This is a genomic window from Dehalococcoidales bacterium, assembly GCA_041652735.1.
Lineage (GTDB): Bacteria > Chloroflexota > Dehalococcoidia > Dehalococcoidales > RBG-16-60-22 > RBG-13-51-18.
Map to the genome: position 1 here is coordinate 1 of JBAZGT010000013.1, position 57,101 is coordinate 57,101.

Annotated in this window: 44 protein-coding genes; 32 read left to right on the plus strand and 12 right to left on the minus strand. The window is 55.8% G+C overall.

Annotated features, from left to right (window positions below; translation table 11 throughout):
* Positions 1-3,811: Ig-like domain-containing protein (locus WC370_06010; protein MFA5309024.1), on the plus strand; the 3,811-nt coding region annotated here is incomplete at its 5' end.
* A gap of 422 nt (positions 3,812-4,233) precedes the next feature.
* Here the strand turns inward: WC370_06010 and WC370_06015 are convergent.
* Both WC370_06015 and WC370_06020 read right to left on the minus strand, forming a co-directional pair.
* On the minus strand, positions 4,234-5,097 hold the full coding sequence (locus tag WC370_06015) for an ATP-binding protein (protein ID MFA5309025.1): 864 nt from the start codon (positions 5,095-5,097) through the stop codon (positions 4,234-4,236).
* A gap of 58 nt (positions 5,098-5,155) precedes the next feature.
* Positions 5,156-5,911, minus strand: coding sequence for a response regulator transcription factor (locus WC370_06020; GenBank protein ID MFA5309026.1), 756 nt, complete (start codon positions 5,909-5,911; stop codon positions 5,156-5,158).
* A 704-nt stretch (positions 5,912-6,615) separates the two neighbouring features.
* Here WC370_06020 and WC370_06025 point away from each other — a divergent pair.
* The 17 genes from WC370_06025 to WC370_06105 all read left to right on the plus strand — a co-directional run bounded on the left by WC370_06025 (position 6,616) and on the right by WC370_06105 (position 29,039).
* A complete protein-coding gene (locus WC370_06025; protein MFA5309027.1) occupies positions 6,616-8,784 on the plus strand; it encodes an HD domain-containing phosphohydrolase in 2,169 nt (722 codons plus the stop codon).
* Complete coding sequence (locus WC370_06030; protein MFA5309028.1) at positions 8,781-10,157, plus strand: UDP-glucose/GDP-mannose dehydrogenase family protein; 1,377 nt, start codon at positions 8,781-8,783, stop codon at positions 10,155-10,157. The genes WC370_06025 and WC370_06030 overlap by 4 nt, the downstream gene beginning before the upstream one ends.
* A gap of 157 nt (positions 10,158-10,314) precedes the next feature.
* Positions 10,315-11,064 (plus strand): sugar transferase, encoded by a 750-nt coding sequence (locus WC370_06035; GenBank protein ID MFA5309029.1) that lies wholly within the window; start codon positions 10,315-10,317, stop codon positions 11,062-11,064.
* A 20-nt stretch (positions 11,065-11,084) separates the two neighbouring features.
* Complete coding sequence (locus WC370_06040) at positions 11,085-12,167, plus strand: Gfo/Idh/MocA family oxidoreductase (protein MFA5309030.1); 1,083 nt, start codon at positions 11,085-11,087, stop codon at positions 12,165-12,167.
* 48 nt (positions 12,168-12,215) lie between these two features.
* Positions 12,216-12,908, plus strand: coding sequence for a hypothetical protein (locus WC370_06045; protein MFA5309031.1), 693 nt, complete (start codon positions 12,216-12,218; stop codon positions 12,906-12,908).
* Complete coding sequence (locus WC370_06050) at positions 12,889-14,013, plus strand: DegT/DnrJ/EryC1/StrS family aminotransferase (GenBank protein ID MFA5309032.1); 1,125 nt, start codon at positions 12,889-12,891, stop codon at positions 14,011-14,013. The genes WC370_06045 and WC370_06050 overlap by 20 nt, the downstream gene beginning before the upstream one ends.
* Before the next feature lie 62 nt (positions 14,014-14,075).
* Positions 14,076-16,658, plus strand: a complete 2,583-nt coding sequence (locus WC370_06055; protein ID MFA5309033.1) for a hypothetical protein — start codon at positions 14,076-14,078, stop codon at positions 16,656-16,658.
* A complete protein-coding gene (locus WC370_06060) occupies positions 16,655-17,647 on the plus strand; it encodes a GDP-mannose 4,6-dehydratase (protein ID MFA5309034.1) in 993 nt (330 codons plus the stop codon). The genes WC370_06055 and WC370_06060 overlap by 4 nt, the downstream gene beginning before the upstream one ends.
* Positions 17,648-17,684: 37 nt before the next feature.
* Positions 17,685-18,710: a glycosyltransferase family 4 protein gene (locus WC370_06065; protein ID MFA5309035.1), complete on the plus strand. Its 1,026-nt coding sequence runs from the start codon at positions 17,685-17,687 to the stop codon at positions 18,708-18,710.
* Complete coding sequence (locus WC370_06070) at positions 18,710-20,485, plus strand: nucleotidyltransferase family protein (protein ID MFA5309036.1); 1,776 nt, start codon at positions 18,710-18,712, stop codon at positions 20,483-20,485. The genes WC370_06065 and WC370_06070 overlap by 1 nt, the downstream gene beginning before the upstream one ends.
* Positions 20,485-21,474: a glycosyltransferase family 4 protein gene (locus WC370_06075; protein MFA5309037.1), complete on the plus strand. Its 990-nt coding sequence runs from the start codon at positions 20,485-20,487 to the stop codon at positions 21,472-21,474. Before WC370_06070 ends, WC370_06075 begins: the two co-directional genes overlap by 1 nt.
* Complete coding sequence (locus WC370_06080; protein ID MFA5309038.1) at positions 21,471-22,643, plus strand: glycosyltransferase family 4 protein; 1,173 nt, start codon at positions 21,471-21,473, stop codon at positions 22,641-22,643. The genes WC370_06075 and WC370_06080 overlap by 4 nt, the downstream gene beginning before the upstream one ends.
* Positions 22,640-24,100, plus strand: coding sequence for an O-antigen ligase family protein (locus WC370_06085; protein MFA5309039.1), 1,461 nt, complete (start codon positions 22,640-22,642; stop codon positions 24,098-24,100). The genes WC370_06080 and WC370_06085 overlap by 4 nt, the downstream gene beginning before the upstream one ends.
* Positions 24,097-25,257 (plus strand): glycosyltransferase, encoded by a 1,161-nt coding sequence (locus tag WC370_06090; protein ID MFA5309040.1) that lies wholly within the window; start codon positions 24,097-24,099, stop codon positions 25,255-25,257. The genes WC370_06085 and WC370_06090 overlap by 4 nt, the downstream gene beginning before the upstream one ends.
* Positions 25,258-25,471: 214 nt before the next feature.
* A complete protein-coding gene (gene glmS, locus WC370_06095; GenBank protein ID MFA5309041.1) occupies positions 25,472-27,244 on the plus strand; it encodes a glutamine--fructose-6-phosphate transaminase (isomerizing) in 1,773 nt (590 codons plus the stop codon).
* Positions 27,241-28,206 carry an SDR family oxidoreductase gene (locus WC370_06100; GenBank protein MFA5309042.1) on the plus strand — a complete coding sequence of 322 codons (966 nt, stop codon included), beginning with the start codon at positions 27,241-27,243 and terminating at the stop codon, positions 28,204-28,206. Before glmS ends, WC370_06100 begins: the two co-directional genes overlap by 4 nt.
* 41 nt (positions 28,207-28,247) lie before the next feature.
* Positions 28,248-29,039 (plus strand): hypothetical protein, encoded by a 792-nt coding sequence (locus WC370_06105; GenBank protein MFA5309043.1) that lies wholly within the window; start codon positions 28,248-28,250, stop codon positions 29,037-29,039.
* A 3-nt stretch (positions 29,040-29,042) separates the two neighbouring features.
* On the opposite strand, the gene WC370_06110 is transcribed toward WC370_06105, so the two are convergent.
* Positions 29,043-30,311 (minus strand): MFS transporter, encoded by a 1,269-nt coding sequence (locus tag WC370_06110; GenBank protein ID MFA5309044.1) that lies wholly within the window; start codon positions 30,309-30,311, stop codon positions 29,043-29,045.
* A gap of 154 nt (positions 30,312-30,465) precedes the next feature.
* On the opposite strand from WC370_06110, the gene WC370_06115 reads away from it, so the two are divergent.
* Positions 30,466-31,335, plus strand: a complete 870-nt coding sequence (locus WC370_06115; GenBank protein MFA5309045.1) for a glycosyltransferase family 2 protein — start codon at positions 30,466-30,468, stop codon at positions 31,333-31,335.
* A 97-nt stretch (positions 31,336-31,432) separates the two neighbouring features.
* The gene (locus tag WC370_06120; GenBank protein ID MFA5309046.1) at positions 31,433-31,879 is read left to right on the plus strand and encodes a hypothetical protein; all 447 of its coding nucleotides are present in this window, start codon (positions 31,433-31,435) and stop codon (positions 31,877-31,879) included.
* Positions 31,880-32,094: 215 nt separating this feature from the next.
* Here the strand turns inward: WC370_06120 and WC370_06125 are convergent, their stop codons facing one another.
* On the minus strand, positions 32,095-32,835 hold the full coding sequence (locus tag WC370_06125; protein ID MFA5309047.1) for a hypothetical protein: 741 nt from the start codon (positions 32,833-32,835) through the stop codon (positions 32,095-32,097).
* 270 nt (positions 32,836-33,105) lie between these two features.
* Between WC370_06125 and WC370_06130 the strand changes: the two genes are divergently transcribed.
* From WC370_06130 to WC370_06145, 4 genes are all read left to right on the plus strand, one after another.
* On the plus strand, positions 33,106-34,353 hold the full coding sequence (locus WC370_06130) for an MFS transporter (GenBank protein ID MFA5309048.1): 1,248 nt from the start codon (positions 33,106-33,108) through the stop codon (positions 34,351-34,353).
* 92 nt (positions 34,354-34,445) lie between these two features.
* On the plus strand, positions 34,446-35,075 hold the full coding sequence (locus WC370_06135; GenBank protein ID MFA5309049.1) for a nuclear transport factor 2 family protein: 630 nt from the start codon (positions 34,446-34,448) through the stop codon (positions 35,073-35,075).
* Between the two features lie 16 nt (positions 35,076-35,091).
* A complete protein-coding gene (locus tag WC370_06140) occupies positions 35,092-35,685 on the plus strand; it encodes a nuclear transport factor 2 family protein (protein MFA5309050.1) in 594 nt (197 codons plus the stop codon).
* A gap of 16 nt (positions 35,686-35,701) precedes the next feature.
* Complete coding sequence (locus tag WC370_06145) at positions 35,702-36,316, plus strand: nuclear transport factor 2 family protein (protein ID MFA5309051.1); 615 nt, start codon at positions 35,702-35,704, stop codon at positions 36,314-36,316.
* A gap of 129 nt (positions 36,317-36,445) precedes the next feature.
* Here the strand turns inward: WC370_06145 and WC370_06150 are convergent, their stop codons facing one another.
* The gene (locus WC370_06150; GenBank protein MFA5309052.1) at positions 36,446-37,171 is read right to left on the minus strand and encodes an RsmE family RNA methyltransferase; all 726 of its coding nucleotides are present in this window, start codon (positions 37,169-37,171) and stop codon (positions 36,446-36,448) included.
* 12 nt (positions 37,172-37,183) lie between these two features.
* On the minus strand, positions 37,184-37,684 hold the full coding sequence (locus WC370_06155) for a MarR family winged helix-turn-helix transcriptional regulator (GenBank protein ID MFA5309053.1): 501 nt from the start codon (positions 37,682-37,684) through the stop codon (positions 37,184-37,186).
* A gap of 191 nt (positions 37,685-37,875) precedes the next feature.
* Here WC370_06155 and WC370_06160 point away from each other — a divergent pair, with 191 nt between their 5' ends.
* The 6 genes from WC370_06160 to WC370_06185 all read left to right on the plus strand — a co-directional run bounded on the left by WC370_06160 (position 37,876) and on the right by WC370_06185 (position 47,528).
* A complete protein-coding gene (locus WC370_06160; protein MFA5309054.1) occupies positions 37,876-39,336 on the plus strand; it encodes an FAD-binding oxidoreductase in 1,461 nt (486 codons plus the stop codon).
* Between the two features lie 100 nt (positions 39,337-39,436).
* The gene (locus WC370_06165) at positions 39,437-40,711 is read left to right on the plus strand and encodes a (Fe-S)-binding protein (protein ID MFA5309055.1); all 1,275 of its coding nucleotides are present in this window, start codon (positions 39,437-39,439) and stop codon (positions 40,709-40,711) included.
* Positions 40,712-40,853: 142 nt separating this feature from the next.
* The gene (locus WC370_06170; protein ID MFA5309056.1) at positions 40,854-42,527 is read left to right on the plus strand and encodes an FAD-binding oxidoreductase; all 1,674 of its coding nucleotides are present in this window, start codon (positions 40,854-40,856) and stop codon (positions 42,525-42,527) included.
* A gap of 294 nt (positions 42,528-42,821) precedes the next feature.
* A complete protein-coding gene (locus tag WC370_06175) occupies positions 42,822-44,234 on the plus strand; it encodes an MATE family efflux transporter (protein MFA5309057.1) in 1,413 nt (470 codons plus the stop codon).
* A gap of 353 nt (positions 44,235-44,587) precedes the next feature.
* Positions 44,588-46,024: a pyruvate kinase gene (gene pyk / locus WC370_06180; protein MFA5309058.1), complete on the plus strand. Its 1,437-nt coding sequence runs from the start codon at positions 44,588-44,590 to the stop codon at positions 46,022-46,024.
* Between the two features lie 724 nt (positions 46,025-46,748).
* Entirely contained in the window at positions 46,749-47,528 is a 780-nt protein-coding gene (locus tag WC370_06185) for a DUF169 domain-containing protein (protein ID MFA5309059.1), read from the plus strand.
* A gap of 1,440 nt (positions 47,529-48,968) precedes the next feature.
* On the opposite strand, the gene WC370_06190 is transcribed toward WC370_06185, so the two are convergent.
* From WC370_06190 to WC370_06205, 4 genes are all read right to left on the minus strand, one after another.
* Positions 48,969-50,372 (minus strand): FAD-dependent oxidoreductase, encoded by a 1,404-nt coding sequence (locus WC370_06190; protein MFA5309060.1) that lies wholly within the window; start codon positions 50,370-50,372, stop codon positions 48,969-48,971.
* 72 nt (positions 50,373-50,444) lie between these two features.
* On the minus strand, positions 50,445-51,737 hold the full coding sequence (locus tag WC370_06195) for a PQQ-binding-like beta-propeller repeat protein (GenBank protein MFA5309061.1): 1,293 nt from the start codon (positions 51,735-51,737) through the stop codon (positions 50,445-50,447).
* Between the two features lie 102 nt (positions 51,738-51,839).
* A complete protein-coding gene (locus WC370_06200; protein ID MFA5309062.1) occupies positions 51,840-52,304 on the minus strand; it encodes an Lrp/AsnC family transcriptional regulator in 465 nt (154 codons plus the stop codon).
* Between the two features lie 906 nt (positions 52,305-53,210).
* Complete coding sequence (locus WC370_06205) at positions 53,211-53,537, minus strand: cupin domain-containing protein (protein MFA5309063.1); 327 nt, start codon at positions 53,535-53,537, stop codon at positions 53,211-53,213.
* A 305-nt stretch (positions 53,538-53,842) separates the two neighbouring features.
* Between WC370_06205 and WC370_06210 the strand changes: the two genes are divergently transcribed.
* Together WC370_06210 and WC370_06215 are read left to right on the plus strand one after the other, a co-directional pair.
* Positions 53,843-54,322 (plus strand): hypothetical protein, encoded by a 480-nt coding sequence (locus WC370_06210; protein ID MFA5309064.1) that lies wholly within the window; start codon positions 53,843-53,845, stop codon positions 54,320-54,322.
* A gap of 105 nt (positions 54,323-54,427) precedes the next feature.
* Positions 54,428-55,297: an aldo/keto reductase gene (locus WC370_06215; GenBank protein ID MFA5309065.1), complete on the plus strand. Its 870-nt coding sequence runs from the start codon at positions 54,428-54,430 to the stop codon at positions 55,295-55,297.
* Here the strand turns inward: WC370_06215 and WC370_06220 are convergent.
* On the minus strand, positions 55,294-56,202 hold the full coding sequence (locus tag WC370_06220; GenBank protein ID MFA5309066.1) for an alpha/beta hydrolase: 909 nt from the start codon (positions 56,200-56,202) through the stop codon (positions 55,294-55,296). The two genes, WC370_06215 and WC370_06220, sit on opposite strands and share 4 nt — an antisense overlap.
* A 46-nt stretch (positions 56,203-56,248) precedes the next feature.
* A complete protein-coding gene (locus WC370_06225; GenBank protein MFA5309067.1) occupies positions 56,249-56,872 on the minus strand; it encodes a hypothetical protein in 624 nt (207 codons plus the stop codon).
* Between the last annotated feature and the right edge of the window lie 229 nt (positions 56,873-57,101).

A 57,101-nucleotide genomic window follows, 5' to 3' on the forward strand; every position in this document is an offset into this window, starting at 1 on the left:
CGGCGTTTCCAGCTGCCCGGTAGCCATCGGGCCGGAATACATTTTCCGCAACTCCATCTCCGGGCTGCACTACCGGAATGAAGCCGGTGACAATGAAGCCTTCAAGCTGGGAGACAGCTCCACCGGCCCTATCTACTTCTACCATAATTCTATATATGGTACGGAAGCCAGCGACGGCGCTGCCGCCACCAACGGCGGCCTGGCCAACGTGATTTCCCGCAATAACATCTATCATGTCGGCTGGTACGTGCTGGAGTTCGGGCACTATTCCGATGCCGTGAACTGTAACTTCGATTATGACAACCTATACACCACTTCTACGGAACGCTTCGTCAAATGGGGCGAAGCCAAGTACGCGAGCATCAGCGCCTTTGCTTCAGGCGCCGGACAGGAAACCCACGGTATGAGCATCAGCGCCACCAATGAATTTGTGGCAGCGGCCGGGGGCGATTTAAGCCTGATGGCTGACAGCCAGTTCATTGATAAAGGCGAGGTACTGCCGGGCTTCAACGACGCCAACTCGCCGTGGCCTTACAGCGGCGCGGCCCCTGACCTGGGCGCTTTCGAATTCGCCTCTGGGGGCTCATCCTCGAATAACGCGCCGGTGGCCGCCAACAATAACTACAGTATGGTAGGAAACACATCCCTTACCATAGCGGTACCGGGTATCCTGGCTAACGACACCGATGAAGACGGCGACACGCTAATGGCCGTCCTGGCCGGTATTCCCAGCCATGGCTCACTGATTTTGAACAGCGATGGCTCGTTTAACTACACGCCTACTTTCCGCTATTCAGGCACCGATACCTTTACTTATAAAGCCTATGACGGCAAATCCTATTCTCTCAGCGCCACCGTGACCATTACCGTCAACCCCGCGCCTAACGTAGCGGCGGTGGCGGCCAACGATGCCTTCACCACCAATAAAGATACCGCACTGGTCGTGTCCGCCCCGGGCGTGCTCACCAATGATAGTGATGACAACGGGGACGCCCTCACGACTATCCTAGTAAGCAATGTCAGTCACGGCGCGCTGGCGCTGAACAGCAGCGGTGCTTTCGTCTATAATCCTGCCTCCGGCTATACCGGCACGGACAGCTTTACCTACAAAGCCAACGACGGCAACACCAACTCCAACACCGCCACCGTAACCATAACGATTTTCGCGTCTTCATCTTCGGGGACGTTCGGCCTCAGCTCCGGCGATTCCTCCTGGGAACAGGATGCCTCCGTGCTAGATGCGATGAGATTCCAGAACACAGCCGGTACCGGTACCCTGTATAAACTCGAAGTACTGGTCAGCGATTCTTCCCCCACCGGTAAAATCAGGATGGGCGTCTATGCCGATAATAACGGTGTACCCGGCGCCCTGCTCCTGGATGCGGGCGAAGTCAACGCGGCCAACGGCTGGGTAGCTATCAGCGGCTTGAACTTACCGGTAACGAAGAACGCTTACTACTGGCTTTCTTTCATCATGGACAGTCCCAATACGGTGAAGGACCAGAATAATCAGGTAGTCTGTCATTACTGGACCTGGCCCGAATTCAACTACGGGCCTCTTCCCAGCGAGTTTAACTTGAGCCATTGTGACGCCAACGGCAGCCCTTATGTAATGCGGGCCACGGTTAATATCGGGGACGTCAGCTCTCCCGGTACGCCCACTCCACCCGTCAATACCACCCCGGTGGCGTTCAACGATGCTTACAGCACCAACAAAGACACCACGCTTACCGTGTCTGCTCCGGGCGTGCTGGCTAACGACAGCGACGCCAACGGCGACACCCTGACGGCCGCCCTGACCGGCGGTGTCAGCCACGGCACCCTGAGCTTCAACAGCAATGGCTCTTTCACCTACTCTCCGGCCAGCGGCTACACCGGCACGGACAGCTTTACCTATCAAGCCTATGACGGCACGGTAAATTCCAATACCGCCACGGTGACCATCACTATCAATGCTCCGGCCAACACCGCGCCGGTAGCGGTAAACGATACCTACAATACCAATAAAGATACCGCCCTCATCGTGCCCGCTCCTGGCGTCCTGGCTAATGATACCGATGCCAACGGAGATACCCTCACGACCGTCCTGGCGGGTAACGTCAGCCACGGTACGCTGGCGCTGAACAGCAGCGGTGCTTTCGTCTATAATCCTGCCTCCGGCTATACCGGCACGGACAGCTTTACCTACAAAGCCAATGACGGCAAGGTAAATTCCAATACCGTCACCGTAACCATTACCGTTAACACTCCGTCCAACACGGCGCCGGTAGCGGTAAACGATACCTACACGCTGGTTGAAAGCGGCGTCCTTACCATCTCTATTCCCGGCGTCCTGGCTAACGATAACGATGCCAACGGCGATACCATGACGGCCGTCCTGATTACGGATGTCAGCCATTGCAGCCTGACACTGAACAGCGACGGCTCGTTCGTATACACCTCATCAGAGGGGTACGTCGGCACGGACAGCTTTACCTATAAAGTAAGCGACGGCTCCGCCACGTCCAACACCGGTACGGTTACACTGATTATCACCGCGGCCCCGGTGACTCCTCCGGCCGGCGGAGTCACTTTCGGTCTGGACGCGGGCAACAGCTACTGGAGTCAACGGTCTGGCGTACTGGATACCATGAGATTCATGAACACTTCCGGCACCGGCACGCTGAACAAGCTGGAAGTCCTGTTCACGGATACCACCCCGAACGGCAAAGTAAGACTGGGCGTATATGCCGATAACAATGGCAAACCGGGCGCCCTGCTCCTGGATGCCGGTGAAGTCAATGCTGCCAACGGCTGGGTGTCTATCAGTGGACTTAACCTGCCGGTCACGCAGAATACCTACTACTGGCTGGCCTTCACCATGCAGAGCGGCAACGATGTCAGTGACATGATCGGGCAGTCCGGCGATTCACACTACTGGATAACATCGTCTTACGGAAGTCTCCCCTCTCAGTTTAACCTGAGCTGGGCCAGCAAGAACGATATCCCGTACGTAATGCGGGCCACGGTAAACGTCGGCAGCGGTGGCGGTGAAATCATTGTGAACACTCCGCCGTCAGCGGTGAATGACGCTTACAGCACCAATCAGAATACCGCCCTGGCAGTAGCTACACCGGGCGTGCTGGTTAACGATACCGATACCAATGGGGATATCCTGTCGGCTGTTCTGGTGACTAATGTCAGCCACGGCACGCTGGTATTGAACGCCAACGGCGCAGTCACCTATATACCCGCTTCCGGCTATACCGGCACGGACAGCTTTACCTACAGAGCCAATGACGGCGAGAATAACTCCAACACCGCCACGGTAACCATCATCGTTAGCGCGACGCCGGTTACTCCTCCGGCGGGCGGGGTTACTTTCGGCCTCAATTCAGGCAACAACTACTGGAGCCAGCGGTCCGGCATACTGGATGTTATGCGGTTCAAGAATACCGCCGGCACCGGCGTGCTGACCAAGCTGGAACTATTGTTCACGGATACCACGCCGACCGGGAAAGTCAGAATGGGCGTCTATGCCGATAATTACGGTAAACCGGGCGCCCTGCTCCTGGATGCCGGCGAAGTATCCGTAACCAACGGCTGGGTGTCCATCAGCGGACTGAACCTGCCGGTCACGCAAAACACTTACTACTGGCTGGCCTTCACCATGGACAGTGCTAACGATGTTAGCACCATGACCGGACAGGCCAGCAATTCCCACTACTGGATAACGTCCAGCTACGGAACGCTGCCGTCCCAGTTCAACACGCGCGTGGCCAGCCGGAACAGTGTTCCGTACGTAATGCGCGCCACGGTAGAAATAAGGTAATACGCTTTAGCTAAGCAGCCTAATAAATAAAGAGCCCCGGCAGGACTGGAGAAGCCGGGGCTCTTTATTTTGTGGTTATATAATACAAGCTCAAGAGTCTTTTTCCTCCCCCTTCCCACCAGGAAATCCCCCCGGTAAGCAGTCCATTCTTTCTGCGTAAGACACAAAGCGGTACGCTATTGCGTTAAAAGGGATTGTTACCGGGATGGGTGGGGGGGCCTATAATATGAGACGCCGGGGACCCGTCTTGGTGGAGCGGAGTATTTTCCGGACACTCTATACGGGGACTGTCAACAACCCCCGGCGAATGCGGTCAATCCTGGCGTGTCTCACGCCCTGCCATAAGGGACAAATGGGGAAACACTTGAGGATAATACCCGATTGGGGAACAGTGGCTGTCCGGTGAGGCGGCTGGAGATTAGCTAAACCGGCAGGGAGAAGCTGAAGATGCTGCCTCCCTGGAGCCGGTTCCTGGCCCAGATGCGGCCGCCGTGAGCTTCAACGGTGACTTTATTGATGTAAAGGCCCAGGCCCAGTCCCGGTACGGAGCGCGTTAACGGGCAGTCCACCCGGTAGAGCTTGTCAAAGACTCTTTCTCTTTCCGTGTCCGGGAAGCCTTCCCCGTTATCCATGACGCTGACGATTACCGCCGGCAGCTTAATTCTGGGGGCATCCGGGAAAAACCGGTCCAGTTCCTGCCCGTTGTTTAGCGGCATCACCTCAACCTCGATATCGCCGCCATTGGGGGAGTACTTCACGGCGTTGTCCAGCAGGTTATGCAGCACCTGTTCGATACTCTCCCGGTTGACGTTGATTTTGGGGATGGCGCCGCCGCGAGGGCGGAAGGTAATAATATGCTTGGTAGCCCGCTCCTGCGTCTCAGAACAGATCTTGCGGAGCAGGTCGGTAATCACCGTGGACTGCATGGACATGTTGCGCATCTCTTCCAGGCCGGTAATATAGCGCAGTTTTTCCAGCACAAAAACCAGCCGCTTGGTGGCGGTATCGATACCCTGCAGGTATTCTTCCCTCTGCTTTTCCGTAATAAAGTCGTTGAACCGCCGCAGGGTGGAGGTATAACCCTTAATCAGGGTGATGGGTGAAAATACATCATGCCACAGGACTTTGATGGCATCTCTGTTCAGCTCATTCCGGTCCCGGGTATGGGCGGCCTTGTCATAGAGCACAGGGATGCCGTCCCGGTCTTTATAAATGTTCAGACGGCCGGCGACCGTTTCCGCTTTCTTGCCGGCGGGCGGTTTCAACGCGGGGTCGCTGTTGAACAACGGCTTCTTCGCCCCTTCATTTTCAGAAGGTGTGTTTTTAGTACCGCTGCTGTTTTTGTTAACTGAAGCTGGGCGTCTTGTCATCCTGTTGGTCTCCTGTAATATGCTCCAGCTCATCATTATTAAAAGCGAAGCGGTAGCCCACCCCCCGCTCGGTGAGAATCAGCTGCGGGTTGTGCGGATTGGCTTCTATTTTCTGCCGTAAGTACCTGATGTACAATTTTACAAAAGAGTTGTCCCCGATGTAGTTGGGCCCCCAGCCCTTTTCCAGGAGCTGGTCATGGGTAACTATCCAGCCGCGGTTCTTTATCAGGCAGGCCAGAACCCGGAACTCGGTGGGAGAAAGCTTAACGCGCTTGCCCCGGACCCACACCTGGCGGCTCTGCCAGTCTATTTCCAGCTCGCCGTTGTGGAAGGAACTCTTCTCGGTGCTGAACGTATCATTGGCGGTCCGGCGCAGGACTGCCTGGACGCGGGCGATAAGCTCGGAAAACTCAACCGGCTTGGGAATATAGTCGTCGGCGCCCAGCCCGAACCCTTTAATGCGGTCGTTCTTGTCCGCCCTGACGGTTACCATCAATACCGGGATATCACTCATTTCCCTAATGCGGCGGCACACCTCCCAGCCGTCCATCTTGGGCATCATGGCATCCAAGAGGACCAGGTTGGGACGGGTGCTGAAAACGCGGCGCATACCCTCGGCGCCGTCCACGGAAACCAGGACTTCATAACCGGCTTTCTGCAGCCAGGTCTGAGCGAGCTTGGCGTATTCCGCATCATCATCAATTATTAAAATCTTACCTTTTATGTTCATGGTGGTTAGTCTCCTGTCCGGTGTTCTAAAGGTTCTCCGATAAAAATGATAATTTCCCAACAGGTTAGAGTCAACATTACCATTCTTACCTTTTCCTACATATTTATACTTTTTTATCTTTTTTAGGCAACCGAAATTTATTCTAAACCTTATTTTATATAAGAGTCAACCTAACAATCCCTACTTTTTCTCACCCGTTTTATGCTCAATTCATATTATTTTGAGTACAAATTGATTATAAAAGTTTTTTTGTATAGGAATCATAAATATCACCTTAAAAAATATAAAAAATCCGTTACGGTTACATTGCATATATATAAATAATGGTAACAATTGCTAACATTTACCACATTAATTTGATACAAATTTCATACATCCGGTGAAAATAACGCGGCGGACGTTTTTCTAACCCTTTTCTAACGGGCCTCAGACAACGTTCTAACTGGCAACTTTTATGATTTTCATATGACATGCTTAATAACCAGCAAAGCGCCCCTTAAACAAAAGCACGTCCGGACCGCTGGAAATATGCCGGTGAGATTTGATTTTTCCACGATTAAATCATGCCGGACCGGTAGCGGCGTCTCCCGCGGGGAGGGAATTAACGGGCAGGCGGCGGCGCCAATGAAACCAGCCGCTTTAATATTGAGATAACAGTGCCTCTGGCGCGGTTACATATCCTATGAAAGAGACGATAAAAAGAGATGAATGTATTAGTTGAACTGCTGAACCAGCTTCAATTAACCAATGAGATAAATAGCCTCATCGAAAAGTCCAAGACTTTCGCCGCTATTTATCTGGACATCGATATCCAGAAGGGATGTACTCCGGCCAATGACTATTCCCAGGATGAACAGGTTATCCAACTCCTGGCGGACATAACCCGGGAGGCGGTCAAGCAACACGGCAACGAGGACAATTTGATAGGCTATCCCGGCGGGGACAACCTGATGGTGGTCACCACCGTCCCGAAGGTAAGGACTTTGTGCCGCCGGATTCTTTCGGAATTCGACCTGCGCGTCAAGAGCCTCTACCCCGGTAAAAAACAGGTCAAAGGAAACGACGCCGGGGATGATGAAGCGGAAATAGAGAACCAGTCCCCTGCCGTAATCCTGCGGGCGGTGGCGGTAACCAGTGAAAACTGCATTTTCCAGAACCACCTGGACGTTATCAGCGCCGCTGAAGAACAACTGGCCCGTTTACGCAAATACCCGGGGCTCCGGTCTTACTTCGACCTCAAGAAAAGTGACATCCCGGCGGACAGCAGCGGCTTCCCCACCAGTATCGTCCCGGGGCAGCAGGAAGAAATCCGGACGCTGCAAGGGGTGATAAACTGGCTCACCCGCCTGATGAAAGACATCAAAAATCCCCTCACCACCCTGGAAGAGTCCATCAAAAGCCTGGAGGCGGCACAGGAAAAAACCAGCCAGGCCGCCCGGCAGTCCTTCGTAAACACCATAAGGGAAAGCGCCAGCCGGCTGGATAACATTGTGGAGATGACGGAAAGCATCATCTTAACGACTTTACCCCCGGTACGCACCGTACCGGAAGAAATAAACCTTAAAGACTACCTGGACTGGGTCTGCGAGCAGGTAAAATTCCAGGCGGAGAAGCGGAATATTACCATATCTATACAGGTGGCCGACGATATTGAAAAGCTCCACCTGGACGGCAAGAGCCTGGCCCAGAGCTTACTATATCTTATCGAAGGCGAAGTGCAATCGGCCGACTACAAAGACAAATTATATATCAAGGTATCCGCCCCGGCCGGCCAAAGCATCAACATAGAAATATCCAACCCCAACCGCCAGGTCCCCCAGCAGGTAATCGACCAGCTGCTCCAGGGACAGCCGGTTAGCAGCTCTCATGATATCCGGCTAAGCCGCATCTACCTGGCTAAAATCCTGGTACAGGGACTGGACGGCAACCTGGAAGTTTCCAGTGAAAACGGACAGGGGATTACCTACACCATTATTATTCCTCAAAGCTGGCAGGGCTCCATGCAGGAGGTCAATGCCTTGGTGCTGGCCACGGATATCAGCCGGAAACACGCCCGGGCGGAGATAAAAAAACTGCAAAACCTCGCCGCCTCGCTTAACGGCGACCTGCCGGAAAATGTTCTCAATTGCTTTGACACTCTACGCCACCGCGTGCAGGAGCTGGGGATACTGTGTAACCGCTCGCTGTACCTGGTGGAGGAATACAGAAGCCAGATGGAAGTGCGCCAGGACGGCTGGCTCCAGCGGGAAATAGAACAGGTGCACACCGTGGAAGCCCTGGTAGGCATGTGCGAGGAGATTGCCCGGCCGTTGGCGTCCGGACGTCTCTTCGATTTCGATAGCGCCTCCCGCGTGGCCAGGAACGCCCTGGCGGTAGCCACGGAATTCAAGCTTTCCCTGGATGAACGCCAGGCCCTCTGGCACGCCTCTCTGCTTAAAGACCTGGGGCTGGTGCTATCCACCCGTGCGCTGGTGGATCATGGTTACGTTGCCACCGCCGGGGAAGCCAATGCCGTTAAAGCCCGCTTTAAGCCGGTATGGAAAGCCTTTTCCGCAATCGACTTTATGAAAACACCGCTGGCGCTGATTTCTTACAGCTATGAAAAATACGACGATGGCGCCTGCCCGTCCGGCGGCAACGTCACGGAAATCCCGCTGGGAGCGAGGATACTGGCCGTCGTGCGGGCTTTTGACGCGCTGACCTCCAGCCAGACACCTCCCGGGACCAAAGCCCCTAAAATGGCTTTACAGGAGATTGTCCGCGGCTCGGGGACGATTTATGACCCGGATGTCATTAACGCTTTCCTATTATATGGCAGAGACAGAAATTATTTTAAACCCCAGTCAAATCCCGTCAGGAGGAATGTATCTTGAGTAACATAAGTATCATCGGGGCTGGTTACGTCGGTCTCGTTTCAGCCGTCGGCTTTGCCGAGCTCGGCCACAAAGTAAATTTGCTGGAGATAGCCAGCGCCAGGCTGAACGCCCTGGAACGCGATGAAATGCCAATTATGGAGCCGGGTCTGGCGGAGCTCTGGAAGCGCCACCACGCCACAGGCAGGATAACTCTCACCAATAATCCCATGCGGGGACTACTGGACTCCACCTTCGTTTTTATAGCGGTCGGCACGCCTTCAGCCCGCAGCGGCAAACCGGACCTGAGAGCGCTGCGCAGCGCCGTCAGGGGCATCGCGGAAACCGCCAGCGGCCCGCTGATTGTCGTGGTAAAGAGCACGGTGCCGGTAGGCACGGCGCAGACGGTAGAGGAAATACTCATCAGGCACGGCCGAAACGGCTACAGCTTCCCGGTGGTCTCCAATCCGGAGTTCCTGCGGGAAGGGGCGGCGGTTTACGACTTCTTCCATCCCAGCCGGGTGGTTGTCGGGGCATCCGATGAGGCGGCGGCTAAAGCGGTGGCGGAGTTGTACCAATCCCTGGAAGCGCCGCTGGTCATGTGCGATAACCGCACCGCGGAGCTGTCCAAGTATGTTTCCAACGTCTTCCTGGCGGCCAGGGTGAGCTTCATGAACGAGATGGCGCTCCTCTGTGACGAGTGTGATGTAGATGTGGTAAAAGTCTCCCAGATAATGGGGCTGGACCCGCGCTTCGGCGCCGGATATCTTAACGCCGGCCTGGGCTGGGGCGGCAGCTGCCTGCCCAAGGACGTCAAAGGGCTTATCCACATGGCCAAGAAACGCGGCCTGCACCTGCGCCTGACCAAGGCGGTGCAGCAGATAAATGATAATCAACCGCTGGTAGCGGTGCGTAAACTCGGGCGGCTGCTGGGCCACCTTGAAGGAAAAACAGTAGGCGTACTCGGGCTTTCTTTCAAACCCGGCTCCGATGACATGCGGGAGACGCGCGCGCTGCTGGTTATTTCCCACCTCCTGGACCAGGGGTGCCGGGTCAAAGCCTGCGACCCCGTAGTGGCGGAGAAAGCGGCCAGGCTGCTGCCCGGCGTGGATTGCTGCCGTGACCCTTATGAACTGGCCAAAGGGTGTGACGCCCTGGTGCTGGTGACCGAGTGGGACGAGTTCAAAGAGCTTGACCTGGCCAGGCTGGCCGGTCTGATGAAGCAGCCTGTCATCGTGGACGGCCGCAATGCCTTCGATGTCGAGAAGATGAAAAAGGCCGGGTTTATATATGAAGGCATCGGCCGCGGCAAGTTCGGCGCTAAAGAGTCGGCAAAATACGCCGTTGACCTGGAAAAAAGCCGGGAGCCGGCTTTCAGCAGGGACACCTTATGACCGAGAGACCCGCGGCAGTCCCCGTTCGGAGCCTGCCGTTTCTAACCTAAAAATTACACATATCTAACCATTTTTTCTCTCGGCGAGGACTAATATCAAGAGTAGCAATTACTTAAACATCAGGAGAACAGGTAAACGAATTACAGGTGATAAAAGAATGCAAGTAGCAAATATCAAGACGAATATTATAGAGAAAGCCGAAACGGACACCTGCCGGAAAAGCCGCGAAGCCGCGGCTACCGTCAGCGCTAAGGCGAACAAGAAAGTCCGGCCGTTTTCCTACCGGTTCTGGAAAAACATCATGGACCGGTTCCTGGCCCTGGCCGGGATTATCGTGGCTGCTCCGGTGATGGGCATTATCGCCCTGATTATTAAGTTCGATTCAAAAGGGAGCGCGATATACCGCCGCGAGCAGGTAGGCGAAAACGGTGATTACTTTACCGCTTTCAAGTTCCGCACCATGACAGAAAATAACGACGACAGCGTGTACCGGGAGTACATGGCGCGCTACATTAAGGAAGGCGTGCCCTACGCCATCGACGAGGAAGGGAAACCCGTCTATAAAGTCATAAACGACACGCGGGTGACCCGGTTCGGCGCGCTACTGCGCAAGACCAACCTGGACGAGCTCCCCCAGTTGTTTAACATCCTGAGGGGGGAAATGTCCTGGGTGGGGCCGCGGCCGGACGTGCCCCTGGCCGTCTCCATGTACCAGGCCTGGCATATGAAAAGGCTGGCCATCAGGCCCGGACTTACCGGTCTGTGGCAGGTCAGCGGCCGCAAGAATTTGAACTTCCAGGACATGGTGCGGCTGGACATCGAATATATCAGGAAGCAGTCACTGCTTCTGGACGCCAAGATATTTTTACTAACGGTAGTTACCATTCTCAAGAGAGACGGCAGCTAACGATAAGGAAGGAGACAGGTATGGTTAAAGTAGGGGTTGTTGGGTGCGGCTATTGGGGGCCGAAGCATATAAGAGTATGCAATGAGACGACTGAGGCCAGGTTGACCACTGTCTGTGATGTTGACGAGAAAAAACTCCAGCAGGTGCGGGCACAGTATCCCAATGTAAAGGTCACATCAAATTACGATGAGTTCCTGAATGATGTCGAAGCCGTAGTGATAGCTACGCCGGTAAATACTCATTATGACCTGGCGAAGAAAGCGCTGCTCCAGGACAAGCATGTTTTGATAGAGAAGCCGATGACGTTCAACAGCCGCGAGGCGCTGGACCTTATCGAAGTGGCGGATAAACGGGAACTGGTGTTGATGGTGGGACACACCTACCAGTATCACCCGGCCGTTGACCTCCTGGTGGACATCGTGAAAAAGGGCGAACTGGGTGAGATTTACAGCATAGACTCGGACCGGCTCAACCTGGGCTTATACCGGCCGGACGTTAACGTGTTGTGGGATCTGGCCCCGCATGATATCAGCATCATGCTCATGCTGCTGGACCAGGAACCGATTTCCGTAAGCGCCCGCGGCGCCCACCGGGCCGGCGGCGATGTTTACGACGTAGCTTACCTGGAAATCCTTTTCGCCAACGGCGTCATGGGCAACCTGCACGTCAGCTGGCTGCACCCCCGCAAGATACGGCAGATGACCGTAGTCGGCAGCCTGAAAATGGCCGTCTATGATGATGTCTCCGAATCTGAAAAAATACAGATTTATGACAAGGGTCTGGTGATTAACGGTAACTGTCACCTCAACGGTAACGGTAATGGTAATGGTAATGGGAATGGGAACGGCAACGGCCTCAACAAATTTTCCGCCTGGCCGCCCAACTACCGCTACGGCAACATCGTTATCCCGTTCGTCTCCGGCGCCGAGCCGCTCAAAATACAGTGCACCAACTTCATCAACTGCATCAGGGAAAACAAAGTGCCCAAGAGTGACGGCTGGATGGGCCTCAAGGTAACCGGCATCCTGGAAGCCGCGGACCTGTCCCTTTCACATGACGGGCAGAGAGTAAAGCTGGATGCGGCGCTGGTGGGCATCGTTTAAGTCGAATCAAGTCTGGGGAACATACTTGTAGAGGACTACAAAAAAGATATGGAAAAAACAATAAAGTCACCAATAGATCTGACCGCAGCGGATGAAATCATCCTGCAAATGCATGATGACGCGGTAATAGATGACGGCGTCACCCTGGGCTACGAGCCCAGCCGCAAGGTAGACCGCTACCTGTCCATCGGCCCGGGGGCGCGTATCAGGCAGGGCACCATCATCTACCGGGGCAGCCGCATCGGCGCCAACCTGGAGACCGGGCATAACGTGCTCATCCGGGAAGAAAACGAAATCGGAGATAATTTCCGCATCTGGAACAACTCCGTGGTGGACTACGGCTGCCACATCGGCAATAACGTGAAAATTCATAACAAGGTATATATCGGCCAGTTCAGCATCATCGAGGATGATGTTTTTATCGCTCCCGGGGCAACCTTCGCCAATGACATGCATCCCGGCTGCCCCAACTCTCACGAGTGCATGCGCGGCCCGCATATCAAGAAGGGCGCCCAGATAGGCATCAACAGCACCCTGTTACCCCGTGTCATCATCGGGGAGAGGAGCTTAGTCGGAGCCGGCAGCGTGGTCACCAAAGACGTTCCGGACGGGGTTGTCGTCTATGGTAACCCGGCCCACGTGGTATGCAAAATCGAAGACCTGACCTGTACTTCAGGCCTCAGGGATAAACCCTATCCTAATGTGATTTTTGGAGGCATGAATGACTGTTCCATTAGTTGATCTGAAAAAACAATATCAAGAAATCAAGAAGGACGTTCTTGATGAAATAAGCCTGGCACTGGATGGCATGCAGCTGTTCCTGGGCAAAAATGTGCAGGCGGTGGAAACAAGTTACGCCGCGTTCTGCGGGACCAAGTACGCCATCGGCGTGGGTTCGGGGACGGACGCTCTCCACATCGCCCTGCGCGCCTGCGGCATCGGCCCCGGGGACGAGGTCATCACCGTGGCGCATACTTTTATCGCGACCGTCGAGGCGATTATACTTGCCGGCGCCAAACCGGTGCTGGTTGACATCGACCCCGAGACCTGCAACATAGACCCCGCCGAGGTAGCGAAAAAGATTACCAAAAAGACCAGGGCCATCCTCCCGGTGCACCTCTACGGGCACCCGGCGGATATGGACCCCATCAAGGAGCTGGCCAAATTGCACAAGCTCTGGGTGATAGAAGACTCCTGCCAGGCGCACGGGGCAGAATACAAAGGGCAGCGCACCGGCTCGCTGGGGGACATTGGCTGTTTCAGCTTCTATTTCACCAAGAACCTGGGCGGTTACGGGGAGGGCGGCATCATCACCACCTCCAACCCGGATTTAGCCGCCAAGTGCCGCATGATACGCGACCATGGTCAGAATGCCAAGTACTACCACCAGACCATGGGCGTCAACGGCCGGCTCGATGAGATACAGGCCGCCGTACTGAAAATCAAGCTGCGCCATCTCGATGACTGGACGGAGATGCGGCGGAACAACGCCCAAATCTACCGGGAATACCTGCCGTCATCCGTGGCGCTGCCAGGCGAGATGCCCTGGGCGAAGCACGTTTACCATCTCTTTGTGATAAAGACGCCGGAACGTGACGGCCTTAAGTCCTGGCTGGAGCAAAAGGGAATAGCCACCGGCATGCATTACCCGGTGCCCATTCATTTGCAGGAAGCCTGGCGTGAATACGGCGGCGAAGATATTTACCTGCCGGTCACGGAAAAAATAACCAAGGAAATTCTTTCCCTCCCAATGTACCCGGAATTGAGTGAGGGGGAAATACAATATATTTGCGGCTGTGTCCGAGAGTTCAGTGAATCCAGATCAAAAGTGGAGGTTCTACGCTAGCTACAGTGCCAACAAAGCTATCAATCTCTTGATAGATTGACAAACAGGCGGAGGTGAATTCAATGTTAAAAACTCGCAATGGTAAGGAAACCCAGGAAACTAAACAAGAACCCAAGCTAAAACCCGAGGATAAATCTCGTCAGGAAGCCGAAGCCGCCCAGGCAAAAGCCAAACAGGAAAAAGCGGCAGCCAAGATGGTCAAAGAAGCAGCTGCCCGGGCCCAAAAAGAGGCTGAGGCAATCGCCAAAGAGCGGGCCAGGCAGGAAAAAACAGCCGCCCGCGAGCGAGCTCTACAGGCGAAAAAGGCAGAGAAAACGGCTAAAATAGCCGCTGCCTGGGTCAAGAAAGAGCTTGCGGCTGACGCCAAGAGAAAGGCGAAGCAGGAAGCTGAAGCAGCCAATATGAAAGCCAAAGAGGGAAAAGAGGTTGTTCAGAAGGCGCAATTAGCTGCCGCCGCGGCGAAAAAAGAAGCCGAGGCAATCGCCCGGAAGAAAGCGCAGGAAGAAGCTGAAGCCGTGAAAAAGTCCCAACAGGCTGCCGAAGAAAATAGAAAAGCGGTTGAAGCAATCGCCAAAGAAAAGGCCAGAAAGGAAGCCGAAGCCGTGAAAGAATCACAGATGGCGGCCGCCGCGGCCAGGAAAGAAGCCGAGGCGCTGGCCAGAGAAAAAACCAGGCAGGAAGCCGAGGCTTTGAAAGAAGCACAGATGGCAGCTGCCACGGCCAAGAAAGAAGCCGAGGAACTGGCCAGAGAGAAAGCCAGGCAGGAAGCCGAAGCCCTGAAACAGGCGCAGCAGGCCACCGCCCTGGCCAAGAAAGAAGCCGAGGAATCGGCCAAAGAAAAAGCCAAACAGGAAGCCGAGGCTCTAAAGCAATCGCGGCAGGCCGCCGCCATGGCTATTAGAGAAGCCGAGGCAATCGCCAGGGAAAAGCCGCCGCAAAGAATAGAGCCGGTTGTCAAGGCTGAAGCGGCTACCACCTGGGTTAAAAAGGAAACAGTGACCAGGGCCACCCGCATTCCGTTTTTCAGCGGGCGTTCCATCATGGTCATGCTGGTCGGTCTCATCATCGGCACGGGGCTGGGCCTCGGGTACTGGATTTACAACCCGTTCGCCTCCAGCCCGACGACCGAGACCACCCAACCCAGCGGACTGCAGCTGGTCGGCTTGCCTTCCGATGTCCCCTGGTCAAGCCAGGTCAAAGTGCAGATGGTAAATCCGGGCTCATCTTATGTGAACCTTAGAGACCTGGCCAGCACCGGGCAGTATTATGCCGCCAAAGCCAGCTCTCTCCCCTTCCTGCAGTTCTTGAGTGATGCACTGAAAACGGACGCACCGCAATATAATCACACCGTGGACGAACTCGACCAGATGATTACGGCGACCATCGATACTACCAGTGAACAGCCGACGATGATAATCACCACTACCGCCGCCACGACCGAAGAGGCATCGTTCTTCTCTACTTACCTGCCGGGCGTGTTCACCCAATACCTGATTGCAGAAGAGGGCAACAAGCAGCAGCAGGCATACACGGATGTTTCCGATAAAATACAGCAGGTCAAGGCAGCGCTGGTAACAGCCACCGATGAACTTAACACCATCAAACAGCAGTCCGGCCTGGTCGACTTTAATAACGACCCCGTTTACGTGGCGCTGACCGCTAAAATCAGTGCGCTCGAGACCCAGCTGAATTACCAGGCCACCACGCTGGCTGCCAATATAGAGGTTTCCGGCGCTTCCGGACAAACGGTCCAGGCGTCCATCGACCAAACCATACAGCAGAGAGACAACATCGTTGCCGCTCTCTCGGCGGCTGAAGCCCAGCTCAACGCTCTCGCCCTGCAAATCACCCTGTCTGATGACGGCACCTTTAACACGGAACTGGTCCAGCTTAACGCCAAGGTTAGCGCCCTGGAGATAGAGCTTAACAGATTGATGGTCGGCGATGCCACCACGGTGGGCCTGGTTACCATGATTGCCCAGGGCATGACCGAAAGCGATCCCCAGTACGCCACCGCCTTAAACCTGATTAACCAGACCAGTGAATCACTGGTGAAAGCCAGGCAGGATGTTGCCGTACTGCAGAGCAGGATTACCGATTCTACGGACCTGGTATTATCCCAGGACTACCTGTTAGCCCAGGCCAAGGTCGATAATCTCAGGGCGCAGCTATCCGATACCACCAATAAACTGGCTTCACTGACGCTCCAGAGCACTGCCGGACTCGGCCAGTTGACCCTCCAGCAGTCATTCGACCTGACCAGTGTCGCCCTGACGGACGCCAGGTCTCAGCTGGCGGAGCTGGAAAGCAGCCATGCTAACAGTGCCTACGTATCAGCGGACCTGGATTACCAGCTGGCCCAGGCCAAGGTTGATACGCTCACCAGCCAGCTCGGATCATTGACCGCATCTATGACAGCGCTGGTTGCCAGTGACGTCGACACGGTGGGCATCACCGATTCTCTGGTGGCGGGCAATCCCTCCATACCGGTGCCGGTACTGCCGGAGAAGATACGCATGCGCAACGCTCTGATGATCGGCGCCATACTCGGTATCGTGCTGGCATGGGGCATCCTTAACTGGAAGTGGATACGCAAGTCGGTTTTCGCCAAACCCGCTATCGCGGAAAAGGAAGATGAACTATGAAGGAAATAATACTGGTTACCGGGGCAGCCGGTTTCATCGGGTCTCACGTGGTAGAGCATCTCATTAACCTCGGCTATACCGTGGTAGGGTTGGATAACTTCGATAACTTCTACGACCCCGCCATCAAACGTGAAAATATCCGGAACCTGGACGGGAAAAACGGGTGCCGCATCATCGAAGGCGACATTCGGGACTCTGTCCTGTTAACCAGTATTTTCCAGGAAAACAAGGTTAGTATGGTAGTCCACCTGGCCGCCAGGGCGGGAGTGAGACCCTCTCTGCAAAAGCCGCTCTTCTACGAAAATAATAACGTAGGCGGGACGATTAACCTGCTCGAGCTCAGCCGTGAACACAGCGTGAAGAGATTTATCTTCGCTTCCTCCTCATCCGTTTACGGTGTGGATGCCCGGGTACCGTTCCGGGAGGATGCCAAAGTGGACTACCCCGCTTCCCCTTACGCCGCCTCCAAGGCCGCCGCGGAGCTTTTCTGCCGCACCTACAGCCACCTCTATGACCTGCCGGTAACCGCGCTAAGGTTCTTTACCGTGTACGGACCGCGCCAGAGGCCGGAGATGGCCATCCACCTGTTCACCAGGAAGATAGCAGCGGGGCAGGATATATCCGTTTTGGGGGACGGGACTTCTAAACGCGACTATACCTATATCGACGATATTGCGGACGGCATCATGCGGGCGCTGTTCTCCACCAGCCGGGGATTTGAAATTTACAACCTGGGGAACTCGCACCCGATAGCCCTGAAATACCTGATTGAGCTGATTGAAAAATCACTGGGCAAGAAAGCCGTCATCAGGCAGCTACCCGAACAGCCCGGTGATGTCCCGATAACTTTCGCGGATATCACCAAGGCCGGGAAGGACCTGGGCTACCGTCCGGTAACGACCATCGAAGAAGGAATTGAACTTTTTACCCGGTGGTACTTGAAGTCGGCCACCAACACGGAGAGTAATCTTATCAAGAGTGTTCGTTAATATGGTCCAGAAATCAGTTTGTATTGTAACGGAGAATTTGTCCGAGCCTGTCGATGAGGGAATTAAGCACTTTGCTCATTCCCTCATCGAGTCATGCCCGGAAGAGTACAAAGTGCTCGGGCTGGCCGTCCGCGCGCCGCGCAAGAACGGCAACTCCCACACGGTATCGCTAAAGACCAACCGGCTGTTCCTGAACTACAGCCTGTGGGAACGAATCCGCCATTTCCAGCCCAGCGTTATCTGCTATCTGCCCTCCGCTTCAGCCACGCTGTTCAGCTTCTTGAGAAGCCGGATTCTGAAGCTCCAATACGTTCGCGCCAGGGTAGTCATGGTCTCACTGCAATCGCGCGAATACGGCTGGCTGGCACGGCACCTTATCCGCCTCTTTTCACCGGATACCGTGTTCGTGCAGAATGAGCAGGCGATGCAGCGGCTGGCGAGCCTGGGCTGCAATACCAGGCTGCTGCCGAGCGGCGTGGACCTGAAGAAATTCGTGCCGGCATCCGCCGCCAGAAAAGCGGAACTGAGGGCTAAATACGGACTCGACCCGAAAGCTTACACCATATTGCATGTCGGCCACCTGACCCAGGGCAGAAACGTGGAACTGATGATACGGGCGCGCCAGGAGCACAACGCCCAGGTCATACTAGTCAGCAGCGGTCTGCGTCACGAGGACAGAGACAAGCTTAACCGCGAGCTGAAGGAAAACGGCGTTATCGTCATGGACCGGTATATTCCGGAAATTGAAGAGATGTACCAGCTTTCCGATTGCTATCTCTTCCCCGTTTTTTCCAACCGCGCCTGCATCGGCGTGCCGCTTTCGGTACTGGAAGCCATGGCCTGCAATATCCCCGTCGTCTCGGTTAAGTACGGCACTTTGCCGAAGATGTTCGAGGCAGGCAACGGACTGGTTTTCGCCGATTCTCCGGACGAACTGATGGCCGGCCTAGCCAGGGTCAGAAACCTGGAAAACTGCCGCACCCGTGAAAAAGTCATTCCCTATTCATGGCAGGCAATAGCTAGATTCATACTCGAGCAAACCGCCAATGAGGTGAAAAACTAATGGAAAAAGGCATCCCGAACCTGACCGCCTTCGGCGCCCTGATGGTTGCCGGTCTGCCGCTGCCTGACAGCGCGACGCCGGACTACCGGGCGCTGCTGGGGTTTTACGAAAAGAACAAGTTCCCGCTGCTGGCGTTTAAAAACGGCCGGAACGGGCACGCTTTTCTGCATTCACCGGAATTCAAAGCTGCCCGTAATGGCAATTCCGCCAGGCTCAAGGCCCTCCGGTCGGAATACTTAATCGTCCGCGACCGGTGGGCCGAGCGGGGCATTCCCTGCATCACCCTGAAATCCGGCGGTTCATTTCTCCCTTTCCCCTATACCAGCGATAATCTGGATATCCTGATACACAAGGAAGATGAAAGCGCCGCCAGGGATATATTGCTGCAACTCGGCTACCTGGAGCTGAAAAACCTGGAAGAGCCGCAAAAATTTCTTTTCCGCAAGTTCCATGCCGGCACCACCGTTTCGGATATTCACCTGCATACCCGCATCGGCTGGGGCGTCGGTTTCATGAATGAGAATGACCTGTGGCGTAAAGCCATTGTATCACCGGATGATGCCGCGGTAACGATACCTTCTCCGGATGATACCATTTTAATTACGCTGGCTCACGCCTTTTATGAGAACAAGTGTTTACGCCTGGCGGACCTGATTAAAGTTTTCTCCGGATTCCAGGGCGTTTACGACTGGGATTATATTAAAAATACCGCCGCCCGCGCCGGGTGGCAGGACGGACTGTACTTTAGCCTGGGCCTCTGCGCCCACCTGGAGCAGAGCATCCTGGGCAAGACGGCCATCCCTCATTATGTTATTGAAGACTGCGAGTCTCATCTGGCCAAATCATCCTTCATTAACCGCTATTATCGCCAGCTCAAAAGCCGCACGCCGGTGCTGCCGTTTTACGTTTCTTTCATCTTCGGCAAACTAATATTTTACAAGAAAATCATGCAGGACCCGCGCTACAGCCTGAAGAAACGACTCTATGAAACTGCCCGGACCACTTTACGCGGCATCAGACTAAAAGCCCATATCCGGCCGCAGTCCCCGTTCCTGGTTACGTTCAGCGGACTGGACGGCTCCGGTAAGACGCAGCACGCCAAAATCCTGCAGTCCTGCCTGAACGCCTGCGGTCTTAAAACAGAGTATTACTGGAGCAGGTGCGGGACAGCCGGACTGACACGATTTTTCACCGGCCTGGCGAATAAAATTTTAGGCAAGAAAACGGCGCGGGGGGACTCCAAACCGGGGGCGGAAGGCCGCAGCGCCCGGCTCCAGAACCCCATATTCCGCTTCATCTGGACTTACCTGGCGGCCTTCGATATTATGATTGCCTACCTGCGGCACGTGAGACTGCCGCTGCTGCGCGGGAGAATCGTTATTTGTGACCGTTATGTGTACGACGCGGCGGCGGAGATGGAATCTTCCCTGGTTAAAGTCAACTGGCTGCACCGTTTGGCCCTTAAAATGATGCTGGCCGGCACGCCCAAACCTGACATCGCCTATTTCCTGGACGTCCCCGAGGCGGTCAGCACGCAACGCAAGGATGCCAGCACGGATATCGAATACCTGAGGCAGCTGCGCCGCAATTATCTGCGGCTGACGCAGCGCTATCACCTTGCGACCAAGGACACGGCGCGGGAGTTGGAAACCATCGCCGACGAGATAGTACTGGAAGTGGGCGCGCCTTATATGAAAATATACCCAACTTTTATCAATAGCCTATTTCTTTCTAACCCAAATCAGATAAACTTAAAATCCAGGAAAGTAAAATAATGAAGGTACTGGTAGTAACCAATATGTACCCCACCCCGGAAAAACCGGCCGCGGGTACGTTTGTCCAGGAGCAGGTGGAGTCCCTGAGGAGGGAATCCGTCGACGTGGACGTTTTCTGCGTGGACGGCAGTAAGAACAAGCTGGCCTATCTCTGGGGGCTGTTCCGGTTCTGGGGCAGGCTGCTGCGCAAGCGCTATGATATTATCCACGCTCATTACGTGTTTTCCGGGTTTATCGCCAGGGCGCAGTACCTCTACCCGGTAGTGCTGACGCACCACGGGCTGGAGGTATTCATGACCTGGCAGCGTTTCCCTTCCCGCTTCATCACCCCCCTCGTCGACCAGGTAATACTGGTGTCCGAGGAGCAGAAGCGCAAGCTGGGCTGCCAGACCGCCGAGATTATCCCCTGCGGCATCAACCTGGATTTCTTTAAGCCGGTGCCCCGGGAAGAAGCCCGGCAGAAACTTAATTTACCCATGGATAAAAAACTGGTGCTCTGGGTGGGCAACCACCGCCGACCGGAAAAAAGGTATGACATCGTGGAGAAAGCGATTGCGCTGGCCAAAGCCAAAGACCCCTCCGTGGAGCTGGTGCTGGTGGACGGAAAGCCCCATGACGTAGTGCCCCTTTACATGAGCGCCGGGGACGCCGTCCTGCTGGTATCCGACGCCGAGGGTTCCCCCATGGTCATCCACGAAGCCATGGCCTGTAACCTGCCCATCGTGTCCGTGCCGGTGGGAGACGTGCCGGAGGTAATCGGCGGCACGGAAGGCTGCTATCTTTGCACCCAGGACCCGGCGGACGTGGCGGACAAACTCGCCCTGGCACTGCAATTCACGGGGCGCACCAGCGGCCGCGAGAACATTAAATACATGGAGGAAGGGCATACCGCCCGGCGCATCCTTAACCTTTACCGGAAAGTGCTCCAGCAACGGAACAGGACCGCCCTGGAGTCCATGGTCCCGGACAAGGCGGGGAAAAGCTTATGAAGCGTATCCTTATCATTCGCCATAAAAATTATCCCACGGCCGTGCCCACCCGCCGCAACGCGGAAACGCTGGCGGCTAACGGCTATGCCGTGGACATCGTTTGCCTTAGAGACAAAGGCGAGCAAAGACGTGAAAACGTCCGCGGCGTGAACGTTTACCGGCTGCCGGTAATGCACAAACGGCAAGGCTTCCGCCGCTATATATTTGAATACTGCGCTTTCTTCTTCCTGGCTTTCTGGCAAGTAACCTGGCTTTCCCTGATTAAGAAATACCGGGTGATACAGATAGATAATATGCCGGATTTCCTGGTCTTCACCGCCCTGTTCTCCAAACTGAGAGGGACGAAGGTCATCCTCCAAATTCTTGACCATACGCCGGAAGTCTTTATCGACGGCTTCAAAGCCTCCCCGAAGCACCCGGCCGTGCGGGTAATGCGCCTGCTGGAGAAAGCCAGCATATGGTTCGCCAATCACGTATTGGTCACGCAGAGCACCAGCAAAGATATGCTGGTGAGCCGTGGCGTGCCGGAAGCCAAAATTTCCGTGGTGCTTAACGTACCGGATGAAAACGTGTTCAAGTCCGTCCCGCCCTCCTCCAACGGCAACGGGCACTTCCGGCTGATGACCCACGCCAGAATCGTTGACCGGTACGGGCTGGATACCCTGATAAACACGGTGCCCTTGCTCAAGGGTGAGATTCCCAACCTGGAAGTCAAAATCGTAGGCGACGGCGAAGGGCTGCCCCGCCTTAAGGAGTTGACCGACAAGCTGGGCGTGAATGATTATGTGAAGTTTACCGGGTGGGTCAACGCGGACGAGATTCCGGGCCATATCGCCCAGGCGGATGTCTGCCTGGTGGTTATCCCCGCCGGCGCCAACCCGGCCATGCCCAATAAACTATTTGAATATTCGGCTTTAGGGAAACCTTCCGTGGTAACTTCCATCCCGTCGATTAAACCTTATTATGATGACAACGCCGTAGCCTATTACAACGCCGGTGATACCGCCGACCTCGCGCGATGCATTATCGAGCTTTATAAAGACCCGGACCGGAGGGCGGCTATGGCCGCTTCCAGTTCAGCGGTTTACCAGAAATACCGGTGGGGCAACATGAAACACGAATACCTCAACGCCATTGAAAGGCTAATAAACAGGGGGGCGGTAAGATGAACGCTACATTTGCAGTCAACAGCTATGAAGCCAAGCGGATTCCCACGCCAAGGGTGGCCATCTATATAATTGTCGGCATAATCATATCGCTGCTATTGTCCGTGGCCCTCGACCTGCCGATTACGCTCGGCCTGATACTGGGAGCACAACTAACGCTACTGTCCCTGGTTATATACCGCAGAGTGTTCCTGGTAGCAGCCCTGCTGGTGGGACAGCTCACGGTAAGCAACTACATGATATACGTAGCAGGCACGCCAATCAGTGTCCGCTTTTTGTGGACGATAATAGCCGTCGTTTTCCTGTTTTTCATCCACTTCAGGGAGAGAAAAACAATCCTGGGGAAAAGGGGCTGGAAAGTACTGACGCCGGCCTTGCTGCTGGTAGTCTGCGCCATCATTTCCAACCTTATCAACACGAACATGGACTATACCCTCCAGTACCTGCGCACGGCAGCCACATCACTGGTCATCATCCTGCTGATACCGGCTGTGATTGAAGAAGAAAGGGATGTCAAAATACTGGGGCTGACGGCTTTGATAACCTGCAGCATATCGGCTGTTTTTGCCATATTGCAGCATTTTCATATCGGCCTGCTGCCGATTTCCCTAACTATCTTCGGCAGCAACAATTTTGCCGGCACGAGGGCTATCGGGCTAAATGACAGCCCGGTCGACCTCTCGTTTACCCTGCCCTTAATTCTGCTGCCGGCTATTGCTTTGTTCTTTTTCAAGGGAATCAACGACCGTTACAGAGTATTGCTGGTGCTGGCTATAGTGGCGATGGCGGCGGCCGAGTACTTTTCCTACACCCGTTCCGGCATGTATGCCATGGGCGCCGGCCTTATCGCTCTGCCTCTGTTCATGAAATCCAAAATGAGAACGCAGATATTTTTAGCCGCCCTGGTACTGATAGCAGGTTTTATAATCTATACCGACATGAAAAATAACCGCTATACTGGCGGCGTTACCAATGAAAGCAGCGCCGCCGGCCGTCTGGTGCTCTGGCAAGCCGGCGCTAAGATTGCCATGTCCTCGCCGGTATTAGGCATAGGAGGACAGGCATTCAAGGAGGCCGCCCAGGAGTACATATCCAGCGTTAGCTACAACCCCAGCGTGGTACAGGCGGAGGAGGTACTGGGGGTAGAACAGCCCCATAATGATTTCCTCCGTACCTGGGTTTCTTACGGGACGGTAGCCTTGATAGCCCTTGTCTGGCTGCTAATCATGATTTTCCGGAACTTCCTGATATCCTACCGCTTCCTGACCACGCGGTTGGGCAAGGGAATAGCGCTGGGCTGTTTTGCCGCTTTCGTGGCATACGCGGTCAACGCTTTTACCCATAATGTCATCGATGAGGTGGCGCTGATCTGGATGTTCGCCGGCCTCTCCATTGCTTTATGCAAGATTGCTGCCAACCAGAAAAAGCAAAAACCGCAGCAGCTTAAGGCATCGGAATGATTAACGGACGGGTTACCGTAATGTTCCCCATCAACCAGCTGGGCGTAGGCGGCGCCGAGCAGCAGCTGATGGAGCTGGTCAAAGGGATAGATAAAAACCGGTTCGAGCCTATCGTGGTATCGCTTTACCCCGGCGGCGCCCTGGAACCGGAAATCAAAGCCATGCCCGGGGTGGAGCTTATCTGCCTGAACCGGAAGGGTAAGTATGATTTCCTTATCCTGTTCAAAATTTACCGCCTGCTGCGGCAAAAAAAGGTACAGATAATACAGCCCTTCCTGACCCCGGCCAGTTTCTTCGGGATGGTACCGTCGCTGACGAACCGCCGCCTGGTAAAAATAGTCACCGAACGGTGCGGCGTGCGGGTAAACCCCCGGCTGGGGAGCTCGCTCTACCGCAAGGCGGAGGACTTTTTTACCCGCTTCGCGGACTGGGTGGTACCCAACAGCAAGGCCGGGGAAGACTATGTTGTCAAAAGAGGCATCAGTCCCGCCAGCGTCAAGGTGATTTATAACGGCATCAACCTGGACCGCCTAAAGCCCAACCCGGACGCGGTGGCCAAGATTAAACAGCAGCTAAAGCTGCCGGAGGGCGGCAAGATTGTCGGCATTACCGCCAGTCTCACGCCCGCCAAGGACCACCAGACCTTTCTCCAGGCGGCGAAAATCGTGTCCCTCATCTCACCGGATACCAGGTTTGCCGTGCTGGGCGACGGGCCGCTAAGGCCGGAACTGGAAAAGACGGCTCAAGAGCTGGGCATCGACTCCGTGGTCACCTTTTTCGGCAACCAGCGTGACGTAGGCTCTTATATATCGTCCTATGATATCGCCTGCCTGACCTCGTTCGACCACGAGGGCTGCTCCAACGCGACCCTGGAAGCCATGGCCCTGGGCAAGCCGGTAGCGGTGACGGACGTGGGCGGTAACCGGGAAGTGGTGGAGAACGGCGTCACCGGCCTGCTCTCCCCGCCGAAAAACCCGGACGTTTTAGCCCATAACATCGTCACGTATCTCAAGCAGCCGGAGCTGGCACAGCGCATCGGGCAGGCAGCCAGGCAAAGGGTAATGGCGCAATTCGGCATCCCCCGGATGGTGCAGGAATACCAGGACCTGTTCGAGGCCGCTCTCCGGCAGAAAGAATCCAGTCGTAAAAAACGCTAGAGATAGGGGCTTTCCCCGTTTCCCTGGTTATACCGGATTCTAACGAATTAAAAACTATTATCTAACACACTTAAGCTAATATTCAGGTATAGCCGGAATATATATAGAACCGAATTTCCTTAGCTCCGGCTTGATACATGTCCAACTGAATAGCTAAAAAGGTGGCAATTATTACGGAGAATCGACTGCCGGAATTCAGAAATAGAGGACAGCTATGTGCGGAATAATCGGATTCGCCGGTAATGAACCGGCCTCGCCTATCGTACTTCAGGGGCTTATCAAACTGGAATACCGCGGCTATGACTCGGCCGGGGTGGCCAGTATCTATAACGGCCACCTGCTGGTGCAGAAAGACATCGGCCGCATCGTGGATATAGACCGGCGGCTGGGACTGAAAGACCTGCCCGGGAACGTGGCCATCGCCCACACGCGCTGGGCTACCCACGGCGGCGTCACCCGGAAAAACGCCCACCCCCATATAGACTGCGCCGGGAGTATTGCGGTAGTGCATAACGGCATCGTGGAAAACTACGTGGAGCTGCGGCGGGGGCTGGAGGAAAAGGGGCACACCTTTGCCTCGGAAACGGATACCGAGGTCATCCCCCACATTATCGAGGAATGTCTGAAGGAAAACATCACCCTGGAGCAGACCGTCCTGGCGACCGTCCGGCAAATCAAAGGCTCTTACGCCATCATGGTAATCTCGGAAAAAGAGCCGGATAAAATCATCGCCACCCGGAAAGACAACCCCCTGGTTATCGGCACCGGGGAGCGGGGCACCTTCGCCACCAGCGATATGTTTTCGCTGACGGGCTGTACCGGGGTAATCTATCCGGAAAACGGAGACCTGGCGGTGCTGACCAGCCGCGGCGTGGAATTTTTTGACGGGAACGGGCAGCCGGTGACCAGGACCGCCACCCCGCTTAATACCACCGAACAATGCTACGATAAAGGCGACTACGAGCATTTCATGCTCAAAGAGATCATGGCGGAACCGGAGGCCATCCTGACCGCCATCAACCAGGACGAGCGGTCTTTCACCCAGATGGCCATGGATATCCTGAGGGCCAGGCAGGTGGTCATTTCCGCCTGCGGGACATCACGTTACGCCGGACTGGTGGGACGCTACCTCTTCTCCGGCATCGCCAACAAGTTCTGCGACGTGGTGATGGCGTCCGAGTTCCAGTACTTTTCCGAGTCCATTGATAAAAACACCCTGGTTATCGCCGTATCACAGAGCGGTGAGACCGCGGACGTTATCGAAGGGGTCAAACGCTCCAAAGACAACGGCGCCAGGGTTATCTCCATCGTCAACCGGCCGAACTCCATGCTCTGCCGCATGAGCGACGACGTTATCTACCTCAACTGCGGCCCGGAGATTGCCGTGGCCGCCACCAAGTCGTTGACCAGCCAGCTGGCTATTTTTTACCTCCTGTCCTACTCCATGATAAACCAGTTCAGCCAGGGCGTCGCCCACTTGAAGAACGTAGCCAATGAGGTATCCAAGGTGCTCAGCTGGAACGGCGCCAAGCTGGAAAAACTGTCCGAGCAATTCAAGGACGCCCGTGATTTTTACTACATCGCCCGGGGCGTCAACTTCCCCATAGCGTCGGAGGCGGCGTTGAAGCTCAAAGAAATTTCCTACATTCACGCCGAGGGGCTACCGGCCGGCGAGCTTAAGCACGGCACGCTGGCGCTTATCGAGGACCGGACGCCGGTGGTTGCCATCTGCCCGAATGACAACACCTTCCACGAGACGCTGGACAACGGCATCGAGGCTAAAGCCAGGGGCGCCTACATCATCGGCGTATCGGACATTATCGACCCGCTGTATGATTTCTGGATTGAAATACCCAAGGTGGAAAGCCTGTTTTACCCGCTGGTATCCATCGCGCCGCTGCACTTGCTGGCCTACTACCTGGCTTTAAAGCGCGGTGAAGACCCGGACAAGCCCCGGAATTTAGCTAAATCGGTCACGGTAAAATGAAGAAAGTACTGGTCACGGGCGGCGCCGGCTTTATCGGCTCCCATCTTTCCCGGGAGCTGCGCGAGCGGGGATACAGGGTCACTATCCTCGACGACCTTTCCACGGGGAAAAAGGAAAACATCCGGGGACTGCTGGACAACGCCGGTGACGTTCAATTTGTCCAGGACAGCATTTTAAATTCGGTGCTGCTTTTAAAGCTGATGGCGGGGGTAGATTATGTTTTCCACCTGGCGGCCGTCGCCAGTGTGCCTGCCAGCATCCGCGACCCGCTGGCTTCTCACGCGGTCAACCTGACCGGCACTTTGAACGTGCTCCAGGCCGCCGTAACCAGCCGGGTCAGGAAAGTAGTGCTTTTCTCCTCGGCGGCGGTCTACGGCGATACCCCCGTCATGCCTCAACGTGAGGATATGCTGCCCATGCCCCTGTCACCCTACGCCGTGACCAAGCTGGCCGGAGAATATTACTGCGACGTCTTTAAAAAGGCATACCGGCTGGACACCGTCAGCCTGAGATTTTTCAACGTTTACGGCCCGAGGCAGGACCCCAATTCCCAGTACGCCGCCGCCATTCCCAAGTTCATTACCAAGGTACTGAGCGGCCAGGCGCCGGTAATTTTCGGGGACGGCGGGCAGACCAGGGACTTCATCTTTGTCCGCGATGCGGCGGCCGCGGCCATACTGGCCGCCGAAAGCGATGCCGCCGGCGTCTATAACGTGGGCATGGGGCAGACGGTAACCGTGAACGAACTGGTGCGTCTCATCCTGGATATCAACGGTAAAAAACTGGAGCCAATCTATCAGGCCGCCCGCCCCGGTGATATCCTGCACAGTCGGGCGGACACTTCACGTCTGAGGGCGCTGGGTTTCCAGCCCGGGTTCAACCTGGAGAAGGGACTCCGGGAGACCGTCGATTTTTTCTCCGGTATTCCGGCCGGCTCACCAACAACACCTGAGGCGCGATGAGGACGCTGTACGGCACCACCGCTGCCACTGGATAACCTGATATGAAAGCACTCAGGATAACAGCCTTCACCCTGGTTATTCTCATCGCGGCGGCCGGCGCGGCTCTGATTATTTTCAACATCCTGGACTTCAGTATCGAGTCGACCAGAATGCACCCGCCGGCTACTTTGGTCTACGCGCTGCCCATAGCGGCGGCGGCCCTCGCCGCGGCATTCGCGGCCGCCATAGCTTTTGCCGCCACCGGTTCCCAACAGGTATTGTGGCTGGGCTGCGGGGCATTAGCCCTAGGACTGGGCTACCTGATAGGGGGCTGGAGCGCCGATAACGTAAACACGGGCATCGCCATCAGAGACAGCACCGGCTTTATCACTGCTTTACTGTTTTTGGTCGGGGCGAGCTTAAGCCTGAACCAACGGCAGGCAGTTGCGCCCAACCGCCCGGCCAGGCTAAGTACCGCTCTCTGGTGCTACCTGGGCGTAGCGGCCTGCCTGGCGGTAATAGCCGTACTGGTCTTAAAAGAGGTACTGCCGCCGTTTCATATCATCGAACAGGGCGCCACGGCGCTGAAAAACAATATTCAGATGCTGAGCGTTGTCTTCGCCGCGGCGGCCGCAATTTTTTCCCTTAGAATATACTGGATATCGCGGCAGGGCTTCGCTTACTGGCATTTCCTGGGACTGGGGCTGTTCCTGTTGGCCCTGTTCTACGGGTCCCAAAGCACGGTGGACAGCGTGCTCTCCTGGCTGGGAAGGATTACCATGTTCCTGTCCGGGCTATATTTCTTTGTGGCCGCTATCGTGCTGAGACGCGAATCATTGAAAAGTAGTGAGTAACTTTCAGGCGGCTTCCGGCGTATTCCGGCATTTCTGCCGTAAAATCAGAATCAAAGCCAGGGATACCAGGCTGGACATCCCCCCGGCAATGAAAGCCCACCGGTAGCTCTGCGCGGCGACATATATTTTACCCGCCCCCCACGACCCCGCCGCCCCGCCTACTGTAATCACAAACGTGTTCAGCCCCACCAGTGTGGCCATGGACTTGGTACCCCAGTACTTGCCCACGAACAGCGGCACCTGCGGTATCTCGCCGCCGTAAGGGAATCCGAAGATGACGGCGAAAAGGTAAAACGACCATACCGGTTTGGCGAAAATCAGGAAAACAAAAGACGCCGCCAGGAATATCCGCGTGAAAATCAGGGTGTTGAATATCCCGGCCCTGTCCGCCCCCACCCCCGTTATGAGCCGCCCGGCAATGCTCACCGCCCCGATGACGCTGATAAAGGTAGCCGCCAGCATCGGACTGATTTGCGCGTCCGTGGCGTAGCTGACCAGGTGCACCATCACTATCTGGATGCTCAGGAAGAACAGCATCAGGGCGGCCATGAACAGTATCATCCGGGGGTCCTTGAGCACCTGTTTAATGGGCACTTCACCGGCGGCGGCGCTAGAAAGGCCGCTGGCATTGGGCCCCGCTGGCGCACTGTCCGGCGACTTTAACGGCTGCGGGGCGGGGCGCAAAAGGAAAGACGACCCTATCATTACCACGCCGGCGGCGATGCCGCAGATGAGAAAAGTCTGTGACCAGTCCACGGCGTCGATTAGCCGCTCGGTGCCGGGGACTATCAATAGCGTGCCCAGGCCGGAGCCGGTGGACACGATGCCCAAAGCCAGTCCCCTGTTTTTAGTGAACCAGCGGGCGACCATCGCCGTGCCAATTCCGAAGGTGCCGCTGAGCCCCACCGCCATGATAAAACCGTAGGTTATGTAAAATTGCCACAGCTCCTTGACCTGGCTGGAAAGCGCCAGCCCCAGCCCCAGCATAAAGCCGCAGACCGCCATTATCCTGGTTGCGCCGTATTTATCCGCCAGCCACCCCACCCCCACCGATACGATACCCCGGACGATAAAGGAAATGGAATAGACGGCGGACAGCGTGGCCCGGTCCCACTTGAAATACTCTTCCAGGGGCTTGAAGAACACCCCGTAGCTGTACATGAGACCATAGGTTACGGCTATCATCACCGTACAGGCGCCGACGATAACCCAGCCGTAGGAAAAGCGGCGGCGCTCCGGAAGCGCGTTCTCTAGAGGCAACCAGTCTGACATCGGCTACAGGACTCCATTCCCGGCTTTACGGCCGCCGGCATAATTCTACCACCAGCGGCTGCCGGAATACTAAAATGATGCCGAATTGAGTGCTACTTAACGCCCGGTGGCTTTTGATGTATAATAAGCCTGATTAACGGCCGGAAAGATAAAAATGACAAGCCCTAAAGTAACGGTAGCCATGCCCGCCTACAACGAGGACAGGTTTATCGGCTCCATGGTAATCAAAGCCAGGAAGTACGCCGATAAGATAATCGTCCTGGATGACGGCAGCACTGACGGCACCGCGGACGTCGCCGGGGCGGCCGGGGCTTACGTCGTCAGGCATACGGAGAACCGGGGCAAAGGCGTGGCCATCCAGAGCATTATCAGCGAGGCCAAGAAGGACATGCCGGATGTCCTTATCGTCCTGGACGCGGACGGCCAGCATAACCCGGACGAGATACCGCGGCTGGTACAGGCGGTACTGGACGGCGCGGACATGGTCATCGGCTCCCGTAAACTCGTTAAAAAGAGCATCCCCTCCTACCGCCGCGTCGGGCAGAACATCCTGCTCTTTTCCACCCGTTTCCTGACCAGGAACAAGATTACCGACTCCGAGTCCGGGTTCAGGGCTTTTTCGCGGAAAGCTATCGCCGAGCTGGAGCTGAACCAGAAAGGCTTCGCCGTGGAGTCGGAAATGATCGCCGTCGCCGAGGAGAAAAACCTTAAAATCGCCGAGGTGCCCATTACCGTGCAGTACCGGGGCGACGGCTCCACGCTGCATCCGGTCAGGCACGGCGTGGGCGTGCTGGCGCAAATAGTGAATATGATTTCAGAGAGGAAGCCCCTTTTCTTCTTCGGCATCCTGGGTAGCCTGCTGACCATGGGCGGTCTGGTGGCCGGCATCAGAACGGTGCAAATTTTCACCGTCACTTACCGGCTGCCGGTGGGCACGGTCATGCTTTCCGTCCTCTTTTTCATCATCGGCGTGCTCTGCCTTTTCACCGGCGTCATTCTCCACGCGCTGGCCCACCGTAAATAGCCCCAGGCAGCGATAGCCCCACCCCCCTGCTGCCATTTTCATTTTTCCAGCTTGATATTTCCGCTATCCAGCCACTATTATAGAAAAAAGGACTTTCATGTTTTACGGACTGCTTGGCTTTATCGTCTTCATGGCATTAATCCTGGCCCTCTGGGAAATACAGATAGAAGGCAAGGACGGCTGGGCCGCCAACTCGCCGGGGTGGCGCATTGAGAAGGGGTGGCTGGTCAAGGTAATGGGCGGGCGTCCGCTTACCGGCTATCACCTTTACATGACTATTTTCATCATAGCGCTGGTGCACCTGCCGCTTTTCTTCCTCCCCTGGAGCTGGCGGGTGGAATCGCTGCTGCTCGGCTTTTACTCCGGGATGGTCTTGATAGAAGATTTCCTGTGGTTTGTCTTTAACCCGCATTACGGAATCAAAAACTTCCGCCGGGGGAAAATCTGGTGGCACAAGACATGGTGGGGGCCGGTACCGTCTTTATACTGGATTCTCACAGTTGTGGCCGCAGTACTGCTGTACTTCGGCAAGCCGGCTATATAGTCGGAGAGCCGCCCCTTTTCCCTCATCTCTCATCCCTCATCCTTTGCCCTGCGCCTGGGGCTGCTGAACGTTGCGGGGCTGGGGGAGGCTTCCTCCGGCTGCTCCTGCGGCATCTCGAACGTGTATTCCACGGAGTCGCACACTTCCTTATAGCCTATTTTCATGTAAATGGAGTTGGAGGTGGGATTGGCCAGGTCCGTATAAAGCGTGCAGAACTACTTGCCGCTTTGCAGGATGTTCCGGGAAAGCTCGGCCACGCAGGAGGTGGCATATCCTTTGCCCCTCAGCTCCGGCGGAGTATATACCCCACTCACCGTCATCCCTTCATCGGTTGGTCTTGTTTTGAGCGCCATGGAAACAGGCTTCCCATCCTCCCAAAAGAAAACCCAGCCGCGTTCGATTACCGGGGTAACATCCGTTTCCGGCACATTCTTGTCCGGGCCAAAACAATCTATGTTAAAAGCATGATGCCATCTTGCTACCAGATTCTTTTCTGCCATGGTTGCCGGGCGGAACCGCCCCGGCGATACAGGAACATTATTCACTTTGTCCAGCCGATAAACGCGTTGGGCTGTTTTATCTTTTATAGTTACTCCATGCTTCTCGCACCAGAGATCGGCAAATGCATCTCCAAGCTCTTTATCGCCCACCACCCCCGGTATAGTTGTGAATTGGGCAGCAACGGCTAACATCAGTTTCTCCGCAATAACCTGCGGGTCGCCGGAAAAACGGGCAACTATCAAATTATAAGGCGGTGTCCTCATAGCTACAGCGTAAATATCATTTTCCTTGCCAATAGAGCAAAACCAGGGGGCTTGCCCGGCGTATTGGTAGGGGTTGACGACCACGGCCTTCGCAATCCCCAGGACAAGCCCGTAACGGGCTTCGTCTACAGCCAGGAATTCACCCGCATGTTTTATAAACTCCGATGCATCCCGATAATACTTTACGTCCACTTTTCCCTTCTCCTGACAATATGCCCGGTGTTTATGGGCATATATTAATAAAAAACTCATTATAAACCATAAACCACGCCGTGTGAAGCGGCAAATCACTGATTTACCAGGATAATGTTATCAATTTTGGTATCATGTCACAGCGCCAGTGAAATCGCTGATTATTACGCATTCCAACAATATGTCAACCATTTTTACTTGAATATTTACGCATTACAAATTATAATGAGGTCGTTACAGGTATATTCATTAATACTCAAAGAAATTACCATGAAAGCAACTGCGGTTAAAACCGAACACAGCTATGAGGAAAAATGCACCGCCGGTGTTAATGCCAGCGGGCTCAACTACCGCGTTGCCCTTAACGTGGCGGCCTCCGTCCTCATCATGTGCTGCGCCGGCTCCGTGTATGCCTGGAGTATCTTCGTCGCACCACTACAAAGCACCTACGGACTTTCCACCGGGCAAACCCAGCTTATTTTCGGTTTCATTATCGCCAGTTTTTCCATTACCATGCTATTCGTCGACCGCATACAGCTAAAGCTGGGACTAAGAATAACGGCCTGTATCGGGGCGGTTCTTTTCAGCGCCGGCTACCTGCTCGCGTCTTTTTCCGGCGGCAGTGTCTTTATTATTCTGCTAGGCATCAGCGTTCTCTCCGGGGCGGGTATGGGGTTCGGCTACGTTACAGTGCTGACCAACCTGGTCAAGTGGTTACCCGGCCACAAAGGACTGGCTACCGGCATCGCGGTGGCCGGCTTCGGAAGCGGGGCCATCCTGCTCTCCCAAATAGTGCAGCCCATCCTGAACCACGGCATGGCCGTTAACGATATCTTCCGGGCCATCGGCATAATATACGGCGTCATTTTTCTGGCCGGCGCCCTGCTTATATCCGCACCTCTTACAACGACTAAAACGGAGTACGAAAAGCCCGCCAGCGTCAGGACATTTGCCAAAGACCGGCATTTCTGGGTACTTTTTTACACTTTTTTTGCCGGCTCCTTTGCCGGCCTGATGCTCATCGGCAATTTGAAGGCCATCGGCCTGACCTACGGCATCAGCGAAAGGTCGGCGGGGCTGGCTATCGTTGTCCTATCAATGGGCAACGCCGCCGGCCGAATTCTCTGGGGCCAGGTCTATGATAAAATCGGCGGCAAACGCGCGGTAGCCGCGGCACTGGCGCTTACCTCCGTTTTCACGCTGATACTGGTCACCAGGATTCCCGGCGATATCGCTTTCCTCGCGCTCTGCCTCGTTTTCGGTCTGTGCTACGGGGCGAACTTCGTCCTCTACGCTTCAGACGTGTCAAATATCTACGGCATCCAGCAACTCGGCGTCATTTATCCCTTTGTCTCCATCGCTTACGGCATTTCCGGCATTGCCGGGCCGCTGGCCGGCGGGTTTATCTTCGATGCCACCAAACACTACTCGCTCCCCATCATCCTTTCCGCCGTCATCTGTATCTCCGGACTGGCGGTATACACCATGCTGATGGGCAAAACGGCGCGTCCCCAATAATAAACTAAATCCCCGAACTTTTCTTCTCACCAACGCTGACGTATAATGCGAAAAACGGCTATAAAATAATACCGGCTGACAGGAGGAGATGCATGGCCACACTGGAAGAACTGCAAAAAAGAATACAGCGCCTGGAAGACATCAAGCAGATAGAAAACCTACAGCGGATTTACGGCTATTACCGCGACTACGAGGAGTGGGAAAAGGTGGTGGACCTCTTCAGCGACAACGCCGAGTCCGTAGAGGAATGTGATTACGGTGTTTATAAAGGCAAGGCCGGCGTGAAGCGTTATTACATCGACCTGCTCAAGGGCGGCAAAGACGCCAAGCCGAGAATCGGTTATATGTCCATCGGCATGCAGATACAGGGCGTGGTCACGGTGGACCCGGACGGTCAGACCGCCAAAGGCCGCTGGTACGGCTTTTTCGTGGAAGCCCGGTCAACGCTAACCCTGCATGAAGGAGAACTGCGGCAGCTCTGGGCTCACGGCATTTATGAGAACGAGTACGTCAAAGAAAACGGCAAATGGCTGATTAAAAAGCTCTATTTCTTCCTCAATTTCCGCACCCCTTACGAAGATGGCTGGCTGAAAACACCGGTGGTGGGGCACAGCGGACCCAGCCGGGATGTACCCCCGGACGCCCCGCCCACCCTATGGCGACCCTACCCCGCCGGCGCCCATCTGCCGGTGCATTTCAAACACCCGGTAACCGGTAAATAGGAGAGAGGTTTTAATCATGGACCTGGCAGAACTGGAAAAACAGGTAACCCTCCAGGAAGACATACAGGCGATAGAAAACCTCCAGAAAATATACGGCTATTACTTCGATACAGCCATGTACCAGGAGGTAATCGACCTGTTTTCAGAAAATACGGAGTCGGTGGAGATTACCGACCATGGCGTGTTCCGGGGCAAGAAGGCGGTACGTAAGATGTACGGCGGCATGGTGGGCATGCCGCGGCCGGGCTGGATGTTCTTCGAGGTTATGCAGTCGCAGGGCGTTATCGAAGTCGCTCCGGACGGCAAAACCGCCAAAGGCCGCTGGTACACCCCGTCGTTCGAGTGCCGGCCCTTCGGCGGCACCAAAAAGCAGACCTGGCAGTTCGGCGTTTATGACAACGAATACGTTAAAGAGGACGGCAAGTGGCTCTTCAAGAAACTGCACTGGAACCTCACTTATTGGACATCCTTCGAGCGCGGTTTTCTGAAAGTCCCCAAACTTTCCGATACCCCATTCCCCGACGCCGATGCCCCGGCGACAGCTTACCATCCCTACCCCTCCGGCTATCACGTTCCCTATCCATTCAGGCACCCGGTGACCGGAGAATAATCATTGAGGTGAAAATATGAATCTGGAAGAACTGGAAAAACAGGTACAGCTCCAGGAGGATATCCAAGAGATAGAGCAACTACAAATGATATACGGCTATTACTTCGATAACAGCATGTGGGCGGAAATCCTAGACTTGTTCTCCGAGGAGAACACCGAGTCCGTAGAAATAGCCGACCACGGCCTTTTCAAAGGCAAGAAAGGCGTGCGGCGTATCTACTGGGACATGTTCGCCGGGGGCGGGCAACCGCGGATGTCCCCGGGTTGGATGCAGTTTATCGTCATGCAACTGGGCGGAGTTACCAGCGTATCACCGGACGGTAAAGCGGCGCTCGGGCGCTGGGATACATGGCTTTTCGAGGCCAAACCTTACGGCGGCTATAACCGCCAGGAGTGGCTGCACGGCTATTACGAGAACAAGTACATCAAGGAAAACGGCAAATGGCTGTTCAGCAAGCTGTACTGGAACAACACCTTCTGCTCGCCGGTGGAGGAGGGGTGGCTGAACCTGCCGGAGATGGGCTGGATGCCCCTCCCCGACGCCGATGCCCCGCCCACCGCTTTCCATCCCTATCCCGACCACCGTAATAACGTCCCCTATCATTACCATCATCCCATCACCGGAAAATAAACTTACCACGACCTTACGGTCGGGGTATTAACCGTTACGAGCTACGCTCGGTGGCTTCGCCTCGGCTACATCCCACGACCACGATGGTCGGGGTATTCGGGAAAGGGCGATATATAAAGCTATAAGCGGTCAACTATTAATTGTAAACCGGATATAACTGGCCGCCGCTATGGCCGCCGTAGCCACCCGTAATACCGTGTCCCCCAATGATACAGATACAAAGCCATTGTCCAGCGCCAGCGCTACTTCTTCCGGGGTAAAATCCCCCTCCGGCCCTATCAGCACGATGATATTCCGGGGCAGGGAGGCGGCAAAAAAGTCTTTAAGCGGGCGACGCTCGCCGGTAAGGTGGGGTATCAGCTTTAGGTTGTATTCCTGCGAGTTCAGGACGACATCCCCGAAAGCGGTCAACGGTTCAATTACCGTTATTTTGCTTTGCCGGCTCTGTTGGGCGGCGCTTTGCGCTATTTTCCGCCAGCGCTTCAGGCGGGCTGCCGCCGCGGCGGCGTCCGGTTTAACCTCTACCCGCTCCGTCAGCATGGGGACAATGCGCGTCACGCCAAGCTGCGTCAGGTGGTCGATTGCCTCATCAAAACGGCTGCCCTTGGGAACGGCGCAGGCCAACGTAAGCATTACATGAGGCGTCGGCGCCGGCCTCTTTTGTACAACCTGCATGATTGCCTGTTTTTTATCAATAGACGTAATCACCCCGGCATAGTCGTTACCGGCAACATCGGAAAGCAACACGGCACTGCCGGTCTTCAAACGCAACACGTCCCTCAGGTGGTGCAGTTGGGCGGGGTCGGTCAGTAAGGCAGTATCCCCGGAAACGCTATCGATAAAAAAACGGTGCATCGGCGTAAAGGGCTATTCCCCATCCCCGGTCAATAGAGGCGATACCGCGGTTATGCCCAGCTCCTGTAACGCCCCTTTGTAAAGCGTCATCAGGCTGGCGCGCAACTGCTTACGCTGTTCTTCAGAAAGCATTTCCATGAAACGGCGGATAATTTCCTGGCCCATCATCTTCCGGCAGACTTGCCGGCCCTTCGCGGTAATGGCAATCCTGACCATATTACCCTTTTCCATGTCCTTTTTCTTGGTGACCAGGCCGTTCTTGTGCATCCGGTTAACAAGCTCGGAGACCGTGTGCGGCTCCAGGAAAAGGTGCCGCGACAGCACCGCCGGCGTTGCCTGCCCGTCCAGCGCCCAGACCGATACCAGCGCCGCCGCCTGATTGGGGGGAAGGTACAGGCCGACCTTCTTGTGCCTCGCCTTGGATATCGCCGACCTGGTTTCGGAAAGGAGCAGCCACAAACTATAATCGCTATCGTAAATCGGCTTTATGACGGTGTTCCTGTTATCCGGCATTAAGTTCTCTTTTCGTGATACCTGCTTATAATTCAGATAATAGCCCTAACGATTAGCGCCGTCAACTGACAGTTAGGACGGCACCACAGAACTTTATTGACAACCTCAAAATCCAATGGCATAATGGGAAATAATCGTATCACGATGTTACTATTTTATCCCCCTGTTTTTACCGAGAAAGGAGACGGCGGATGGCTTTAAAAGGACTTGAACAAATCGTCAGCGCCGATAGTATCAACGACCGTCCCACAGCCCTGGCGGAATTCTCCGGCGATTTCTCTTTTACCCCCAGCGTTAAGCCCATAGGCGTGGTCCGGCCAGCCGACGCGGCGGAGGTGCAGGCAATCGTTAAATGGGCGAACGAGACCCACACCCCCCTTATCCCCGTAAGCTCGGGGGCACCCCGCTTTCGCGGGGATACCGTTCCCGGCACGGATGGAGCCGTGGTTATCGACCTATCCAGGATGAAGAAAATCATCCGTATCGACACCAGGAACAAGCTGGCGATGGTGCAGCCCGGCGTAACTTATACCGAATTACAGCCGGAACTGGCTAAAGTCGGCCTTACCGCTTACATGCCCCTCTCCCCCCGGCAAAACAAGTCCGTCATCGGCAGCGTGCTGGAGCGAGAGCCGATAATTATGCCCGCCCACCACTGGGACAGCACCGACCCCCTTCTCTGCGCGGAGGTGGTCTTCGGGACCGGGGACATATTCCGCACCGGCGAGGCCTCCGGCCCGGACACCGTCGAGGAACAATGGGAAGTGGGCAGGGTGCAGATGAACCCGTTCGGGCACAGCCACGTGGACTTTCAGCGGCTTATTTCCGGCGCACAGGGCACGATAGGCATCGTTACCTGGGCGACAGTGAAATGCTGCTACCTTTCCCGGGAAAGCCGGGCGTTTTTCGTGGCGGCGGACAAATTGGAGCCGCTGGCCGACCTTATTTACCAGCCCTTGAAGTTCCGGCTGGGTGGCAAGCTCTTTATTTTGAACAATTTGAATTTAGCCTGCCTGCTGGGCAAGAACGCACCAGAGATTCAAAAGCTGGCGAAAGACCTGCCGCCGTGGGCGCTTTTTATCAGCTTCGAAGGCTACGGCGTACTGCCGGCGGATAAAATCGCCTACGAGGAAGCCGATTTCACCGCCATGGCCAAGTCTGCGCACCTCAACCCCTTAACGGAACTACCCGGCGTCAAAGCTAAAGGTTTGAACGCTTTATTATCTCAACCTTCCCCCGAACCGTACTGGAAAACCAGGCTTAAGGGGAACGCAGCGGAGGTGTTTTTCCTCACCACCCTGGACAAGACGCCGAGTTTTACCGCCGCGATAGCCGGCCTTGCCCGCGAGCACAATTATCCGACGGAGAACATCGGCGTTTACGTGCAGCCCATCGTGCAGGGCACGAGCTGCCATTGCGAGTTCGATTTCTATTACGACCCGGCCAATAGCGGGGAAACGGAAACCGTGAAGAAGCTGATTGGCCTGGCCGCGGAAAAGATAGGCGACCTGGGCGGGTTTTTCTCCCGTCCCTACAACACGCTGAAAGATACCGCCTACCGCCACGCCGCGGGCACACTGGCAATGCAGAAAAAAGTCAAGGCAATTTTCGACCCCAATAACGTGCTTAATCCCGGAAAACTGGGGTTTTAGGAAAGTAAACAGTAGAGAGTTAACAGTTTACAGGGAGGGGAAAAGGGGTGGGGACTGACAACTGTAGACTGAAAGCTGACAACTACCATTGGAGGTTATCATGGCCTGGCAGGATTACGTACATGACATGCAGCGGTGCACGCGATGCTCCTACTGCAAGTGGATACCCTACCGCTACATGCAAAATACGGACTTCATCCAGGGCTGCCCTTCCATCTCCCGCTACCTGTGGCACGCTTACTCCGCCAGCGGCAAGTTCAACATGGCCTATTCCCTGCTCCAGGAACGCATCGAAATAGACGAGAGTTTCCTGGAGGTGCTCTACAAGTGCCAGATGGACGGCAGCTGCGATATCTCCTGCAAAGTCCAGCAGGACCTAGAGCCCTTACAGCTGATGCAGGAGCTCCGCATCAAGTGCGTCGAGGAAGGGCAACTTGTCCCCGCCCACATGATGGTCATCGAGGGGCTGCGCAAAGAAGATAACATGATGCAGTCGAAGAAAACGGACCGCGCCAGGTGGGCGGAGGGGCTGAACGTCAAAAACCTCACCGAGGAAAAGGGCGAGGTGGTCTTTCACGCCGGCTGCCGCTATTCCTTCGACCAGGAGCTGTGGCCGATAGCCCGGGGCGGGCTGGAACTGCTCCAGAAAGCAGGAGTAGACGTGGGCATCATGGGCATTGATGAAGCCTGCTGCGGCGGGCGTGCTTACGAGCTGGGCTACGCCGGGGAACTTACCAAGTACGCCGAGCACCAGATGGAAGCTTTCCGCACCGCCGGGGTCAAAACGCTGGTAACGCCCTGCGCGGACTGCTACGCCGCTTTCAGCGTGCTCTATGACAAGATAGGCAAGAAGATGGGCATAGAGGTGCTCCATTTGGTGCAATACCTCGACCGGCTCATTAAAACCGGACAACTCAAGCTAACCAAAAAGGTGCCGCTGACCGTCACCTACCACGACCCCTGCCACCTGGGCCGGCTGGGAGAGCCCTGGGTACACTGGCAGGGCAAGGAGACCAAGGTGATGGGGCAGATGATTGTCCACGACCCGCCCAAGAAGTTCCGGCGCGGCGCCGGCGGTATTTACGAGCCGCCGCGGGATATATTAAAAAGCATCCCCGGGCTGAACTTCGTGGAGATGTACCGGATACGCGAATATGCCTGGTGCTGCGGGGCGGGGGGCGGCGTGATAGACGCTTACCCGGACTTCGCCGCCTGGACGGGCAACGAAAGGCTCAAGGAGGCCGGGGCGGTGGGGGCGGAAGCTATCATCAGCGCCTGCGGCTGGTGCAAGCGCAGTTTCCTGGATGCCGCCGCGGAGTCCGGCGACAAGACCAAGGTTTACGATATTGTTGAGCTGTTGCAGATGGCTGTTTAAACGGAGGAAAGAAACAAGATATACCGATTACATGCGGCATCCCGTATGAGGAAAGGAATCGGGACAATAACCAAACAAGCTCCAATCAACAAATCTCAAATTACCAACATTTGGTTATCGGTTATTCAGCAGGAGGCTTAAAATGAAGCTGACAAACGAAGAATATCAAGCCCTGGAGGCCGTGGTCGGGCCGGAGTACATCAACCAGGACCCGGTCATCATGGACACCTATAACCAGGTCTGGGGCAACAAGTTCTTCTTCGATGAAAAACACTCCGTCCGTCCGGCGGCAGTGCTTTTACCCGCTTCCACGGAAGAAGTGGCGGCGGCGGTCAAGGTCTGCAATAAATACGGCATCCTGTTCAAAGCCTTTTCCTCCGGCTTCGAGTATTTATCCCTTTCACTGGTACATTCCAAGGGTATACTCTTCGACCTGCGGCGGATGAACCGCATCCTGGAAATAGACGAGAAAAATATGCGGGCGGTGGTGGAGCCTTACGTGTCCGTGTATAAACTCCAACTGGAGGCGGCCAAGAAGGGCCTGTACACCGGGCGTATAGGGGTGGGGTACAGCGCCGGCGTGATTGCGGCCGAGTGCTGCCATCACGGCTGCCAGCATACCATGGTGTTTACCAGCGGCTACGGCCGCAACACTCTGGGCGTAGAATGGGTGCTGCCCACCGGCGAAGTGCTGGAACTGGGCACCGGCGAGACAGGCAGCGACCTGTTTTCCGCCGACGGCCCCGGCTTCAGCCTGCGGGGCATACTGCGCGGGCGGACGGGGGCAAACGGGGGACACGGGGTGGTCACCAAGGCGAGCATCAAGCTTTACCCCTGGTACGGCCCGCCGGCATGGCAGCAGAAAAAGCAGCCCGGCCAGCCGCTTTCCTGGGGGCAACTGGATGCCGTACCGGACGGGTATAAAGTCTTCGTACCCACTTTTGCCGACCTGGACAATACCCTGAGCGCCTCCGAGGACCTGTGCCGCGCCGAAATTCTCTGCGCTTTCGGCATCGGCATTATAGGAACTTCACCCTTCTCCGAAGGGAATGATGAAGAATGGGCCGCCATGAAGGCGATGGTGGCTAATATCGACCCCGCGGGCGGGTTTTCCATGGCTAACTCCGTGGTGGCGGTCATCGGCGGTCAGTCCGCCGGCGAGCTGGCCTATAAAGAAAAATGCCTGCGGGCAATCACTGAAAAATGGGGCGGACGGTTCGCCCCCGCCGCCAACGAGCCCCGTGGCCTGGCCCGCGCTTTCGCCGATATCATGTGGTCGAACGGGGTGAACCTGCGCGCCACCGGCGACTTTCTCCCCTCCTCCTCCAGCCCGGACGGCTCGCCGGCCATGCTTAAAGACCTGGCGCTGAAAGAGGGCGAGGTCAAGAAACGCTACGAGCAGGCCGGGTCTTTCCTGGCGATGGGCTCCGGCACGCGGATGGTATCCTGGCGGCCGGAAGAGAACCTGTCCATCGGGGCACAGGGTATTTCCACCGCCCAGTACGACCCCTACGACCCTGTTTCACTCAAGGCCGCCCGCGACTTTATCGATGAGCTTTTCGACCCGCGCAGCGCTTTCCACCATTTCGGCGTACCGTCACGGGGAGGCTGCCTCCAGATAGAGCCGGTCACCCACATCCACCAGAACTGGGGGCCGCTTTACGATAACTACGATAAATGGGTACAGCAGATAAAGAAAATGCTCGACCCCAATACCGTGGGCGACTGGACGGCTTACATCCCGCCGGAGTACCCGGAATACGCCAAGGACGGCGAGTACGTGCTGCCGTCTTACGGCAAGGACGAGCAACTATAGAGGCTGTCTTATGGTAACGTTTTGCTCCGCTATGGTTCGGGACCCTCCTACGCTAAAGCTGCGGAGGACAAGCAGGCTCACCATGAGCGGCATCTGGATAAGCTAACCGTGAGCGGCCAGCAGTCAAGGCGGCCGGAACAGATTTGCACTACGCAGGACAAAGCTATTATAATACTCGGAAAATTGCCGCCGGGTCTGCCACGGTAAAAGCATATTTTGTAAGTTCAGTCCGAAATGACTTTGTATTAGCAACAAGATAAGCCTAGCCCTATTTTTAAGGGAGCCATACCTGTAGTGGACAAGCGAGACGCGCCTGAAGGCGATAATAGAGAACCGGCAGCCATAGAATCCGGCCAGACCCCCATGGAACGCGATTGGACCAAGGGCAGCATCACCGGCGCCTTGTTTTCCCTGGCCTGGCCGATGACCATCAGCACCAGCATCATGATGCTCGGGCCTATCATCGACATGATATGGATAGGCAAACTGGGGTCGGCAGACATGGCCGGCGTGGGGATTTCCGGCATCGTGGTGATGCTGATAGATTCGCTCATCATGGGGCTTTTCACCGGCCTGCGGGCGATGGTGGCGCGGTTCGTGGGGTCGGGAGACCTGAAGCAGGCCAACCACGTTTCCCAGCAGGCTTTCGTCATCGGCGTATTTCTTTCACTGGTAATGGCGGTAATCGGGCAGCTTTTCGCCACCGATATCATGAAGCTCTGGAAGCTGGAGCCGGATGTCATCGCCGCCGGCGCCACCTACATGCGCATCGAGCTCATCGGCATGTTCACGATGTCCTTCGGGATGCTGGCGCAGAGCGTGATGCAGGCTTCCGGCGATGCCCGCACCCCGATGAAAATCAGCGTGGGCACGAGGGTTTTCCACATCCTGCTCTGCCCGTTCCTCATCTTCGGATGGTCGTTCTTCCCCGCTCTGGGCGTAAGCGGCGCTGCGCTGACCGGTGTGATTGCCCAGGGCATCGCCAGCGTGATAGGACTCTGGGTGCTATTCAGCGGAAAAACCAAGCTCCGCCTTTCACTGCGGAACTTCCACTTCGATAAAAACATCATCTGGCGCACGGTAAAAATAGGTATTCCTTCATCCATCGGCGGGATTCACATGAGCCTGGGCAGCATCATTTTCATGTGGTTCATCACCCCCTTCGGCACACTGGCCGTGGCCGCCCACAACCTGGTCTCACGGGTGGACATGTTCGTGCTGATGCCGGCGATGGGGCTGGGATCGGCGGCGGGGATACTGGCGGCGCAAAACCTGGGGGCACAGCAGCCGGGGCGCTCCGCCAAAACGGCCTGGACGGCGATAGCCTGGTTCACCGGCTTGATGCTGGTTTTCTCCGTCGTCATCTGGTTCTGGGCGGACTACGTGGTGCGCGTTTTTAATCCGGAGCCGGAGCTGGTAGATTTGGCCAGCACCTTCCTGCGCATCCAGACGGTCAGCTACATGGCCAACGGCCTGATGATGGTAATGATGAACGTGATGAACGCCGTGGGCGATACCCTGATAGCCTTTATTATCGACCTGACGACGATGTGGGGCATAAGGGTGCCGCTGGCAGTCATCCTGCCGAAAATCCACAACCTGGGCGTTTACGGGATACGCTGGGCGCTGGTGGCGGACACCCTGTCCTCCGCCGTGGTGTTTATCATCTATTTCCAGTCCGGGCGATGGAAAAAGAAGAAGATATAGTCGCTGAATGCCGCTCCAGGTGAGAGGCATGACGGGGGAGGGGGGGTGATTAAAATCCCTCTCTTATTCCTTCCGATTTCACCGGAATCTTCGACTTTAACAAAGGGAGACGTCAATGCCCCGAAATCAGGGGGCGGCGGAGGGTGATATAACCTCTCCCCCTCTGTCCCCCTCTCCGTTGACAGAGAGGGGGAGGGTGCTATTTACGAACCCTTTTTCCTCTTATCCCCACCTGCGCTAAAGCTTCGGCGGACAAGCCTCTCCCCGCCGGCAGGGAGAGGGACGATGGATGGCAGGATGCAGATTAACTTCTTTCCATTTTTTCCCTTTGAGGGTGTTATAATATACTTAGAATGAAAAATCACAGCTATTATTTACGGCGCACCAAGATAATCTGCACCATCGGGCCGGCATCAGGTTCACCGGCCGTTTTACAGCGGCTGATAGCCGCCGGGATGGATATAGCCAGGCTCAATATGTCCCACGGCACGCTGGAAGAGCATGCCCGCAATATCGAGAATATAAGGAAATTAAGCAAGCGGGAAGGGGTGACGATAGCCATTCTCATCGACCTGCCCGGCCCCAAGTACCGCATCGGGCAACTGGGCGGGGGGCAGGTAACGCTGAAAAAGGGCAGCCAGGTCTATCTCACCACCGAGGACGTCCAGGGCAGCCCTACCCTGCTGCCGGTGACCCTGCCCAACCTGGCCCGGGACATCAAGAAAGGCGATACCGTCATCCTCGACGACGGCGGCATGGAGCTGAAAGTCCAGGGGATAGACGGCGCCGGCGTGAAGTGCCGGGTAACGGTGGGGGGGCTGCTGCGGGAGGGCCGGGGACTGGTGGTGCCGGGCATGAAAATATCCGTACCCTTCCTGACCGAGCAACTGCGGGAAGACATCCTGTTCGCTATCAGTCACAAGCCGGACTTCCTGGCGCTGTCCTTCGTGACCGGGCCGGGGGATATCGAGAGCGTCAAAGACATACTGCGGGAGCACGGCGCCAATATACCCATCATCGCCAAGATAGAGCGGGGCGAGGCGGTGTCCAACTTCAACAGCATCCTGGCCGACTGCGACGGCATCATGGTGGCGCGGGGCGACCTGGGAGTGGAAATACCGCTGGAAAAAGTACCGCTGGTGCAGAAAGACCTCATCAAGCGGTGCAACCGCGCCGGCAAGCCGGTGATTACCGCCACCGAGATGCTGGAATCCATGATAGACGAGGTGCGCCCCACCCGCGCCGAGACCACCGACGTGGCCAATGCCATCTTCGACGGGACGGACGCAATCATGCTTTCCGCGGAAACGGCCATCGGCAAATACCCGGTACCGGCCGTAAAAATGATGTCCGCCATAGCCCGGGAGGCGGAGAAAAAACTGCCCTACGAGCAGATCCTGGCGGAAAGAAGGTCGTGGCTGGAGCGGGTAACCGACGAGCTTATCAGCTACAGCGCCTGCCAGACCGCCCACAGCCTGCGGGCCGCCGCCGTGGTGGCTTTCACGGAGTCCGGCAGCACGGCCAGGCGCATTTCCCGCTACCGGCCGCGCGCGCCCATCCTGGCGCTGACGCCGGATAAAGACATCGCGGGGAAGCTGCTACTGTACTGGGGGGTGCGCCCCTGCATCATCGTCGAACCTACGACCGTTGACAGGCTGTTCACGCTGGGGGCCGAGCTGGCCCGCGACCTGGGCATAGCCAAAGCGGGCGACCTGATAATTATTTCCGCCGGCATACCGATAGGCCAGACAGGGGTCACCAACATGCTGAAGGTGCAGAAGGTGGAGTAGCGGGGCGGGGCCGGGGATTTGTTTTTATAATTTTTTTTTGCCTTTTTACGTACAGCCCGTGCGTAACAATTGTTTTTTCATTTATGTTAAATCAGCTATAAATTTCCGTCATTTGTTTTTTTGTTTATGGTAAGTGGGTTGATAGTTGATAGTTAATAGTTGACAGTACAGTATAGCGGGTTAAAGGGGGAAAAGGAAGGGGATGGTGACGCGGGGGAGGGGGGAGGGTGGATAGAGGGAGGGGTGTGCACGAACCCTTTTTCCTCTTATCCCCACCTACGCTAAAGCTCCGGCGGACAAGCCTCTCCCCGCTAGCAGTGAGAGGGACGATTGTTGGCAGGATGGCTAAAAACCCTCTCTTATTCCTTCCGATTTCATCGGAATCTTCGACTTTAACAAAGGGAGACGCCGATGCCCCGAAATGAGAGGGGGAGGGATTGATGGTTAAGGATTGTGCTGGAGTGACATGCCTTTGGCTTTGTGCTATTCTACCCGAGTTAAAGCAAGCCGGAGTACCTGGATCCCGTATCAAGTACGGGATGACGGGGGGGATAAGGGGAAGGGAGAAAAAACGCCGGATGCCCGCTTGCGCGGGAATGACGGGAGGGAATAAGATAGGGAGAACGGATTCTGCGTCACTCCCGCCTGCCAAAGCCTGGTGCGGCGAGCAGGGTGTTCCCCAGAATGAGACGATGCAGGGTCGACATGAGTTAAGGAGGCTGTAATGGCGGTAAAAAAGACGGACTATAGCATCTTCGAGAAATTCAACTTCGAATACAAACCGGTGGGGATAAAGTTCTCGATGGACAAACCGGAGGGCATCGAGCCGAGTAAAAAGAGCCTGGCGCTCTGCGAGCTGTTCCGGGAAGCCCAGACGAGCGCGCCGTTTTACGTCACCAAAGAAAACGTGGCCTGCGGGGAACAGGTGCTGGGCATCGTCGACTACCCGCCGCTGATGTACAGCGGGCAGCTCGGGCCGATGTTCTCCATGTTCAAGACCCCCGGCGCCAACCGGCGCATTTACGACTACGTCCCGCACCTGCCCAAGGACTCCGTCAACTACATCAGCCACGCATCCATCGACAAAATGACCTTCCAGCCCGACCTGCTGATATTCACCTGCAAGCCATCACAGGCGGAGATTTTGATGCGGGCCAGCAGCTTCTCCGACGGCAAGATGTGGCAGGCCAAGGGCACCACCTGCCTGGCCTGCGCCTGGCTTTACGCGCACCCCTACCTGAGCGGGGAAATCAACTACACGGTGAGCGGGCTGGGCTTCAGCATGAAGGCGCGCGGCGTTTTACCGGAAGGGCTGATTATCATCGCCGTACCGTTCGACGCGATAGGGCCGCTGATGGACAACCTCAAGGAGATGGACTGGGAGCCGTACTGGTTCAAGCTAGGGCGCGAGGGGTTCGTGAAAGAGGTGAAAAAGCGGAGTAAAGAGCTGGCGAAGAAGATGAGGCAGGACTACGCGGGGCCGGGGTCGCTGGCGGGCGATTAGCAACCGGGCGAGGTGAATAGATAAATAGATACCCCTCACCCATTCAACTTCGATCAGGGCAGGCCTAACCTCTCCCCCTCTGTCCCCCTCTCCGTTGACAGAGAGGGGGAGGGTGCTATTGTACGAACCCTTTTTCCTCTTATCCCTTTCCCCGCTGGCAAGGAAAGGGACGATAGATGGCGGGATGCTGATTAACTGCTTTTTTACCCTTCATCATTTGTGCGTCTGCCTTAAAGGAGGGCGAATTACCCTGAATAATACCTGGGTGGAGGATGGATCCCAGTCCTCGGGTAAACTCTGGCTGAAGGCTACGCTGGAATGACATGTTTTTAGATTTTACTGTTTTATCTAATAGATAAAGCAAGGCATGAGTACCTGGATCCCGATTTGCATCGGGATGGTGTGGGGGGATAAGGGGGAGGGGAATGACTAAAATCCCTCTCTTATTCCTTCCGATTTCATCGGAATCTTCGACTTTTTCAAAGGGAGACGTCAATGCCCCGAAATCAGGGGGCGGCGGAGGGTGGATTCCAGCCTGCGCTGGAATGACAAGGGGACTAAAGCCTGGGACGGAATGACATCACTCCTTATATTAAAATACCCGATAATCAAGCAAGGCATGAGTACCTGGATCCCGATTTGCACCGGGATGGTGTGGGGGGATAGAGGGAGGCGATGGATGGTACGAACCCCTTTTCCTCTTATCCCTCTCCCCGCTGGCAGGGAGAGGGACGATTGTTGGCGGGATGCGGATTGACTTCTCTTTTACCTTTCATCATTTGTGCGTCTGCCTTAAAGGAGGGCGAATTACCCTGAATAATACCTGGGTGGAGGATGGATCCCAGTCCTCGGGTAAACTCTGGCTGAAGGCTACGCTGGAATGACATGTTTTTAGATTTTACTGTTTTATCTAATAGATAAAGCAAGGCATGAGTACCTGGATCCCGATTTGCATCGGGATGGTGTGGGGGGATAAGGGGGAGGGGAATGACTAAAATCCCTCTCTTATTCCTTCCGATTTCATCGGAATCTTCGACTTTTTCAAAGGGAGACGTCAATGCCCCGAAATCAGGGGGCGGCGGAGGGTGGATTCCAGCCTGCGCTGGAATGACAAGGGGACTAAAGCCTGGGACGGAATGACATCACTCCTTATATTAAAATACCCGATAATCAAGCAAGGCATGAGTACCTGGATCCCGATTTGCACCGGGATGGTGTGGGGGGATAGAGGGAGGCGATGGATGGTACGAACCCCTTTTCCTCTTATCCCTCTCCCCGCCGGCAGGGAGAGGGACGATTGTTGGCGGGATGCGGATTGACTTCTCTTTTACCTTTCATCTTTTGTACGGTTATGTCAAGCAGGGATTAATTAACCCTGGATAGCAGAAAAAGAGGGGCGGGTTGAAAACCCGCCCCTGCAGTTGAACGTTTAAGGCAAGATTAGTTTATTTTAATGCCCGGGAGGGCGGCGCCGTTTTGGACCAGGGTTTTTTGCAGGAGTTTATAGTCCACCTTACGGACGGGGATGCCCTGTTTGACGGCCAAAGCGGCGGCGGTACCGGCGGCTTCACCGACGGCGCAGCAGTGGGGAATCAGATTCATGCTGTCATTGGCAATAAGGTCGGAGGAAAAGCTGCGGCCAGCGATAAGCAAGCCTTCCACCTTAGCCGGCACCAGAGCGCGGTAGGGTATATAGGCGCAGGTATCACCGGCCTGGGGAGTGTTCAGGGCGAACCCTTCACCGGACTGGCCCGAGCTTATCTTGGGGATGACGGCTATCGTGTCTTCGAACTTGCGGCTGGAATTCATATCGTCGCCGGTGAGGATATACTCCCCCACCAGGCGGCGGCTGCCCCGGGTACCCGTCTGCGAAGCGGTATCCAGAATAAAGCTGTTCTCGAAGCCGGGATAGCGGGCCTTTATAAAGTCGAACCCCTTGCGCATCATCTTACGCACGCTGACCTCCAGTGTGGTCAGGTCTTCCACATCAGTGGACTTCAGGCCGGGTATCCAGTTGTTCACCCAGACCACGTCATCCCGGTGGCCGGGGAAGGGCATAAAGAACGTCCCTGCCGCCTTGCCTAACTCCCCCATCAGCTCGCGGGACTTCTTAGGGTCCCGCGCGTTAGCTTCGGTATATTTCTTGAAATCAACATTCCCGATGCGGAAGACCAGCGCCAGCATCGAGCTTCTTAATTTGGCGTCCAGGGCGCCATCGAACGCCGCCCCGGCGGAAGGAAGCAAATCGGCATCGCCGGTGCCGTCGATTATCACCTTGCCCAGCACCGCCTGACGGCCGGATTTGCTTTCAAAAACAACGCCCTTGACCGCGCCATTTTCCACCAGCGCCTGCGTGCCCCAGGAATGCAGCGAAAGCTTGATCCCCGCCTCCTCAACCATGTCGTTCATAATGCACTTCAGCATCTCCGGGTCCACCGTATAGGTCAAGCGGACCTTGCCGCCCACCACGGTGGAAAAGTGGTCTTTCCAGCGGGCGACCACCGCGGGGTCGGTCGAGCCTACTTCATCAAGCTCCGGGCCCACCTTGCCGCCGGGGATTTTGCCCAGCCGCTCCATCCACTCCAGGCAGAGTCCGGCAATCTGCGGCTCTTTGCTGATGCCGTCGCTCATATGCGGCACCAGGATAACCAGACCGCCGCTGGCCATGCCGCCCAGGTGGCCGTACCTTTCCAGCAAAATCGTTTTCGCGCCGCCGCGCGCCGCGGCCACCGCCGCCGAATGCCCGCCCGGCCCGCCACCCACCACCACCACATCCGCCTCGTGGAAGACCCTGATATCCCGGGCGGGTTCCCTGATGGTTTTAATTTCCTTACCGGCTGCCATATTCATGACCTCCTTTAGCTGAAAGTGAAAAATAACCGAAAGCGGTGGAGTATGAGAGGATTAACCCGTGCGTTATTTAAAGGCGTACAGCACGCCGTCATCACAGCCGATGAAGAGCATACCGTTATCCAGCGCCGGCGAGGACCTGACGGGGCTGCCGAGGTCATGATCCCAGAGCAGGGAGCCATCGGCTTTATCCAGAGCGTAAAGGTGCCCGTCCTGACCGCCGACGTACAGCGCCGTAGTAGCCAGCGCCGGCGAGGAAACCACGAGGTCAGAGGTGTTGAACGTCCACTGCACGGCGTGCGTTTCCAGGTCCACGGACACGACATCATTGACGACCCCGAGATAGGCATGACCGCCCGATAACGCCGGGGAAGAGCTTGACACGATGCCATGGTTCAGCAGGACGCCCCAAAGGAAACCGGAAGGCCTGGGGGAATTTGGCGCCAGACCATAGGCATGCAGGACATTCCAGTACATGCGGACTTTGTGTTCCCAGAGCCAGTTCTTGGACCCGATATCCAGGGCAGTAAAATATCCGTCCGTATCCGTAAAATAGATAACGCCGTCCTGTACCGCCGCCGACGACCGGATATAGGTGGTGGTTATATACTTGAGGCGGACGCGGCCGCTCTTGGCGTTAAAGGTGTAACACATGCCTTCCGGCGCGGGGATGACGACAATGCCTTCCGAGACCAGCGGCGAAGTGTTGACCATAGAGTTCACTCTTGTTTTCCAGACCAGCTTGCCGGTGGCGGCATTCACGGCGTACATACGGAAGTCATCAGAGCCGAAATAGATAATGCCATCAGCGATGCAGGGGGAAGACCTGATGGAATAAACGGAGGAGAAAGACCAAATAAGCTCGCCGGTGGCGGCGTTAAGCGCGTACAGCTTGGCGTCGTTAGAGCCGCAGTAAAGCACCCCGCCGGAGACTATCGGGGAGGACGCCACGAAGCTGCCCGTCTCGTATTTCCACTTGAGATTGCCGGTGGCGGCATCCAGGGCATAGATAAAGTGGTCTTCAGAGCCGAAGTAAACCGTGCCGTCCACCACCGCCGGGGAAGAGCGGACGGGCGCGCCGGTGGCAAACGTCCACTTGAGCGTTCCTTCCGGCTGGGCGGTGCTATCGCCGGTATTGCCGGTGTGCTCCAGGTCACGCCGGAAGCAGGTCCATTCACTGGAAGACTGCGGCTCCGAATGCGCGGTGGCCGGCACCCCGAAGAAAAGGTCCGTAAACTGGTAAAGGCAAAAGAACACCACCAGCAGGACAAGAGCCCCGCCGATACTGAGCCAGATTATCCGATGGCGTTTGCGGGCTCTGGCTTTTCTTGCGTCCAGAACTTCACGCGGCAGAACCATTAGCGACCTCGCTTGAATGATAATCCGTACTCGTACGTGATGTCAATCGTCCGGAAGGCCGTTTCAAGCTGGCTGTTCCGCTAATCAGAACCGGATTTTCCCCTAAGCACCCAGCGACGCGACATCGAGGCTGTGCTCCCAGGGACTGCGGGAGACGTGCATAGCCACGAAAGTGCTGGTACGGGTGATATCCGGGATATTGGCGATAACGTTTTTGACGAACTCATCAAAGTCATGCGGGGTGCGGAAGAGGAAAGTGCCGATGATGTCAAAGCTGCCGGTGCACCCGCACAGGAAATAAACGTGGGGATTTTTTATAAGCAGCTGCTCCACCTTTTCCGCGGTGCCTACTTTCACCTCGATGCACATGACGCACATAAAGTTCAGTCCCAGGCGTTCCGGATTGGGAACGGCGCTGATTTTCATGGTATCACTGTTAATCAGGCTCTTGACACGGTTACGCACCGTGCCCTCGGAAACTTTTAGTTTGCGCCCGATTTCCCGGAAGCTCTGCCGGGCATCGTCCTGAAGCTCCTTGATAATTTTCCGTCCTATTTCATCCAGCATATTGCCCTCCTGAGTAATAGCAAGAACACAAGTCCACAGTAACTATACGCAATTTCACAACATTATGCAAGTTTTTAGAATACATGCGTAACGTGATAAGGCGGTCAGTATAACGCCGGGTATGTATGCGCAAAGCCGGGGGTTTTTCTTACCTACCCCCGATAAAGCAAGCCGGAGTCACTGGATCCCGTATCAAGTACGGGATGACGGGGGGATAAGGGGGAGGGTGGTACGAACCCCTTTTCCTCTTATCCCTCTCCCCGCTGGCAGGGAGAGGGACGATTGTTTTAGCTGTTTGAAGATGGCGCGGGAGGTTAACGAAATCCTCCTCGCTCCCCCTTTAACAAGGGGGACGAATTACCCTAAATAGTATTTACGCTGCTAGTGGATTACAGTCCCCGATTAACATACGGGGCACGGCTGCGCTGGAATGACAAGGGGGCTGAAGCCCGGGACGGAATGTGTCACTCTTTATATTAAAATACCCGATAATCAAGCAAGACGGTAGTACCTGGATCCCGTATCAAGTACGGGATGACGGGAGGAAAAGGGGGAGGGTAGTACGAACCCCTTTTCCTCTTATCCCTCTCCCCGCTGGCAGGGAGAGGGACGATTGTTTTACACAGGCAAGGATGCCTATGTGTACCCGGTTGTACCCTCACACCTTTAAATACGCTCAAGGCGGTGCCGCCCTTTCCTTTCAAAAGAGAGAGGGTTATGTATTTCAGTCTTCGGGATGAACCCGGGCTGAAGCCTGATACAGAGTGGCGTCACTCTTTATATTAAGATACCCAATAATCAAGCAAGACGGTAGTACCTGGATCCCGTATCAAGTACGGGATGACGGGGGGATAGGGGGGAGGGTGAGTGATGGGAGGAAAAGGGGGGAGATATTATGCGGGGGTGTCAGGACTTAATCATGGACAGCATCATCTTAAAGCGGGCGCCGGCGCGCAAAGCGTGCGGCCGGTTGGCCGGCATGATGACCATTTCTCCCCGCTTCAGGCGCAGAGGCTTACCGTCAATAGTCACTTCAGCTTCACCATCGAGGATATAGACCATAGCGTCAAAAGGCGCGGTGTGCTCGCTCAGTCCCTGGCCTTGATCGAAAGCAAAAAGCGTGATGGTGCCCGAAGGCTTATCAATTATTGTGCGGCTGACGACGGATTCCAGGTGGTATTCCACCATGCCGCCCAGCTCCATGACCCGTCCGATGATATCTTCCGATTTCATTTTCCCCTCCCGGCGACGGGGTCTGGTATCATAGAAGAGCTAATATCACAAAGAACCCCGCGGTGAAAACGGATTCTACGTCACTCCCGCCTGCCAAAGCCTTGCGCGGCGAGCAGGGCGTTCCTCAGCATAACAGGCGATACCAGTCCCCGCGATAGCTTTTCCCATATTATACCGCAGGAGGCCCGGCGTTTTCTAAAGAACAATCTTCTAAAAGCGGGAGTTTCAGCAAACGGGAAAAGGTTGACCTAAAGCCGGAACAGTCCTATAATCCGTTTAAACCTGTTATTTTTCAAAGGAGAATTATGCCTGAAAAAAAGTACGCCCAGTACATCATCACGGAGGATATACCTCCCAAGATGCCGGCGCCTACCGGCTTCATGAAGCGCATGGAAGAGCAGCGCAAGGCAGGCAACTACACGGACTCCGCCCACGTACTTTCCCTGAACGATGCTATCGCCAAAGGGGCTTTGTACTTTGACGCGGTCTGGATGACAGCCAAACACGGGGAGCCGCCGACCAATATCGAAATAGCGCACAGCCACGACTTCGACGAAATACTCGGATTCTTCGGGTGCTACAACGGGGACGCGCACGACCTCGGCGGTGAAGTGGAACTCTGGCTGGGAGACGAGCAGTATTTCCTGACCAAAAGCACCATCGTCTTCGCGCCGCGGGGGCTGTCCCACGGGCCTATCTCTTTCTGCAAGATAAAGAGCCCCATCCTCTTTTTCACCAGCGGCAACAAGACCAACTACGGACGGGTGACAGGCAAAGAAGGATAACCCGAACCCCGCCAGCAACTAAATAAAGCAACCGGCGGAAAACGTACCGGGGGAAAGCTGCGCCTTTAATGCGGCGCCTGAAACGGCCACATAAGGGAGGGCGTTATGGAAAAAAGACAACTCGGCAGGACGGAGCATTCAAGCAGCATTCTCATCTTCGGGGGGTTTGCGTTGTTCCGCGTTACCCAGAAAGCCGCCGACGCCGCCATCGAGACAGCGCTGGAAGCCGGCATCAACCACATCGACGTGGCGCCGAGCTACGGGGACGCGGAAAAACACCTCGGCTCCTGGTTCAAGAGGCACGGCAGCAAGCAATTCTTCCTGGGCTGCAAGACCCACGAACGCCTCAAGGAAGGCGCCAAGGAAAGCCTGCTGCGATCGCTGGACAACCTGAAAGTGGACCACTTCGACCTTTTCCAGCTGCACGGTGTGGATACCCACGAGGTACTCGATACCGTGCTCAAGCCCGGCGGCGCCATGGAAGCCATCCTGGAAGCCAAGGAACAGGGGCTGGTGCGGTTTATCGGCATCACGGGCCATCACCCGCCGCTACACAACGAGGCTTTGCAGCGATTCGACTTCGACACGGTGATGTTCCCCCTGAACCGCGTCCACGCCGTACACCCCACCGACTGGAACAACTACAGGCCGCTGCTGAAGACGGCCAAACAGCGGAACGTGGGGGTAATGGCCATAAAGTCCGTGGCCAAGCAGGCGTGGCCGGACCGCCAGGCGAACGTGCACCACTACAACACCTGGTACCAGCCATTCGACGAGGCAACGGAGATAGAGAAAAGCGTGTGGTTCACGCTGAGCCAGGACATCACCGCCGCGGTGCTTCCCGGGGAACTCAGCCTGTGGCCGATGATTATCAGCGCGGCGCAGCGCTTCAAGCCGCTGGACAAAAAGACGCAGCAGGAATACATGAACGACGCGGCACAGTACCAGCCGCTGGCCGGCCCGCAGATGGACTAATCGGCGGACAAGCCGATAGTGCGGTCGATGAACTCCCCTATTTTAGCCACGAACTCCGCCGGGCGCACGCGGAAGACCTGGCTGTGCACCGCGCCGGGGACCTCCCAGACCTCATTGGCGGGGTTGGGGGCAGCGTGATAAAGCCGCTGCGTTTCCGCACTGCTGGAGAAATCGTCCAGCTCTTCATGCACGAACAAGACCGGGCAGGCAATACCCGGCATAACGTCGATAGGATTCACCACGTGATAGCCGTAGAAGAGACGCGTAAACACGATGCCGCCCGGCCAGAACAGGTAAGCCAGGAAAGTGGGGGCGTTAATGGACTGCGCCTGCCGGATGACCATGGTGTGCATGTCAATAAAGCAGCCGACCAGTATGAGCGAGCCGACACCGTTGCCGCCGGCGTACATAGCGGCGGAAGCCGCCCCGGAGCAAAAACCGAGGATGCAGATAGCGTCCGTGGCGAAGCCCCGGCCGACCAGGTAATCCACCGCCCCGCCGATATCCTCATCGATATGCAAGAGGGAACGGCCCTTACCCTCCGATTCCCCCCTGCCCCTTAAATCATAGAGAAGGATATTGTGCCCCTCCGCCGCCAGGGCGCGCGCCAGGCCGCCGGTGTCCGAGTTATCATCGATGCGGTTCTGGAAACCGCCGTTCACCACCAGGATAACGTCTTTATTGACACCGGGGAGGAACCAGCCTGTAAGAGTGAGGTTGTCACCGCGACTGGGGAAAGCGACGTTCTCATAAGACGTCCCCAAAGCCGCGGGGTCATACACCACGGGGAGGCGGGGAATTTCCATGGCCGTTTTAGCGCCGTACCAGGAGATGCCCAGGTAGAGCACCAGGACCACGCCCAGCACGATGGAGATTATCTTGTAGAGCTTATGCCAGCGTTTCAATTCAAGTCTCTGAACTAAACTTGGTTATACTTTATTTTACCGGAGGTTATTCCGGTTTCTTCCAGATGGGCGGCATCTGCTGGGGAATCACCGCCGGACCCGGGGGCGAAGGCGGCGGCCCCTGTTTGGTCTGGAGCGGTTTGCAGATGATTTCCGTGATATGCAGGTCCGCCAGGTGGGTGGAGGCGGCGGCGATAGCGACCACCGCGGTATCCGCGCCGCGGCCCGAACCGGTGACCACGACCACCTGCTCTCCCACATCCACTTTACCGCCGTCCACAGCCATCATTAAAATTTCCACGCAGACTTTCATGCCCTGGCAGAAAGTGCGCAGCAGGTTGGCCATAACCGTGGGAGTATCCACGCCGTAGAGTCGGTCAGTGTGGAAGAGCATGGTGCCGAAGTGCACGGCGTGCCCCTGTTTTTCCAATTCCGTCACCAGCTCCGGGGGGAAATTCATGCCCATGAACCCGAACTGGTGAGGCACCACCACCATTTTAATGGCGGAGCCGGAAAGCATGCCGGCGGCCTGTTTGGCCACCCCGCCGCGGGTGGAGGCCACCACCATTTTCTTAATGCCGCGGGCTTTAGCCCTCTCGATAGCCAGCTTCAGGGCAGCTTCAGTATTCTCGATGCCCGGCTGGTCGAAGTAGGTGATTTTCTCTTCCATGTCCCGGCTCCTTTTCAGTTCAGGCTGGTTACTACCCCCATGATAGCACATTTGGCGGGGAAACAGACAAAAGGTAATAAACGCAGCTACGAACCCTTTTTCCTCTTGTGCAAACTGGGACATAGGTTACACTTTAGACCGGGGACATAGGTAACACTTTTCCTTTGGTTTCATCTAGTAAACCAAGCTTTAAGAAACTGAACCAGACTTCCCAGACTGTGTCTGTAAT

Excerpts from the sequence above, each read along its gene's own strand:
- WC370_06020 (MFA5309026.1), bottom strand. The coding sequence starts at position 5,911 with ATGAACATAAAAGGTAAGATTTTAATAATTGATGATGATGCGGAATAC.
- WC370_06025 (MFA5309027.1), top strand. The coding sequence starts at position 6,616 with ATGAATGTATTAGTTGAACTGCTGAACCAGCTTCAATTAACCAATGAG.
- WC370_06035 (MFA5309029.1), top strand. The coding sequence starts at position 10,315 with ATGCAAGTAGCAAATATCAAGACGAATATTATAGAGAAAGCCGAAACG.
- WC370_06040 (MFA5309030.1), top strand. The coding sequence starts at position 11,085 with ATGGTTAAAGTAGGGGTTGTTGGGTGCGGCTATTGGGGGCCGAAGCAT.
- WC370_06045 (MFA5309031.1), top strand. The coding sequence starts at position 12,216 with ATGGAAAAAACAATAAAGTCACCAATAGATCTGACCGCAGCGGATGAA.
- WC370_06050 (MFA5309032.1), top strand. The coding sequence starts at position 12,889 with ATGACTGTTCCATTAGTTGATCTGAAAAAACAATATCAAGAAATCAAG.
- WC370_06055 (MFA5309033.1), top strand. The coding sequence starts at position 14,076 with ATGTTAAAAACTCGCAATGGTAAGGAAACCCAGGAAACTAAACAAGAA.
- WC370_06060 (MFA5309034.1), top strand. The coding sequence starts at position 16,655 with ATGAAGGAAATAATACTGGTTACCGGGGCAGCCGGTTTCATCGGGTCT.
- WC370_06070 (MFA5309036.1), top strand. The coding sequence starts at position 18,710 with ATGGAAAAAGGCATCCCGAACCTGACCGCCTTCGGCGCCCTGATGGTT.
- WC370_06075 (MFA5309037.1), top strand. The coding sequence starts at position 20,485 with ATGAAGGTACTGGTAGTAACCAATATGTACCCCACCCCGGAAAAACCG.
- WC370_06080 (MFA5309038.1), top strand. The coding sequence starts at position 21,471 with ATGAAGCGTATCCTTATCATTCGCCATAAAAATTATCCCACGGCCGTG.
- WC370_06085 (MFA5309039.1), top strand. The coding sequence starts at position 22,640 with ATGAACGCTACATTTGCAGTCAACAGCTATGAAGCCAAGCGGATTCCC.
- WC370_06090 (MFA5309040.1), top strand. The coding sequence starts at position 24,097 with ATGATTAACGGACGGGTTACCGTAATGTTCCCCATCAACCAGCTGGGC.
- glmS (MFA5309041.1), top strand. The coding sequence starts at position 25,472 with ATGTGCGGAATAATCGGATTCGCCGGTAATGAACCGGCCTCGCCTATC.
- WC370_06100 (MFA5309042.1), top strand. The coding sequence starts at position 27,241 with ATGAAGAAAGTACTGGTCACGGGCGGCGCCGGCTTTATCGGCTCCCAT.
- WC370_06105 (MFA5309043.1), top strand. The coding sequence starts at position 28,248 with ATGAAAGCACTCAGGATAACAGCCTTCACCCTGGTTATTCTCATCGCG.
- WC370_06110 (MFA5309044.1), bottom strand. The coding sequence starts at position 30,311 with ATGTCAGACTGGTTGCCTCTAGAGAACGCGCTTCCGGAGCGCCGCCGC.
- WC370_06115 (MFA5309045.1), top strand. The coding sequence starts at position 30,466 with ATGACAAGCCCTAAAGTAACGGTAGCCATGCCCGCCTACAACGAGGAC.
- WC370_06120 (MFA5309046.1), top strand. The coding sequence starts at position 31,433 with ATGTTTTACGGACTGCTTGGCTTTATCGTCTTCATGGCATTAATCCTG.
- WC370_06130 (MFA5309048.1), top strand. The coding sequence starts at position 33,106 with ATGAAAGCAACTGCGGTTAAAACCGAACACAGCTATGAGGAAAAATGC.
- WC370_06135 (MFA5309049.1), top strand. The coding sequence starts at position 34,446 with ATGGCCACACTGGAAGAACTGCAAAAAAGAATACAGCGCCTGGAAGAC.
- WC370_06140 (MFA5309050.1), top strand. The coding sequence starts at position 35,092 with ATGGACCTGGCAGAACTGGAAAAACAGGTAACCCTCCAGGAAGACATA.
- WC370_06145 (MFA5309051.1), top strand. The coding sequence starts at position 35,702 with ATGAATCTGGAAGAACTGGAAAAACAGGTACAGCTCCAGGAGGATATC.
- WC370_06150 (MFA5309052.1), bottom strand. The coding sequence starts at position 37,171 with ATGCACCGTTTTTTTATCGATAGCGTTTCCGGGGATACTGCCTTACTG.
- WC370_06155 (MFA5309053.1), bottom strand. The coding sequence starts at position 37,684 with ATGCCGGATAACAGGAACACCGTCATAAAGCCGATTTACGATAGCGAT.
- WC370_06160 (MFA5309054.1), top strand. The coding sequence starts at position 37,876 with ATGGCTTTAAAAGGACTTGAACAAATCGTCAGCGCCGATAGTATCAAC.
- WC370_06165 (MFA5309055.1), top strand. The coding sequence starts at position 39,437 with ATGGCCTGGCAGGATTACGTACATGACATGCAGCGGTGCACGCGATGC.
- WC370_06170 (MFA5309056.1), top strand. The coding sequence starts at position 40,854 with ATGAAGCTGACAAACGAAGAATATCAAGCCCTGGAGGCCGTGGTCGGG.
- pyk (MFA5309058.1), top strand. The coding sequence starts at position 44,588 with ATGAAAAATCACAGCTATTATTTACGGCGCACCAAGATAATCTGCACC.
- WC370_06185 (MFA5309059.1), top strand. The coding sequence starts at position 46,749 with ATGGCGGTAAAAAAGACGGACTATAGCATCTTCGAGAAATTCAACTTC.
- WC370_06190 (MFA5309060.1), bottom strand. The coding sequence starts at position 50,372 with ATGGCAGCCGGTAAGGAAATTAAAACCATCAGGGAACCCGCCCGGGAT.
- WC370_06195 (MFA5309061.1), bottom strand. The coding sequence starts at position 51,737 with ATGGTTCTGCCGCGTGAAGTTCTGGACGCAAGAAAAGCCAGAGCCCGC.
- WC370_06200 (MFA5309062.1), bottom strand. The coding sequence starts at position 52,304 with ATGCTGGATGAAATAGGACGGAAAATTATCAAGGAGCTTCAGGACGAT.
- WC370_06205 (MFA5309063.1), bottom strand. The coding sequence starts at position 53,537 with ATGAAATCGGAAGATATCATCGGACGGGTCATGGAGCTGGGCGGCATG.
- WC370_06210 (MFA5309064.1), top strand. The coding sequence starts at position 53,843 with ATGCCTGAAAAAAAGTACGCCCAGTACATCATCACGGAGGATATACCT.
- WC370_06215 (MFA5309065.1), top strand. The coding sequence starts at position 54,428 with ATGGAAAAAAGACAACTCGGCAGGACGGAGCATTCAAGCAGCATTCTC.
- WC370_06225 (MFA5309067.1), bottom strand. The coding sequence starts at position 56,872 with ATGGAAGAGAAAATCACCTACTTCGACCAGCCGGGCATCGAGAATACT.